The following is a 57,671-nucleotide window of genomic DNA, read 5'->3' as shown; positions in this document are numbered from 1 at the left end:
AAATTATGTCCTCGATTTTGTAATGCGATACCAGTACCTGGAACAACAAGTCCTGAACCAAAGCCCATATAATTACTTTGAATAAAAGAGACCATATTGCCTTCACCATCAGCTGTCGCTAAATAAACAGTTCCTCCACGAGAAGGTTCACCGACAGTAGGCATGATTGCTTCTTCTCCAATGCTCTCTCTTCGTTTAGCCGCATAATCTTCTGATAATAACTGTTCAACCGACACATTCATTGCACTTTGTTCTGTAATATAAGCAAAGCCATCAGAAAACGCTAATTTCATTGCTTCAATTTGAAGATGAAGTTCTTTTACCGTATCACGATTGGAAAACTCATATCCTTTTGCAATATTAAGTCCAAGTAATGCGATTAGACCTTGACCATTAGGAGGGATTTCCCATACATCATATCCACGATAATTGACTGAAATCGGGTCTACCCATTCCGGCTTGAAATTTTCGAGATCTTCTTTTCGAATAAACCCATCATATTTTTTTGAAAAGGCATCAATTTTTTCTGCAATTTCACCTTCATAAAACGCTTTGCCATCCGTTGTCGCAATCGCTCGCAAAGTATCGGCATGCCCTTGTGAGCGCCACACTTCTCCGACTTCTGGTGCTCTTCCGTCCGGTGCAAATGTTTCAAACCAATGCGCAAACTCGTCTCCTGATAAATGTTGTTTATATGCTTTATAAGCCCCTTTCCAAAAATGAGCTAATACCGGTGATAGCGGATAACCTTCTTCCGCATAACGAATCGCTGGTTCAAGCACTTCTTGTAGTGGAAGTTTTCCGTATGTTTTCGAAAGCTCAACCCAAGCTGCCGGTGCTCCTGGCACAGTTACAGGGGTAAATCCGAATTTAGGAATTTCTTCGATGCCACGTTGTTTTAACGCTTCAATAGAAATCCCTGCAGGTGACGGGCCACTTGCATTTAATCCGTGTAATTTTCCTTTTACCCAGACGAGGGCAAACGCATCTCCGCCAATCCCGTTTGATGTCGGCTCGACGACAGTTAAACATGCGGCTGTAGCAATCGCAGCATCAATTGCATTTCCGCCTTTTTTCATAATGTCTAAACCCGCTTGTGCCGCCAATGGTTGTGAGGTAGCCACCATCCCTTTTTGACCGTATGTAACCATGCGTTGTGATGCATATGGATATTCGTGAGCATTAAATTGTACCATCTTACTTCCCCCTTCTTTTGTTCCTCCGAATCTGTTTTTGTCCGTCTTTTTGTTTTCGTTTTTCCTAATATCCTTAACAAACGTAGGTTAATCCCATGAATATTTATCATTATATAGCAAACTACTGTTTTTTTCTATTATTTACGTTAGAAGTTTAAAATATGATTTTCTTTCTGTTCCGACATCTAATCCGCTAGAAAATAAAATTGGTCCGGTTCTAACTAATGACGAGTGCAATTCTTCTATTGGACAAAACTTTCTCGATAAGCGCTCAAAGTGTCCAATAGCGCTCTTCTATTGGACAAAACTCACTCTTTAATCACCCTAGGTGTCCAATAGAACTCTTCTATTGGACAAAACTCACTCTTTAATCACCCAAAGTGTCCAATAGCGCTCTTCTATTGGACACTTTCAACTGGGTAAAACTTCTCCTCCTCCTTATTTTAAATAGCTCAACCCTGTGTCATAAAAATCCAATTAACTAGTGTAAATAATATGATGACCACAAAAATTACTACTAAAGTTATCAATACGTTCTTCATGTAACATCACTCCTTTTAATAAATACTACAACGAAACAATATAAAAACGCATAGAATTTCGCGTATGAAAAATCTATGCGTTCCTGGTGGTATTTAATTGTAAGAAGTTCAGCTTAAAACACGTTTCTTCCTTATTGCTCCGTTAAAATCAACGGTCCATCTGCTGTAATGGCAATCGTATGTTCATATTGTGCTGACAATTCGCCATCTCTTGTTCTTGCTGTCCAGCTGTTATCATCCATTTTACATTGCCATGTCCCGACATTCACCATTGGTTCAATTGTAATTACCATACCTTCTTTTAGTCGCAGCCCCTTGCCTGGCAATCCAAAATGAAAGATCGCAGGGTCTTCATGAATCGTTTTTCCAATCCCATGACCAGTAAAATCACGAACGACCGAATGCCCTTCCCCTTCGACATACGTTTGAATCGCATGACCAATGTCACCTAAACGATTTCCAACCGTCGCTTGTTCGATTGATTTATACAACGCCGTTTTTGTAATCTCGAGTAGGCGAGACGCTTTGTCTGATAGCTGGCCAACTCCATATGTCCATGCTGAATCAGCTAATCCACCTTTTAAATTAACAACCATATCAATCGTAACTATATCGCCTTCTTCTAGTGGTTTTTTTCGTGGGAAGCCATGGCAAATTTCATCGTTTAGAGAAGCGCATGTTGCAAACTCATAGCCTTTATAACCTTTTTGTTCAGGTGTGGCGCCGTGCTTTTTTAAAAAAGCCTCGACAAATTCATCAATTTCTAACGTCGTAATCCCTGGGCGGATTTTTTCTTTTATTTCTCGGTGGCATTCAGCTAGGAGTTTTCCTGCATCATGCATTAATCCAATTTCTCGTTTGCTTTTTAACATTATCATTGCTGCAAAACTCCTTTACTATAACTTTAACCCTGTTCGGCTTTTAAATCTTCGTAATAGAATATGACTTTCCACCCTCGTAATGCCATCCAAATCGTACAGTTCGTGATTAATAAATTTTTCTAGACTTTTGAAATCTTCCACTAAGACGTGCATATGTAATGTACTCGGACCTGTCATTTGATAACAGCTCGCGACGTTCGGGTTATCAGCCAACGCTTGAGCAACTTCCACTAATGACGATGGTTTACAATCGACTTCGAAAAAAGCCGACACTTGTTTTCCAGCCATATCCGAGTTAATGACAACACTAAATTTCTCGATAATCCCACTTTTCTTCATTTGTTCAACTCTGTCTCGAACAGATACACGTGATAACCCTAATGCTTTTCCAATATCAACATACGACATTCTCCCATCCTCTGTCAGGAGTTCTAAAATCTTGCGGTCTGTCTCATCTAACTTCACTTTCGACACCACACTTTTCTCTAGTTAAAAATTTGCTTTTGATTGGCCACCATCGACATTTACTGTTGCTCCAACAACCCAAGATGCTTTTCCACTAGCTAAAAACAAGACAACATTTGCGATTTCTTCTACTGTTCCAAATCGCCCGGCAGGAATTTCATCTTGGACAAATTTTTCGATTTTTTCTGGGTTTTCTTCTAATCTCCGTTGCCAGTTACCTGTTGGATGTAAAATAGAACCAGGGGCTACCCCATTTACTCTGATTCCATCTTTTATAACTTCATCTGCCATTGATTTCGTGAAACTAATCATCGCAGCTTTCGCACTATTGTATGTAGGTTTTCCACCTGATTCACGTCCAAATACAGAGGAAATATTAATAATGACCCCAGACTTTTTTTCCTTCATTATCGGCAATACGAGCTTACTACATTCAACAGCGGAAAAGAAATTAAGCTGCATTGCTTCTTCAAATAAAGAAAGGTCGGTTTCCGCTATTGTACTCCCATTACTTCCGCCAGCATTATTAATCAGAATATCAATTTGTTTAAAATCTTTTATAATCGCATCAAACACTTCGTTTCGCTGTTCTTGATTCGTTACATCTGCTTGATACAAAGAAACTGAACCAAGCTCAGCTTTTGCTTCCTCTAAGCTTGCTTGATTCCTGGCAATAATCGCTACTTTTGCTCCTTCTTGTAAAAACGCAGCTGCAATGCCTTTACCGATTCCTTTTGAGCCTCCTGTTACAACAACAACTTTTCCTTTTAATCCTAACTCCACTCCATCACTTCCTTATACATTTGCTTCAATTATTTTTTGATGAGAAACAGGGAACGGATATGCTTCAATTGTTTTATTCGAAACAAATTTGACATCATCCTTCTCTCTCGCATCATTTTGTAATGTTGCTTCATATACGGTGATATTCCAAACTAAATGAGAAAACGTGTGTACAACTGTTTGTACGGGATTCTTATTTATTTTAACATCAATCTCATATTGTTCTTTTAAAAAACCTTGTAATTCTTCTGTTTGAGCTTCCACATTCAAAGTTTCATGATTTGGAAATTCCCATAGCTTCGCCAATAGTCCATCTTCACCGCGCCGATGAATTAGAACTTGTCCATCTTCATTGCGAATAACAGCTGCTGCGATGTCAACATGTCTAGGTTGCTTTTTCTTTTGTTTAATAGGAAGTTCTTTTTGAACTCCTTGGGCATAAGCGCGGCACGCATCCCGAACAGGACAAAGCAAACAGCCAGGTGATTTCGGTGTACAAATTAAAGCGCCTAATTCCATAATCCCTTGATTAAACTCAGACGGCTTTTCTTTTGAAATCAGTTCTCTAACAGCATCCTCAAACAATTTACGTGTTTTTACTTTTGCAATATCTTCTTCAATTAAAAGGACTCTAGATAAAACTCTCATTACATTTCCATCGACAGCAGGCTCAGGTACATTATAAGCAATACTTAAAATTGCCCCCGCAGTATATGGACCTACCCCTTTTAATTTCGAAATTTCTTCTTTAGTATTCGGTACTTTTCCTCCGTATGATTCTGCTACTTCTCGTACCGCGGCTTGTAAATTTCTAACTCGCGAATAATAACCAAGCCCTTCCCATGCTTTTAACACTTTTTCTTCCTCAGCTGAAGCCAGTGCTTCAATCGTCGGAAACTGATATATAAAATTATTAAAATAAGGAATGACCGTTTCTACTCTTGTTTGTTGAAGCATAATTTCTGAAACCCAAACGCGGTAAGGATCCCCATTTTCTCGCCATGGTAAATCTCGCTTTTCCCCTTCATACCATGTGATTAGTTGATCTGTAAAGCTCTTGCTGTCAAACTCCCTCATTATCTCCTCAATCAACTTCATGACCTCCGCTTTCTTTATTTCGACTTTTTATAAAAGGCCCAGCAATGAATTTTCTCGCTTCCCCCATCTATACATGGCGCGATTTGACCAAATACTGGATGCTCATCCGACTGCCGTAATTTTTTCAACACATGGTAATGTGATTTCGTTGGCAACGTAAACATCTCAACGTAAAGCGCTCCTTGGTCAGCGGCGACATACCACTCTATATCACTTGCTTCATACTCAGGTAAAAGCTCTAAAATATTCTTCATTGCTTGTTCATATTCCTTAATTTTTTGTGGTAAAACTTTGTATTCCATGAAAATTTGTAAAGATTCTGTCATGTTCTTCATTTCCCCCTTTTTAAAGTTTAAAAAATCGGGTATAACTAAAGTATGGTTTTGCCTACAACAAGGAAAAATAAAAAGCATACATATATTTTGACGTCTGAGAAGGAGGCTACTAAAAAGATGGATACAGGTACTCACGTCGTCATGGGCATCGCGATTGGTGGACTAGCAACACTTGACCCAGTTATTGCAAATGACCCTGTTATGAAACAGTCGGTTATGGTCGCTGCCATCATTGGCTCCCAAGCACCTGACTTTGACACCGTACTGAAATTAAGAAACAATGCAACTTATATAAGAAACCATCGTGGCATTACGCATTCCATCCCCGCTCTCCTTATATGGCCATTTATTATTGTCGGAGGACTTGCGATGATAACACCTGAAGTTAACTATCTCCATTTATGGCTTTGGACGTTTTTAGCGGTATTTTTGCATGTGTTTGTTGATATATTTAATGCGTATGGAACACAAGCGCTTCGTCCTTTTTCAAACAGATGGGTTGCTCTTGGTGTCATCAATATTTTTGACCCTTTTATTTTTTTAAGTCATGTCTTTGCCATTTTTATTTGGGGTTACGGAATGGCTGAGCCAGGGATTACATTTCTTGTGTTGTATATCATTCTTATTTTTTACTATTTGTGGCGTATCTCAGCAAAACAAAAAGTCGTCCGTCACGCTAAGTCGTTACTGCCTAATGCAACTCATGTATTTGTTTCACCAACGATGAAATATAACAAATGGCATTTAGTTATTCGCACACCTGAAAAAATGCAAGTAGCTGAATCTAGAAACCATGAAATTAACTTTTTTGAAACGTATCCGTTTGAACCAATTCCTGATGACCCAGTTATTACTGCAGCTCGCGTGGACAAAAACTTATCAGCATTTTTATCTTTTTCTCCAGCTTACCGATGGGAAAAGGAAACATTGGAAAATGGGAACCTTGAAGTTCGCTTTATCGATTTACGTTACCGAAGTAAAGGCCATTACCCTTTTGTTGCCATTGTCCAATTAAACGAAAATCTCCAAGTGATAAGCTCGTACACAGGTTGGGTGTTTAGTGAAGAAAAATTACAACAAAAATTAAGTTTAGCTACCCAATAAGAAAATAGGGTAGCTTGCTTTTTACCTGAAAACAAAAGGGAAAGTGCGCCCTTTTGCTGGTCGTTCCCTCCTCTGCTCGCTTCCGAAGAAGAACACTTCGGCTGCTTAAAAGATGCAGTGGCTTCCACTCCCGTTCCTGAAAACAAAAGGAAAGTGCGTCCTTTTGTTGGTCGTTCCCTCCTCTGCTCGCTTCCGAAGAAGAACACTTCGGCTGCTTAAAAGATGCAGTGGCTTCCACTCCCGTTCCTGAAAACAAAAGGGAAAGTGCGCCCTTTTGTTTTCAGTGTTTTAAGTGGTCGTCTTTTAGGAGGTGGGCGAATTTTTCGTTTTTGGATGCGAATTCATGTAAGGATGGGCCGTATTGTTGAATCCATTTTTGAACGATTTGTTCTGTTAGCTCTTGTCCTTTATACGTTCGTCCTGCTTTTGCATAGGTGGCTTCGAAATCTTCCCACATTCCTTCTACCCAGGCGCGCGCTTGTCCGTATGATAATTGATTATTTTTTTCTAATAATTGATTTGCCAATTTTTCAAAACGTTCATCCATTCTCTCCACTCCTAACAATAATTTCAATGATAAACAAAAGTAATCCTTCAAATACTAATCATGTACCGATTAAAAAAGGAGGGGTTTTCATGCGAAATAAAGCAAAAGGCTTTCCGAATCGAATGTCATTTAATGGTGAACCATTTGCTAAAGAAGAATATTCTTCAAAACGCCCTGATGGTTCTACTCGCGACCATCCGCAAGAACGTATGCGTCAATCCACAGAGGACAGAAGACACAGATAACATTAAGGGATAAAGAAAGGATGTTCTAACGGTTGCGAATGGTAACCGCTTGGAACATCCTTTGATTACTTATTTTTCAAAAGTGAAATAGGTACACCTTCAATTTCTTGACTGTTTGAACGATATCCCCAAGCAAACGTACCATTCATATATTCAATTGTGAATGTATCACTTTCATCAACAAAATCGTATGTTGTTCCAGGCTTATAATCATCGGGGTTTAATAAATACGCTTTCGCCATAACCATTCGTCTTTCATAAACAGCAAATTCAGAAACCATTCCCATTTGTTCTGCTTTTTTCGCTTTTTCGTTAAGTCGACTTATTTCCTCTTTAAGTTCATGTTCGGTCATTTCACTGTAACGCTTTTCCACTAGTGCTTCGCCTCCATGGGGCAATCAATTCTCTCTTTTTTCTATTATAGACAAAAAGGAACTACGATGACAATAAAATCATCACCATGCCAATGATTCCTGAAAATAAAGCATAATACAGCATTGGCAATAAGGTTAAGCGAATAATCGCCCCTTCTTTTCCGAGTAGTCCCACAACAGAAGCGGCAGCCACTACATTTAAAACACAAATCATATTGCCTGCATTTGATCCTAATACTTGTAAACTTACGACCATTGTAGGGTTTAAGCCTGTTTGGTCAGCGACACTAAATTGAAATAATGAAAACATCATATTACTAAATGTCGCACTTCCTGATATAAACGACCCTAATGCACCAATAAAAGGAGCAACAAGTGGCCAAGCTCCACCGAAAACATCTGCAGCTGTTTTTGCTAATTCCATCGGCATGCTTGCTAACCCTGCATCATTCACTCCTGAATTAATAAAAATTCGTACCATCGGAACTGCGGTAAACAATGTTATTGCCGTACCTACAATCGTTGACGTAGAGATTTTTACTGATTCGAAAAAGTCTTTCATAGCCATTTTATGAACAAATATCGTAATGATGGATACAACGATAAAAATCATCCCTGGTAAATATAAAGGTTGCAAGTTTGTGCTTATTGACGTTCCTAAAATTTGATTCCATGACAGTTGAACCGATTGTAACCATGCTTTAAGTGGCAACACTTCGATTCTTGTTAACACAAGGAATAGCCCAACAAGTAAATACGGAATCCAAGCAATCATTAAAGGTAGTTTTTTCTTTAGCTGCTTTCCTTTTCCTCCAGGACGGATTATACCGACCCAATCTTGTTCCCATTTCTCTCTCTCAGGAAAATCCCATGTTGTCTTCGGTAAAAGAAAACCTTTTTTTGCTGCATATGTAACAACAACTAACCCAAATAATCCTCCAAAAATAGAAGGGAACTCAGGACCTAAAAAGACAGCTACAACAAGCGCTGGTACTGTAAAAGAAAGACCTGCAAACAACGCAAATTTCCATATTTCTAACCCTTCTTTAAAAGAGCGGTTTTCGCCAAAACATTTTGTTAATAGTAACACTAAAACGAGTGGCATTAAGGTTCCAACAAAAATATCAATACTCATCACTTGCGCACCTATGGCTTGAATATAAGCTAACATATTTCCATCTTCCACATAAGAACTAACAACAGGAGCTAATGCACTCCCTTCTTGCAAGCCTTGTGCAACTCCAACATTAATCGGAGTCCCAACTGCTCCAAATGAAACCGGACTACTGTCTGCAACTAAGGCAAGCACAACAGCAGCTAACGGTGGAAAGCCTAAGGCAACAAGTAGTGGTGCGGCAATCGCGGCTGGCGTACCAAAACCAGCGGCCCCTTCAATAAACGCACCAAACAGCCAAGCGATTAACAATAATTGAACACGACGGTCAGGGCTAATCCCCATAAAGCTATTCCGTATCGTATCAATCGCTCCACTTAGCTGTAAAGTATTTAATAATAAGATTGCACCAAATACAATATATAAAATCGATACCCCTATAATGATCCCTTCTAATGAAGCCGCAATGATTTGAATGAACGGGACATTCCAATAAAGATACGCTAATACTGCCGTAGCTAATAAACTAATCGGCATCGCTTTTATTGCTGGCATCCGTAACACGACTAAAAATAATAACACAGCGATAATTGGAGTTAGTGCGACTAATGTGCTCATTTTAATCTCCCCACATTTCTTTACTCTTTGTTTTCTTCTAAAAACAAGTCAATGTCATAGACCGAAAATCCTTTTCGATATAACCATTGTTTCATTTTCATGTTTTTTTCTCTGCCTTGATATTGTTTATATTTGCGTAGTGCTTTTTCACCTTGAAACTGTAGCGCTTCTTTTTCTTTCTGTTTTTCCTCTTCGTCTGGTTCTAGTTGTTTCCAAGCAGTTTCTATACTGTCTCTTGAAAATCCTTTTGCGATAATATAAGTAAATATTTTTTGTTTTTGTTGCTGTTTTGATTCTTTACTCGTTTGCTTTTCTTTTTTTCGTATGATGGCCAGCACTTTTTCGACTTGGTCTAAAAACGAATACTGTTGTAAACTTTGTTCAATCCATTTTTCTGCTACGCCTTTTTGGAGAAGTTCTTGGCGAATGACGATAGGTCCTTTATCACTCGTTGACATTCTTGTCCGAACAAACATTTCAGCAAACTCTAAATCGTTAACATAACCATGTTGTTTTATTCGGTCGACAACATTAGTAATAATGTCTGCTTCATACTCTTTTTTATGTAAATAGTCGGTTAATTCTTTAACTGTCCGCAAGCGATATGATAAATATTGAATCGCCATGTTGTATGCTTTTCGGACTTGGTCTTCATACAATACTTGTTGTAATTTATTCTCATCAATTTCCAAGCCTTTTTGTAAGCCTTGAGAAATAAGAACATCTTCTTCTACACTAAATCCGTATTCTTCCCCTTGTCCTCGATTAATAAAAATAGAATAGCGCTGTTTATTGTTTTTTTGAACGACAATTCGCGTAATTACAGTCATGAAAACCACACCTAACTTTTCCTTGATATTACTATTATATCAATACTACGCATCAGCAAATATATCGTTTTTGCAAACAATGGAACAACATAACACTTCGGATTTGGTTATCAGTCGCTTTTCATGTTCATTCCATTTAAAATAAACAAGTAGATGGAAAGATTTCTTTCAGAAAGAAGGTAAAAAAATGAAGACGGAAAAAGAGAAAATGTTGGCTGGTGAAATGTACAATCCTGCTGACCCAGTTTTACTTAAGGATCGTGAAGAAGCAAGACGAAAAGTGAGGATTTATAATCAAACATTAGAAAGTGAAAGAGAAAAGCGGGTACAATTATTAAAAGACTTGCTTGGTTCCACTGGTGAACACGTTTATATGGAGCCAAATATCCGGTTTGATTATGGTTATAACACTCATGTAGGAGAAAATTTCTTTGCTAACTTTGACTGTATCATATTAGATGTTTGTGAAGTCCGATTTGGTGATAATTGTATGCTTGCACCAAACGTGCAAATCTATACAGCCACACATCCACTCCATCCAATAGAACGGAATTCAGGGAGAGAATATGCGAAACCGATATCGTTTGGGAACAATGTATGGATCGGTGGTAGTGCCGTTATAAATCCAGGTGTTACCGTCGGCGACAATGTCGTCATTGCTTCAGGAGCAGTCGTGACAAAAGATGTACCTGATAATGTCGTTGTCGGCGGCAACCCTGCAAAAATCATTAAACATATTGAAATAGAAGAGTAAACAAGCCCACTACAATAGTTCCATTATCCTTTTTGTCACCGAATGGACAGTCAATCGATGAAATGAAATAAGTTTACCTTTATAAATAAGAGAAAAGATACCATATGGAGTAGGGGATAGTTCCATTAACTCTTCTCTGCTCTTTATGTTTATTATCGTTACTTCAAGTCCTAGTTTTTTTGCTCCTTCTTTTATATTCTCAGTCGCAACGTCTACAAATGGGCATTGGAAGGAACGAAGTACTGTTAAGTTATTATATTTCTTTAGCCTCTCCTCCCAATTTGTCGGGAAATATGGGAGGATGGGCGATTTTTCAAACGGATAAACAAGTAATTCAAATTGGTATGGCGCTTCCTCAATTAATGTAAAGCCATTGTTAAGAAAAATCTCTTTACTTGGAGTCCATGAAGTACTAGGGTTTGTTACGACAACTACCCCATGTTTTCCTTGTTGTTTTGCATCTTGCAAACATTTGTTAATGAGTTCTGAACCATAGCCTTTCCCTGTTTCACTAACCCACAAACAATGAATGACACTATAATTGTCAGCATGAACGACTCTTGAAGAATGCTCAGAATCAGTATACTCAATAAATCCCACTTGTTTTTTATTATCAATCAATTGAATATACCGTAACCCTTCCTCAAATCGGTCATGAAGCCATTTATTTTTATTTATGTAGCCAGGAGATTTCTTTTTGCTACGAAGACAAAAACTCCCAATCCCTTCGAGCATTCGTTTGTCTGTTTGAATCAACTGAATATCCGTCAAAAAATCTCCTCCTTTAAATCTTTTAAGCTACTATTGTAATGCCCCCATTAAGATTGCAAAAAAACCAAAAAGAGCTACAAATATATAGAAGAATCCTAGCTTTCGTTTTTCTTTAGCATACTCGATTCCGACCATTAAAAATAAAAGTGGAACAAAGTATAAGAAAAAGTTTTGAAAAGGCTCAAACGTGTTATCAACAATAAATCTATAGGCAATAGTTAAAAGAAACGCTGATGCTAAAATAATATTTACAATTCGTAAAAACATGGTGCCACCTCTTATTTTCATTTTTTTTTACTTGATAAGTTTTACTCATCGTGAATAATTAACATATTCGACTCATCAAACTCCCACATCTCTCCATAGGCGACCTCCCAGTAATAGCCATCAAGGTCAGTAAAATATCCTCCGTAGCCACCCCAGTCTGTCTTTTGAGCTTCTTTTTGAATTGTCGCTCCAGCCAGTTTAGCTTTTTTTAACACCTCATTAACTTCGTCCTGTGATTTTGCATTATAAGCTAATGTTATGCCTTGAAATCCCTTTGCTATTGTCGGAGGGTGATGTTCATTAATATCTTTGGCGAGTTCTTCTATTGGATACAAGGCGATTTTAGTTCCTTCATTTTTAAAGAAAATAATATCAGGCTCCGTTTCTGGCCCACTGACTGAAGTATCAAAGCCAAGCTTTTTAAAGAAATTATGCGACTTTACAATATCCTTTGTCCCAAGTGTGATGATATTTAATCTGTTCATCGTTAACCTACATTCGTTAACCTTATTTTAACATGTTTTTCCATTGTGCATATAAAAAAAGCTACTACTTGCAACTCTCCTAGTTCTCTTCTATTCTAACTTTTATTTCCCTTACTAGTTTTGCAGTCGATAAGATCCCATCAACAATGATGTCTGAATTTGGTTTTATTGTGTGTAGCATCTCAACATACCCTCGCCGGCCACGAGAAACGTAATTTTCCATATCAGCTATTATCGATTCAGTGGAACTGTTTTTACAATCTCTCATAATGCGTCTTGCCATAGCAATATCTAATGGAGTGTCTATAAATACTGTGACGTCAATCAAATCCTTTATTTTTGTATGTTTATAAGCAAAAGGGTAATCTAATAAAATATAATTAAGTGGCTCAGAATGTAGCGCTTCAATATCTTGAATGAGAGGGTCTAAGTTCCATTCATCATAGTTAGCTCCCCTATCAACCCAATCTATGATGTCATGAGGACCTTCAAAATCATAGTCATCAAAAGAAAGCATCTTTGACTTATGTAACAAAGCATTTAACTCTTGTGTAACTGACGTTTTTCCTCCACCAGAAACACCCGCAATCGAAATGGTTAGTGGTCGTTTTTCTTTTGTCATTTATACCTCCTATTGCAATTTATAGTAAATATCACACCAATAGAAACTAACAGTAGTATTAGTAACACCTCTTTTTCATTACATTACTTTAACTTATTATTTTTTTCTAGTTTTACTTGTAATGTAAAAAGAGCTCCAGTTTTTCTATATATCAGTTGATTTCATTTTATACCAAGTGATAAATTGTCATTTTATGTTAATATAAATGTAGAACATGTGAAGTACAGTTCAATGACTTTACGAGATACTATGTTAAAACTAGGCAACCATTGATTTTAATAATATAAGGGGTAAACAAGTGAATGAATTTTATAGGGCGTTATCATATGTAAACAAAAACTTTTACGAGCCAAGTGGCTTCGTTATAAAAGCTATAAGAGAAGAAGTTCAAAATTCAGATTATGGAGCGGGTACATTTCAGCTAAACTCAATATCAGTTAGATTTAGAGTCGCAAAAAAAACACCTACTAAGATAGGACAGTTTGTTGCCTTTTGGGAAAAAGATAAGAATAATAAAAACCAAGCCTTTTCATTTGAAAAGGCTACTGATTTATTAGTTATCAATACTTTTACTAGTAAAAATAACTTCGGACAATTCATTTTTCCAAAAGAAGTTCTTGTAAAACAAAATATCCTAAAAACAAACAATACAAAAGGAAAAATGGCAATTCGAGTTTATCCTAGTTGGGAAAAACCAACTAGCAAACAAGCGATTGAAACACAAAAATGGCAGTTAGAATATTTTATTGAGATGACTAACCCAAATCATTTATCCGTTCAAGAACTAGTAAAACTATATTTCAACTAAAATTGATACTGAATATTACTTAAACCCAAAAACGCTTGGGCATTTTTATTGTCCAAGCGTTTTTCGGTTTAAATTCATTCATCTACAACACATACATATACACACATAAAAAATGAGCAAAGCTGCCTAACAAAATAAAAATGTGGAAAATTTCATGAAATCCCATGCTTTTAATTTGTAGAAATTTTGGCTTTAGGCCATAAATAACGCCACCAATTGTATACAGCAACCCTCCACCAATAAGCAATAACAATCCCTTACTACTTAAAGTTTCTGACAACGGTGTTACCGCAAAAATTATAATCCAACCCATACCAATATATAAAGCAGTTGAAATCCAACGAGGACATTGGAACCAAATCATTTTAAATAACACTCCACTTATTCCAATCAATGAAACGATTGAAAAAATAACCCAACCTGTCACTCCATTTAAACTGATTAAACAAAAAGGAGTGTACGTTCCAGCAATTAATACAAATATCATCGAGTGGTCAATACGGCGTAAAAAGGCGATAACTTTATCTTTGGCGATCACCATATGATAAGTTGCTGATGCTGAATAAAGTAAGATCATACTAATTCCAAAAACGATGACAGCCGCAATATCAAGAATCGTTCCATCTGAGCTCGCTGCTTTAATGACCATCGCTAACAATCCAAAAAAGGCAAAAACTGCTCCTGCTAAATGCGTAAATCCGTTAATCGGCTCTCGAATATAGTTATTCATATTTATTACCCCTTAACTTTATTATGTAGTTTTAATAACTACTTATCATATTACACCTATAGTATGGTGTAGTCAATATTTACAATTGCAATTTTTCACGCTACACTTATTTTATAAAAATAAAGTTGAGGGAAAGTGAAGATGACGAATCTAGAAGAGATTTTCAAACAATTTCAAATGGATGATAAGCTTCTGCTCGAAGATATGCCGAATATCGATTTGTATATGGACCAAGTGATTCAACTATTCGAGAACAAGTTTGGTCATTCAAAACGATATAAAGATGATAAAGTGTTAACAAAAACGATGATTAACAACTATGCAAAAGGGAAATTGTTTTTTCCGATAAAAAATAAAAAATATTCAAAAGAACACCTCATTTTAATTAGTTTAATTTATCAATTAAAAGGTGGCTTATCGATTAATGACATCCGCGATACATTTGAACAAACGAATGAAAACATTGAAAATGATGCTCTCGACATTGAATCGTTTTATCAAAGTTATGTGAGCGTGACATCAAATAATGCGGACAGATTTAAACAGGATCTTGAGGAACGGATAAAAGAAGTGGAAAAAGAAGTAGATTCATTTAGTGAGGAAGAAAAAGTTTATTTAGAAAAAGTACTACTCATTACTTCTCTTATTCATATGAGTAATTTGTTTCGACGTGCGGCCGAAAAAGTCGTTGATGATATAAAAAAAGAAAAGCAATGAAACCGGAACGGACATCTGTTCCGTTATATTATAGAAATAGCCTTATTTCCTGATCGTATCGGACATTTGTTCCGCTATTGGACGTTTTACTGCAGGAATGACTGTGGAAACGGTAAGATAGCGGAACAGATGTCCGTTCCGCTTTGGAAATCACTAGTTTTAGAGGGAATAACGGAACAAATGTCCGTTACGAAGTGCACTTCACCTTTCCCACTCACCTTTCGCCCCACACACTCTCCGTTTTATTTATCCGTCACAACAATATACGTCGCCTGAATCGGTCCATGAACACCGACAACAAGATTCATTTCAATATCGGCACTATTACTCGGACCAGAAATAAAATTAATACAAGATGGTACTTTTCCTTGTTCTTGTTGAAGTTTGTGAATATAACTTGTTGCTTGTGTCATCCGCGGGACAATCGTACTTTTTGGAATGATAGCAACATAAAACGTTGGCAATAAGCTGACTGAGCGTCCTTTGCCACTATTGCTTAACAATACAACTGTTCCTGATTCTGCTAATGTTATATCTGAAAACGTAATCCCGACATTTGCTTTTTCAGCGATTGTAATGTTTTCTTCTCCCATCGCAGTGTCCCACGTATGAATAGACTTTCCTTTTGCTTTTGCTTCTTCAAAATACTTGGTTACCCCATATTCTTCAAACCGCGGGTCATCCCAACTTATCACTGAATTCGCTTCATAGCCGTTAATGACATCATCAAGAGCTGTTTGCAGTTGGTCAGCTGTTGTTTTCACCATATCGGTATGAATGTTTTCACATTGTTTAGCAAGGATGTCGACTAATTCATCTTCAGTTTTCCCTTTAAACACATCCCATTGTGGGCGATGTGTCCATTGTGGACGAGATACATTTTCCGTTCGTCGTTCTCGACCAAGGCTTTTGGCAACTGTTTGTAAAAACTTGTCTTTGTTTTGAACTGTTCCTTTTGTCACGACGTTTCCCCTCCTTTTTCTCGCTTTTTAAACCATTCGCGGAATGATTGTTTGCTCGGTTCAGGGAAATCACGAATATCTGTCCACGGTTTAATTGGACCTGGGCCTTTTTTTACTTTCCCTTCTGATACGAGTGGACTCATCATCATTGGGGCTGCTTTTGAGCCAAAGGAGAAGATTTTCGGATTGCTTGCTGCTAACGAGAATCCTTTCATCGCAAGCTTCTCACCAAATGCTGCTTTGCCATAGTCTTCCACAATGTTTCTGCGATGTTTAATTAAAAGTTCGTGCAATGGAATTTTTACAGGACATGCTTCAGTACAAGCAGCACATAAGCTTGAGGCATATGGCAGTTCTTTATAATCGTCATATCCCCCTAATAGCGGAGATAATACCGCTCCGATTGGGCCAGGGTAAATTGAGCCATATGAATGTCCACCGATATGACGGTAAATTGGACAAACGTTAATACAGGCGGCACAGCGAATACATTGAAGCACAGATTGAAACTCGGTTCCTAAAATATTGGACCGACCATTATCAACGATGACAAGATGAAATTCTTCCGGTCCATCGACATCTCCTTCTTCTTTCGGTCCTGTTAAACCTGTAATATAACTCGTTAACTTCTGCCCGACAGCACTCCGGCATAACATGCTCACTAAAATATCAAGTTCTTCCCATGTCGGAACAATGCGCTCCATCCCCATGACTGTAATTTGTGTTTTCGGTAATGTTGTCGATAATCGAGCATTCCCTTCATTTGTTACGAGAGAAATCGCTCCTGATTCGGCGACGGCAAAATTACAACCTGTAATTCCAAGGTCAGCTTCTAGAAATTCTTTGCGGAGCTGTTCTCTTGCAAAAAGCGCTAATTCTTCGGGTTTTTCTGTTTTTGTGTATCCTTTTTTCACTGAAAATGTATCACGGATTTGCTCTTTGTTTTTGTGTAAGGCCGGGGCGACGATATGTGATGGTGGGTCATGGTCATCAATTTGTAAGATGTATTCACCTAAGTCTGATTCAATCACTTCACAACCGATTTGCTCTAGCGCGTCATTCATACTAATTTCTTCAGTAACCATTGATTTTGATTTAATGACTTTTTTGGCGTTTTTTTGCTTGGCGATGTTTGTTATATATTCATTCGCTTCTTCAGCGGTTTGCGCAAAAAACACATGCCCGCCCTGTTTCACTACGTTTTCTGTTAACTCATCTAAATAATAATCTAAATTTTCCAGAGTATGTTGGCGGATCTCCTCCGCTAGATTACGCCATTCTTCCCAGTTTCCAAGTTCTTCTTGCGCATCTAACTTTTTATTTTTCAGCCGTTCTTGCGCAGACACCATCGCATTTCGCATAAACGAATTTTCTAATCCTTTATCGACTCGTCCAAAAAACTTTTCTTCACTAATTTTCATCGGCATGTTACGTTCCCCCTTTCTCTTATTCTTTGCTGTTTAAAATTTGGGCGATATGCATCACTTCAATTGGTTTCCCTTGGCGTTCAATACGGCCACCAATATTCATCAAACACCCACAATCAGCTCCAATGAGTGCTTCTGCTTTTGTTTCTTCTATATGATCTATTTTTTCATTGACCATTTGTTCTGAGATTTGCATCATTTTCACAGAAAAGGTTCCACCAAAGCCACAGCATATTTCTTTATTCGGTAAGTCGGTAAACTCTAACCCTTTGACGTTTTTTAATAGTTTCATTGGCGCATCTTTCACACCTAATAAACGAGTCATGTGACAGGATGTATGGTATGTCACTTTTTTATGACATGTCGCTCCTACATCTTCTATTTGTAAAACGTTAACGATAAATGCGGTTAACTCATATGTTTTTGCGGCAAGTTCTTTTGCTTTCTCTTGCCACTCTGGCTCATCTTCGAATAAATGAACATATTCATGAAACATTGTTGCACAAGAACCAGACGGAGACACTACATACTCTGATTCAGCAAAGGTGTTTATCATATGTTTTGCGACTTCTTTCGTTTCTTTATGGTAGCCGCTATTGTAAGCCGGTTGACCACAACACGTTTGATTCGGAGGAAAAACGACTTCACAGTTAAGCCGTTCTAAAATTTCAACCGTATCTTTTCCTACCCCAGGATAGAAAACATCCCCAAGACATGTTATAAACAAGGATACTTTCATACCTATCCCCTCATTTCTACCAATTTATAAATGAACTGTGCCTTCGTTAGCTCGAATAAATGTAATCTCTCTATCTTTAAACGGTTCAAGTTGTGTCGTATTTGTTTTAGAATCAGTTATCACATAATCAACAGCTTCAGTCGAATCAATACGCGAAAAAGCTTTCACTCCATACTTCGAATAATCAACTAGTAAATAAACTGTTTCTGACATTTCGATCATTTTCTTTTTCACTAGTGCCTGCATTTCATTCGAATCACTTAATCCACGTTCAGGATGAATCCCTTGGCAAGAGACAAACGCTTTATTCACATAATAACTTTCTAACGCTTGCTCAGCCTGTGGTCCAACAAACGACAACGATTTAGACAGTAGCGTTCCACCTACTGAAATGACTTTTATTTTCTCTCGTGATGCAAGCTCCATTGCGACTTTCATTGAGTTTGTCACAACCGTTAATGGCATATCTGGAAGACGTTTGGCCATATACCAAGCGGTTGTACTTGCATCTAATATAATACGGTCATTGACCTTCACATGAGCAATAGCTTCTGTTGCCACTTCCATTTTCTCTTTCACATTTGTAATTTCTCGTTCGGTATATGGCGCTTCTGCTTCTGTCGTTTTTACACTGACTGCACCACCGTGACTTCTTCTAAGCTTTCCGTCTGTTTCTAATCGTTCTAAATCACGACGAATCGTCTCTTCGGTCACACCAAAAAGCTGGCTTAATTCCGATACACGTATACTTCCTTTATCATTAACAACCTCTACAATTTTCTCATGTCTTTCTGCAACAAGCATCGTTACACCCCTACTCATCATGACGTTAACAGCCTTTTCTTTTAGTGTACCATGTTCATATACAAAAGGCAGTCAGATGTTACAACGCCTCTGACTGCACGAATGTAGTTACCGCTTTGAAAGAACTTCTTGTTCGTACGATTTTACATCTTGAAGCCATGTTTCTTTCACCGGAACATCCATCATCTCACAATAATAGTTCCAAATGGCTCCAAATGGATAAGATTTAAATTCTTCTAATAAAGCGAGTCTCTCTGTAAAATCACCTTTTTCTTGTAACTGTTTTAAATACTCATTTGGCAATAACATCGCATATAATAATGCTTTAATCATATTTCTCGTTCCGATTGTCCACGCTGCAATCCGGTTTATACTTGCATCGAAAAAATCTAGACCAATCATTACATCGTCAATTGCATCATTGCGGACAATTTCTAAGGCAATTTCTTTTAGTTCATCATCAAAAGTTACGACATGGTCACTATCCCAACGAACTGGACGTGAAACATGTAACGCTAATTTTTCACTATATAAAAGCATCGCAGAAATTTTGTTTGAAACTGCTTCTGTTGGATGATAATGCCCTGTGTCTAATAAACATAATTTATTATTTTTTAACGCGTATCCTAAGTAAAACTCATGTGAACCGACTACAAAGGACTCTGACCCAATACCAAACAATTTACTTTCAACAGCATCAATATTACATTTCTCATCAATATCGACAGCAAAAATTTTATCTAACGAGTCTTTTAAACGTTTTCTCGGCGTAAGACGGTCACTTGGCGTATCTTTATAGCCATCAGGAATCCAAATATTAGTTAAACAAGGTGTTCCAAGCTCTTTCCCAAAATACTCCCCGATTTTTCGACTTGCAATACAATGTTCAATCCAATAATTACGGATTTCCTCATCTGGATGGGACAACGTTAAGCCATCTGCCGCTTTTTCATGTGAAAATAGTGTAGGGTTAAAATCAAGACCTAAACCACGCTCTTTTGCCCATTCTACCCATTTTTGAAAATGCTTCGGTTCCAGTTGATTGCGTTCGACGACTTCCCCATCTGTTTCTGCGTAAATTGCATGTAAGTTAATACGATGCTTTCCTGGGATTAATGATAATGCTTTATCAATATCTTGGCGCAACTGCTCAGGTGTTTTTGCTTTACCCGGATAATTTCCCGTAACATCAATTCCCCCAGATAATTCACTTTTTGCGACTTCAAATCCAGACACATCATCACCTTGCCAGCAATGAATCGAAATCGGGATCGTTTTTAGAAGCTCTAACCTTTGTTCAACATCAATCCCCCATTGCTCATATTCTTTTTTGGCAAGCTCAAACTGTTGTTTCACATCCACGACTACCACTCCTTTTCTTAACCTTGTGCACTGTATTGTTTCACTTCAAATGATTGCTTAATAAGTGCTCTTGCTTCTTCAATCGACTTTATTTCGTTTAAAGCCATCAATTGTGCCACTAAATTTCCAATTGCTGTTGCCTCTATCGGACCTGCATATACTTCTTTATTGGTTGCATTAGCGATTAACTGGTTTAACAGTTCGTTTTGTGAGCCACCACCAATAATATTTATCTTACTAAATGTTTTTTCAAAAATATCCTCAATTTCAGCAATGGCCTGAACATAACTATTCACTAAGCTAGCATACACACATTTGGCGATTTCACCAGGTGTCTCTGGTACAGCTTGGTTTGTTTCTTTGCAATATGCTTGGATTTCTTCAATCATATTAGCCGGCATTAAAAACCGCTCATCATCGACATTAACAGTAGAATGAAAATCGTTAGCTTGTAATGATAACTCTACTAATTCAGCAAACGAATACGAATTATTATAATTGCGTCGGACTTCTTGAATCATCCATAATCCCATAATATTTTTTAAAAAACGGAAGCGATAATCGACACCGCCCTCATTTGTGAAATTATAATCTAGTGCTTTTACCACACATATCGGGAAATGATTTTCAACTCCAATTAAAGACCATGTTCCCGAACTAATATAAATCGTATCATCCATTTCTGGCACAGCAACCACAGCTGATCCTGTATCATGTGTTGCTGGTAAAATAACATCCATTGTAAAGCCAAATTCTTCTTCAAGCTCTTTCCGTAATGGACCAACAACTGTTTTTGGCATGTCAATCGAGCCAAACATGTTAGGGTTTAAATCTAATTTTTCTAAAATGTCTCTATCCCATTTTTTCGTAAATGCATTTACGAGCTGTGTTGATGTCGCATTCGTATATTCGTTCGTTGCTTTTCCTGTTAATAAAAAGTGTAGATAATCTGGAATCATCAAAAAGCGTTTAGCCTTTTGCAAAAGGTCTGGTTGTTGTTTTTTTAAGGCATATAATTGATAGATTGTATTAAATTTCTGGAATTGAATGCCTGTTTCTAAATACAGTCGTTCTTTCATAATGATGTCAAAGACTTCTTCCATTATTCCGTCTGTCCGCGGGTCGCGATAGGCTACAGCATCAGTAATTCTATCATTATTTTCATCTAATAGAACAAAATCAACTGCCCATGTATCAATGCCAATGCTCGTTGGTGTTACACCAACATCATGACATTTTTTTATTCCCGCTTTAATTTCTTCAAATAACTTGTCGATATCCCAACAAAAATGCCCGTTTAATTCGATTAATTTGTTTTCAAAACGATGGATCTCTTGTAATTGTAATGTTCCATCTTCAATATACCCTAACATTAAACGGCCACTTGAAGCTCCAATATCAACAGCTAAGCTATATGTCATACGGCACCCCCTAAACGTAAGCGCTTCCTATTTATATTTACTTTTCCTATTTTAGATTTAAAACAGGAGAGGAGTCGGTGTCTCCTCTCCATATAATCTACTCTTCTATTATACTTATTATCTTGTAAATGCGGCTGGTACTCCACCATCAACGGTTAGCATACAACCTGTTGTTTTTTCTGCTTTTGATGAGGCTAAAAAGGCAATGGATTCTGCAATATCACGTGGATAAATATTGACTAGTAATGTTGTACGTTTTCTGTAATGTTCTTCTAGTTGATCTGGCTCAATTCCATAAGCTGCTGCACGCTCTTCACGCCATCTTGAACCCCAAATTGCTGACCCTTGTAACACCGCATCTGGTAACACGGAGTTGACACGAATACCGTACTCTCCACCTTCTGCTGCAATACAACGCGCCAAATGTGTTTCTAACGCTTTCACTGAGCTATAGGCAGAAGCATTTTTTCCTGCATACACAGAGTTTTTCGAACCAATAAAGACCATACTGCCACCGATTCCTTGTTTTTTCATTAAAGAGAAAGCTTCTCTAGCTACTAGAAAATATCCTGTTCCTAGAACATTCATATTTAAGTTCCATTCTTGTAAAGTCGTTTCATCAAATGGACTTGATGTCGCTAATCCGGCATTGTTCACAAGCGTATCAACACCACCGTATGTTAAAATCACTTGTTTAAAGGCGTTTAAAATTTCTTCCTCTTTTGTTACATCCATTTTAACTGCAATCGCACGACCTTCGCCATATTGCTCATTAATTTCAGTCGCTAGCTTTTCAGCTCCTTCAAGGTTTAAATCAGCGATGACGACATGAGCGCCTTGTTCAACAAAAAGCCGGCATGTTTCACTTCCGATTCCACCAGCACCACCTGTTACAAATGCTACTTTTCTAGAAAACTCTGCTTCTGCTGGAGCTAATGATAGTTTGTAAAGCTCTAATGGCCAATATTCAATATGGTATGATTCATTTTCATTTAAAGAAACAAATTGCCCTAATGCAGTCGTTCCTTTCATTACTGCAATCGCTCGGTTATAAAGGGCACCACTTACATTTGCCATTGTTAGGTTTTTCCCTGTGTTCACCATCCCAAGCCCAGGAATTAAAATAACACGTGGTGATGGCTCAAACATAACGTCGCCTTCGACTTTATTGCGATTAAAATAAGCTTCATATTCTTCTTTAAACGCAGCAACTCCTGCTTTAATGCTAGCGACTAAAGCATCTACATCTTTTGTTGCTGGGTCCCAGTCAATGTATAATGGTACACGTTTTGTATGAACAAGATGGTCAGGACATGCTGCACCGACTTGTGAAAGTTCTTTTGCCTCTTTGCTATTTACAAATTCTAATACGCTAGCATTATCATCATAAGTAAGTAGCATCGATTTTTCAGCAAACACTTCACCTCGGATAATAGGCATCACTTGCGCTAAAATCTCTTTTCTTTCTTCTTCTTGTAGTGACTCATATTTTTGGCCACCAAAAACATTATTTTCTTGTTGTTTAGCTTGTATATATTGCTCTGCTTCATTAATAACATCAATTGTTTTATTATAGCTTTCTTGTGCGCTATCTCCCCAAACAACTAGACCATGTTTTTCCATTAAGACTAGTTCTGCATTTGGATTGTTTTGCACACCTTCTGCAATCATTTTTGAGAGAGTAAATCCTGGTCTTACATAAGGAACCCATACAAAGCGGTCTCCGAAAATTTCTTCTGCAATGTCTTTTCCGTTATCTGCGCAACAAATACTAATAATCGAATCTGGATGTGTATGGTCTACATGTTTAAATGGTAAAAACGCATGAAGTAATGTTTCAATGGACGCACGTGGATGTTTACTATCAATCATACAGTGAGATAAATAAGCAACCATGTCTTCGTCTGACATTTCGTCACGCTCAATTAACGGTTTAATATCTTCAAGGTTTAGTCCTGTGAAGTTTTTTGCTCCCATTGTCGCTAAGTCAGAGCCACTCCCTTTTACCCACATGACTTCAATATCACGTCCACGGAAGTCTTGTTCCACCGTTTTCATCGATGTATTTCCGCCACCCCAGTTACAAACAGCACGGTCTGCCCCGATTAAATTTGAGCGATAAACAAGCTCGTCTAATCCTGCCGTTAATCCTTTTGCTTTTTCTTCATTCCATAAGTTCTGTACCATAATACCCCTCCGAAAACTTTGATTTATTTTTGTATATCAACTATAACATATGTTTGTTTTCTTTTGAAATACTTTTTTTGTTTTTGTTTCGGAGGGAACGAAATTTTTTTATAAATCAAAAGCTTCTTCTAAATCTTTAATCTCCTTATCACTTATATGAACAATATCTCCGATGCCAACAGAAGAGATAAGGGCTTTCGCGCTGTACTCCGCTACTTCTAATCGATCAAAAGCATGTAATAAATTTTTCCCTGTTACGATGACACAATCGTTTTTTACGATTGCAAGAGGCGTCTGTTTATTAAATACTTTAGCGGCTTTATTCGGTTCAACATAAGGAGCTTCATAGTCTAATTTCGGTACGTTTTTCAAAAGCAAATAACTTTCTGGTATCGTTCTTGAATCAAATTGAACATCGGTTACTGCAAAGGCCATAAAGTGTGGTGGGTGGGCAATGATAATTGACTCAATATGCGGGTGTAATTCATATATCGATTGATGAAACATTGCCGCACGGCTTGGGGTTTTCCCGATTTCTTTTTTACCATTTTCAATGCGGACAATATCACCAGGTTCGATATATTTCCTATCGATATCATATGGAGTTATTAAAAAGGAATTATCAGATAATCGATGTGAAAACGTCCCTTGGGTACTAGTAAACAACTGTTGTTTATAAGCACGGTGAATCAATTGGCACATTTCTGTTCGTAACTCCCGCTCTCGTATTCCATACGTTTCTGGAATAAATTCTTTTAATTCTTTCGTATCAATTTCATGTTTTTCTAATAGCTCTTTACTTATTTCTGTCGGTTTCCCAATTCGACTTGCTTCTAGCTCAATTCTTGCACTAAAATCAAGTGTTTCAAATGCTTTATATGCCCTAAATAGGTTAGGAAACCCAACGACTACCCCATGATTTTCTAAAATAACCGTATTAATTCCTTTTTTAAAAACATCCGCGATATTTTCCCCTAACTCCGTACTTCCCGGAAGAGCATACGTTGCTAGTCCAACCTCTCCACATACATGTTGCACACTTGGGACCATCCATGTATTCGGTACATTTCTCACAATACTAAATGCAACCAATGCTGGTGGGTGCGCATGGATGACCGCTTTAATACCGCTGCGTGCTTTATAAATGAGTTGATGAAACGGAAATTCACTTGAAGGCTTATGAATTCCTTCCACTGTTCCATCCACGTTTACTTTCACAATGTCGCGCCTCGTTAACGATCCTTTATCGACACTCGCTGGAGTAATCCATATATCTCCGTTTTCATCTAATATTGAAATATTTCCTCCAGAAGTTGTTGTTAATCCAGATTCGTACACTCTTTCCATTATCATAATAATTTGATCAGCAGGATGAAGCACATGAATATCCATTCTTATCAACCCCTAATTTTTATTTTCTTTTGATTACCTTTATTATAGTTTATTTACTTTTGTTTTTGTTTGTTTATTTTGTGTCTGTATTTGATACTATATTTCAATAGAATAAATAAGAATTGTTCCTATTTACATTGATGTTTGAATTCGTTATACTTATTATTCGTAATGATTACTATTTAAAGGAGTGAACCGAATGGGAGTCCCTGTTACGGTATTAAGTGGATATTTAGGTGCCGGGAAAACGACACTGTTGCAACATATATTAACGAACAAAGAAGGCTTGAAAATCGCCGTCATTGTTAATGATATGAGCGAAATTAATATTGATGGAGCATTACTTAAAAACGGAGATATTTCAAGAACGGAAGAAAAAGTCGTTGAACTGCAAAACGGCTGTATTTGCTGTACATTGCGTGAAGATTTACTAGTTGAAGTAGAACGAATTGTCGATGAAGGCAATGTTGATTATATCGTCATTGAGTCTTCAGGAATAAGTGAACCGATCCCTGTCGCCCAAACATTTACATACATTGATGAAGAGATCGGCATTGATTTAACGAAAAAATGTCAGCTTGATACGATGGTCACTGTTGTTGACGCTGCTCGTTTTTGGGATGATTATGAATCAGGTGAATCACTCCTCGACCGTAAACAAGGAACAGATGAGTCGGACATTCGAGAAGTGTCTGACCTTTTACTTGACCAAATTGAGTTCGCCAATGTCATCCTTTTAAACAAAACGGACTTATTAGATAAAGAAGACATCGTAGAGCTACGCTTACTATTGAAGAAATTAAATCCAGATGCAACGATTATTTCGACATCATTTGGGAAAGTTAAGCTTTCGTCAATTTTACATACTCACTCATTTGATTTTGAAAAAGCGAGTCAATCAGCTGGTTGGATAAAAGAGCTTAATGAGGAGCATATTCCTGAAACAGAAGAATACGGAATTGCATCTTTTGTATACCGTCGTCAGCTTCCATTCCACCCTGAACGACTTATGAACTGGTTTGAAAAATGGCCAAGTGAAGTTGTTCGTGCGAAAGGCTTTTTCTGGGTCGCATCAAGAAACAATATGGCGGGATTACTCTCACAAGCAGGACCAACCATTTCCATCCAAGGAGCTGGAGAATGGGTTGCTGCTTACCCTGAAGCAGAACAAGAGCAAGTTTTAGCAGAAGAGCCTGAGTTAAAAGAAAAATGGCATCCGCAATATGGGGACCGCATCACTGAGCTTGTTTTTATTGGCATTGATATGGACCAAGCTCAAATTGAAGCGTCATTAGATACTTGCTTATTAACAGAAGAAGAGCTGTCATTAGACTGGGCACAGTTTTTTGACCCACTACCTGCGTTTGTGTAAGTTCTTATGGACATACGTTCCGCTATTTTAGGAATTATGTACGTTTTTCATATGCTATCGGACACCTGTTCCGCTAAATCACAAATATAGAAGGATGTTGACGCTCGTTTGGGCAAATAACGGAACAGATGTCCGATACGCTTTGAAAATAGCTTGATTTACACGAAATAGCGGAATAAATGTCCGAAACCGAATATGCTAAAACAAAAGCCCCCGAAGCCTATATTCAAAGGCTTCGGGGGCTTCTTCTTATTTTACTTGCTCAATAAAGCGCAGAAATGCGGCTTTCCCTTCACTTGTTCGTTTAAATACACCAGCATGCTCAAGAACAATTGAGAATACTTTGCCGATTTCATCTTTTAAAATCGATGGTACATTTTCTTTCGTTAAATTAGGGTAATTCGCTTTAACTTTCAGTGCCCATTCTACGTGCTTTTCTGTTCGTTCATCTTGCTTAGCTTTTTGTTCAAAATTCTCATCAACTAAATACGTTGCGAGTACTTCCATTTCTTCTTTTAATCGACCTGGCAAGACAGCGAGCCCCATCACTTCAATTAAACCGATATTTTCTTTTTTAATATGATGCACTTCGTCATGCGGGTGGAAAATGCCAAGTGGGTGCTTTTCATTTGTTCGATTATTGCGGAGCACAACGTCAAACTCATATTTTCCATTCGCAAAACGTGCTATCGGTGTCACCGTATTATGACGTTCTTCTCTCGTTTTTGCGAGAACCTCAACCGTTTCGTCTGAATAATGACACCAAGATTGATAGATTTTATCCGCTAACTCAGTTAATTGATGACGGTCTTCCCCGCGTAGACGGATAACCGACATCGGCCAGTTCACAATGCCAGCTTCAATATTTTCATAACCCGCAAAGGTTACAGCTTCTTCAATTTCCGCTTGTGCCATCGGGAACTCATGATGTCCACCTTGGAAGTGATCATGTGATAATATCGATCCACCGACAATCGGTAAGTCTGCATTTGTTCCTACAAAATAATGTGGGAACTGCTCGACAAAATGCAATAGTCGATCAAAACCTACTTTCGAGATTTTCATTGGTGTATGGTCGTGTGAAAACATAATCGCGTGCTCATTATAGTACACATAAGGAGAATATTGAAAATACCATTGTTCTCCTTGTAATGTCACGGGAATGATTCGGTGTGTTTGTCTTGCTGGGTGGTTCACGCGACCTTCATACCCTACATTTTCTTTACATAATAAGCAATTTGGATAAGATGATTGCTTTGCCCCTTTTGCTGCTGCAATGGCTTTCGGGTCTTTTTCCGGCTTTGATAAATTAATCGTAATTTCTAAATTTCCGTATTCAGTTTCACTATACCAATGTTCATTTTTTGCAATCCGATCTGTGCGAATATAATGAGATGCTTTGGAGAGCTCGTAGAAATAATCGGTAGCTTCCTTTTTACTTTTTGTCTCATAAAGCTTTGTAAACGTCCCAACAACTTCTGATGGTCTTGGCATGATGCAATTCATTATTTTTGTATCTAATAAATCACGGAAAGTTACTGAATCAATTTCAAGTACGCCTTCCTCTTGTGCCCAATGTAAGATTTGTTCTAATATTGATTCAGGTGATGCTAGTGTTTCTCGTTCAATTTTGACTTCTTCATAATCGGTAAGTTGTAGGACAGACAAGATTTGATTTCTAGCATAATCAACGTCAACAGCCTGAAGTAAGTTTTTTTGAGCCCCATATTGAATGAGACGTTCAATTTGTTCATAAATATTGATTTTACTCATTAGACTAACCTCCTACTTTAATTCACGAGCTCCATCACCAATTTCAACGACATAGCAATCTGGTTTAATGTTTAGTTTTGCTTCATATTGATGTTCCACGGCTTTAACGAAAGAAGACACATCAGCTTTTTTTACAAGGTTTACAGTACAACCACCAAAACCTGCGCCAGTCATTCTCGCTCCAATTGCCCCTTCATTCCAAGCAATTTCAACGAGTGTATCTAGTTCAACTCCAGTAACTTCATAATCATCCCGTAATGAGATGTGAGACTCATTCATTAGGTTACCAAAGCCCGCAATGTCACCTTCATTTAATTTTTTCACCGCTTCAATTGTTCGTGCATTTTCATATACAGCATGTTTGGCACGCTGTTGCACAACTTCATCTTGAATCTCGCCTTTATATTGTTCAAATTGTTCAATCGTTAAATCACCTAGTGACTCAACATCGACTTTTGTTTGTAAAATCGCTAATGCTTCTTCACATTGGGCACGGCGCTCATTATATTTTGAATCTGCTAACCCTCTACGCTTATTCGTATTGACGATAACTAACGCAAGGTCATCAAGTTTAATTGGTGAGTACGTATAGTCTAGTGTTTGGCAATTCAAAAAGACGGCATGGTCTTTTTTCCCCATTCCAATCGCAAATTGGTCCATAATCCCACAATTCACACCGATATATTCATTTTCTGCTTGCTGTGATTTTTTTACAAGCTCAACTTGGTCAAAACCAAGGTCATATAATGTGTTCGCCATTACAGCTGTTGCTAGTTCAATTGAAGCCGATGAAGATAACCCTGCTCCATTTGGAATTGTTCCGTAATAAACAACATCAAACCCGCTCTCGATTTTAGCTCCTGCTTGTTGTAAAACAGTTAACACACCTTTTGGGTAGTTCGCCCAATCATGAGCTTCCTCATACTGAAGTGTCTCAACTGTCGTTTCGATAATTCCTAATTGTTCAAAGTTCATTGAATAAAAACGAACCGTTTTATCTTCACGTTTTTTCACAGCTGCATATGTTCCAATGCTTAATGAACAAGGAAACACGTGGCCGCCGTTATAATCTGTATGTTCGCCAATTAAATTAACACGTCCAGGTGCAAAGAAGAGACGAACATCTTCATCACTTCCAAAGATTTTTTTAAATGTTTCCATGACCTTTTCCATTGTTACTCCCCCGTTTTGCTTTTTATTTTTTATAACCTGTTGGATTGTTTTGATGCCATGTCCATGCATGTTCAATAATTTGATTTAAGTCTGCATAATTCGGTTTCCAGCCAAGCTCTTGTTTTGCTTTTTCTGAAGACGCAATTAACACCGCTGGATCGCCTGCTCGTCGTTCAGCAATTTCCGCTTTAATTTCTTTTCTCGTTACTTCACGGCATACTTCAATAACTTCTTTGACCGAAAAGCCTGTGCCGTTTCCTAAATTATAAATGCCACTCTCATTTGTCGTTTCAAGTTTTTTCAACGCTAAATAATGAGCTTGCGCTAAATCCATGACATGAATATAATCACGAACACAACTTCCATCTTCTGTCGGATAATTATCACCAAAAATTTTGATGGTTTCACGCTGTCCTAATGCAACTTGAAGCACAAGCGGAATCAAATGGCTTTCTGGTGTATGATCTTCTCCAATTCTTCCTTCTGGGTCTGCCCCTGCAGCGTTAAAATAACGGAGACAAACCGATTTTAAACCGTAAGCACCGTCCGCCCATTTTAAAAGTTTTTCAATGGCTAATTTCGTTTCTCCGTATGGATTCGTTGGAATCGTTGGGTCACTTTCTTGAATTGGAACTGATTCAGGTTCACCGTAAGTTGCTGCTGTAGAAGAAAACACAATTTGTTTCACATTATGCTCTACCATTTTCTTCACTAGTGTATATGAGCCAATCACATTATTTTCGTAATATTCAAGCGGTGCAGTGACACTTTCTCCAACAAGCGAATTTGCCGCAAAGTGAATCACACTCGTAATGTTATGTTTTGTAAAAATCTCATCAAGTACAGCTTCGTCTCGTAAATCTCCTTCATAAAAAGGTGTGTTTAAGACTGCCTCTTGATGACCTTTTTGTAAGTTATCTAAAATGATGACGTCTTCATTTTGTTGTTGTAAATAAAGGGCTGTATGGCTTCCAATATACCCTGCTCCACCTGTCACTAAAATTGTCATAATTTAATCCTCTCCTTAATCGAGAATACTTTATTAATTAATTTAATTAAGTTAGTTTCAGTATATCATATTCACTTTTTTTTGTCTTGCTCTTTTCGATATTTTTTAGGTGAGAAACTCTCCCACCTCATTTGGTGTTATGCGTTTACATCTGGAACAAACATTTCTGCTAACACTAGTGTTACGGCGCCGATGACGGTGCCCTGCTGGCCAAGCTTTGATAAACAAATTGTCGTGTCTTTTGCCGATGGTGTTAACACTCGCTCTTCTACAATCGCCCGAATGGGTTGTAAAAGAAATTCACCCGCTCGTGACACCCCACCACTTAATACGACTAACTCTGGATTTAATACATTTATTAAATTCGCAATGCTCATTCCTAAATATTTACCTGACTCTGTCAGCACCTCTTTCGCAAAAGCATCCCCCGCTTTGGCTGCTTCAAACACAGCTTCACCATCTACATTATCTAAATTTCCTTTCACAATCTCAACGATTGCTGTTGGCTTTCCTTTGTTTATACCTTCCAGTGCTCTCGTTCGGATGGCTTCTCCTGCACTAAACGTTTGCAAACATCCTTTGTTCCCACAAGTACACATTGGTCCATTTTCATCAATAACAGTATGCCCGATTTCACCAGCTATACCGTCTTTTCCATGGAATAATTTATTTTGTAATATAATCCCAGAACCAATCCCAATCCCGACATTAATACAAACCATATTTTCAATATCGGCACCATAGCCAAACCATTTCTCCCCTAAAGCCAATGCTTTCGCATCGTTTTCAACAGTGACAGGTAGTGAAAATTCCGCTTCTAATGTTTGTTTTATCGGGATATTTTTCAATTGTAAATTCGGAGCATACAAGGCAACACCATGAATATGGTCGACCATCCCGTGCATTCCAACGCCAATTCCAACAATCTTTTCCTTTGTCACATTCGCTTGCTCTACAATCGTATAGACGTTTTCAATTAACAACTGCAATAATTCAGCTTCTGTTATACCTTTTTTAATTTTTGTAATACTTTCGTTTGTAATCGACGCATTTAAATCAGCCAATACAACTTTTACTTTATGAACCCCTACATCAATCCCAATGACATAATGACTTGTCGGCTCTATCGTTAGCAAAATCGGCTTTCTTCCCCCGCTTGACTGACCCATCTGACTTTCTTTTATTATTCCGGTTTCAAATAATTCGTTTACAATATTCGTAACCGTTGGTGGGGTTAAATTTGTTCTTTTGGCAATTTCAGCTCTTGAAATTGGTCCATCTTTACGAATAATATTTAACACAAGTGTGCGATTTAATGATTTCATCAATTTAAAACTTCCGGTTACATGAGCATTATTCACATGACCCCTCCATTCACTTTATCCTAGTCATAACCTTGCCACAGCCTTTCTAAAAAAACAAGAGTGTATTTTTGATGGCATTTAAGGCTGCTGTTTGAGCAAGACAATATAGAATAGTTCCTCATTGGTTTTTTATGGTAAAATAAACATATATTTTCGTTATGAGGAGAGAGTCGCAATGACTGAGATTACTATCAATGACATTACAAAGGCAAACTGGGAAGAAGCATTTAAACTATCGGTATACGAAAGCCAACAGCCTTTTGTACCAACTATTGCCGAATCCCTTGCATATGCATACCTAAAACCATGGGATGAAGCATTAGACCCCTATCTTTTATATGTAAACGATGAAATGATTGGTGCCTTTTATCTTTCCTATTCACCAAATAGTGAAGATAATTATTGGATTGGCGGCTTTCAGATTGATAAAAAACATCAAGGCAAAGGATATGGAGAGCGATCGCTTAACAAAATTATCGATTTTATTAAAGAGACGCACCGTACATGCAAAATAATCTCTTTAACAGTAGAAAAAGAAAATGAGCAAGCGATTCGCTTATATGAAAAGACAGGTTTTATAAGAATAAATAAAGAAAATAGTTATCAAGAACAAATTTACAAACTTTCGATTCGTTAACTTACTTGTAAGTTTTTGAAACAGGAGGAGAATATGAATAAATTCGGATGGTTATCTTTACTCATGTTTTTTGCTAGTATTCTTTCATTTTTACTATTAAGAGGACCTGACTCAAACTTGGTCATTGGTATTATCGTTCTCGGAACACTTTCTTTATTTGGGATTGTTTTTTCCATACTTTCAAAGAAATTACTTCCTGCCATAGTAGGAGGAGTTTTAAATGCTGCTGTTTTACTTTTTGTCTTTTTTCTTTTGTTAGCGAAGGGGATTGGGGGATGAGTTAAGTCACACTTATTAGTGAGAACATATGAAAATGTTTGTTATCGTTCTAAATAGCGCTTTCAGCAATCTTTTTTAGTTCTTTTGCCCGCGTAGCGATAAAGTCAGTCATATACTTTTCTAAAAACAATTTATTAGCCACTATGCCAATTAAACCAAAAGGTGCCTTATACTCAAATGTATCTATCATTATAGTACTGCCTTTTTCTTCTACAAATTGATGTTTATGTGTAAAAGAATGAAAAGCTCCTTTTTGCATAACATCAATAAACATATATGGCTTTTCCATATATGTTACTTTTGCTGTTAACCTTTGTTTAATACCAAAGTGAGTAGCCTCCCAAGTAACAGTATCACCTTGTTCTAATAATCCCTTTGTAACCCCATCCACAGCTTTTTCTTTAGTTTTAGCAGTAGTTTTAGTATGTACATCTACGTTTCTTGCAAGGTCAAAACAAAGTTCTACAGGTGCTCGTATCATTTGCTTGTGATATATAATAGGCATTTTGTATTCTCCTATATTAGAACTTATTTTCTATTTTTTCTTTGTACAACGAGCCTGACTATTGTAGAGTGTATGTCTTTTTACTAAACACTGGTAATAAACTACACTTTGTTTCACTAATGAGTAGAAAGAATATCATTTCATTACAGCCTTAATTATAAGAAATTGTGGGGCGTTCATCAGCATTTCGTATTTTTCTGGTGCTTGTGCTTTGAAGTTTATTGTAGGTTTCGGTTCTGTAACTTCTTCAATAGAAAAGAATGTAAGTGTATCGTTTAATAGTACATGAAGAGGCCTCCGATAAAACGGAACTTCATATGATTTACCTTCTTTATTCCATTTATCGATAATTAATTCAGTAGAGAAATAGTTAGCATTTTTGAGTAGTTTCATGTCTGAAAATGGATGGTGAACTGAAAAAAATAGAATTCCATTTGGCTTTAATATCCTTTTAAATTCATTAAAAGTATGGCTCCAATCCTTTATATAATGGAGGGTTAATGAGCTTACAATGTAATCAAATGTATTCTCTTCGAAAGGTAGTTTTTCCTCTAGGTCTAAACAAATAACTTTAGCTTTCTCTCCAACACGCCGCTTTGTAGATCGAACCATTTCAGGACTAATATCCGATGCAACAACATTGGCTCCTCGTTCCATTAATTGGCTCGTATACCATCCAGCTGCACAGCCTGCATCAAATACATTCATATCCTTTAAATTGTGAGGTAGCTTTCCTAACATTGCTGGCCTTTCATATTCACTATTATACAAACTCGTTGTATCGACTGTTTGTTCATAAACACAAGCAAGTTCATTAAAAACTTCTTTTATTTTATCTTTCATAATTCACCTCTTCTATATTTCATAATAGATGAAAAAATCAACCTAAAAAAGTATCATCTCTAAGCCATTTCTAATAAAAACCCTATAATATTTAAAACTACCCTGTCGTACATTTCTTTTGCCCTCCATCTGTTCTATGAAGGACACTTTTCTCGCTTTTCTCCGCTCTTTTGTCCTTCATCAAGCTTATGAAGGACACTTCTCACTCTCTCCTCTCCTCTTTTGTCCTTCATCAGGCTTATGAAGGACACTTCTCACTCTTTCCTCTCCTCTTTTGTCCTTCATCAAGCTTATGAAGGACACTTCTCACTCTTTCCTCTCCTCTTTTGTCCTTCATCAAGCTTATGAAGGACACTTCTCACTCTTTCCTCTCCTCTTTTGTCCTTCATCAACCCTATGAAGGACACTTCTCACTCTTTTCTCTCCTCTTTTGTCCTTCATCCACCCTATGAAGGACACTTCTCACTCTTTTCTCTCCTCTTTTGTCCTTCATCAGGCTTATGAAGGACACTTCTCTCGTTTTCCTCGCCTCTTTTGTCCTTCATCATCTATATGTGCATGACTTGATGGAAAAAGAATGTGCCAAAAGGTTGGTTCTCTCCCCTTTTGGCACATCCTTTGAAGCAGAATGATTCATATTATATTTCCTTTAAGTAAAGTACTCACAGCTTACCACTTAAAAAAAGCTATTATCCTGCATTAAGCTAACGGATGCCCCATTGTAGACATCAGTGCTAATTCTTGTTGGGTTGAATCTAACCGACTATATTGTACGATAATCGGAACATCACTTTCGACTTCAATCGCATAAGGAACTTCTTTTGGGATGCGTTGTCCGTCTTTTTCTAGTGTGCTCGTTCGGATATGACTCGTTCGTTTTCCTTTTACGACAAAGGGTATTTGTTCAATCGGGTCACGGTCTTCAAAATAAATCGTAATCTTTAAGTTAGCATTTTGTTGATAGCAATTTAATACACAAATCGATTCATGGCTCTCTAGCGTTCCTGAGCTTAATGGTGGAATATAGCCATCTGGAATATACCAAACACAGCTTCCTTTTTGTATGTCTGTCATCTTGTTCATCCTTCCTTATTGATTCACTGTTTTTTTATGAATGAGGTCTGTCGGTGTATAACCAGTATATTTTTTAAATGTCGTTGTGAAATAGGCTGGATTCACGTACCCAACTTTTTCAGAAACTTCGTAAATTAAATAGTTCCCTTCTTGGATCATCTTTTTTGCCATTTCCATACGGGCACGAGTCATATAATTTTTAAATGATTCTCCGACGATATTTTTAAAAATTTGTCCTAAATAATTTCTAGATATATAAAGCTCATTGGCGATATCTTGTAATGTAATGTTCTCACTTATATGCTCTTGTACATAGGCAATCATTTGATCTACTAATTTTCGATGTTTACTATTTTCTTCCCATTGTTGATGACTGCACATTCTTTTTACATTTTCATTTAAATAACGTCTTACTTCATGCCATGATGATTTATCAGAAAGCTCTTGGTATAAATCAAAATCGTTCGAATACATTTCTTCATTTTTAATTCCGATATCATAAAGCGAATAGGTCATTACTGTCCACATTTCAATTCCAATTCGGACCGCGACTTTTTTATGAAACGGATATTGTTCCACACTCGCAAAATAGTCATTAATCAGTTGGCATGCTTTATCATAATCAGCATAACGAATCGCTTCTGATAGCTTTTGACTCACTTGCATGGATTGCGACCAGAGGAGGTGTTGTGGCACTTCTTTCGACACAGGTTCTACCTTGCTCTCGGCGTCTTCCCTTGTCCCTGGGAAAAGAGCATCTTTCATTGAACTTGGAATCTCTCGCCAATCTTCTTTCATCGTTCCTACGTTGACTGTTGCCTGCACTTGTAAACAATCCTGGAATTTCGACTCTATGATTCTTTTATACTTCTCAATGGTCTTTACGATATTTGTTTCCTCTTTGTCGAGATGTAGACAAATTGAGCTTTGGAAAACATGGTGTTCAATATATTCGAAATCATCAAAAAATTGTTCTGTTACTTCTTCTATAATATTATTTGCTGCAAATCGAAATAAGTCCCAATCGGACTGCAAACATGATGTTTCAACAGATTCATCATATGTCATTGCAAGAATGAGATGATTTTTTGTTTCCCATTTCCGAACTAATGAGTCGACTTCAACTGGCGTATTCCAAACATCTGCTGTTCCTGATATGACAGATTTCACCCACTGTTTTTCTAATAAAGGTTCATATATACTGACCTTTTGTCGTAATTCTACGACCTTCTCTTTCTCTTTTCGTTCTTGTTCTAAATTTTCTATGACTTTACATAATACATCTGTAATCGTATCAATTGAAGCTGGCTTTGATAAATAATCATCAATTCTCAACCTCATCGCCTGGCGGGCATATTCAAAATCATTGTACCCACTTAAAATAATTACTTTACTATCAAACTCTTTTTGCTTCAGTTCTTGGATCATCTCTAATCCATTCATCACTGGCATATAAATATCTGTAATGATAATGTCTGGTTGTGTTTTTTCAATGATTTCGATTCCCGCTTTTCCGTTTTGGGCTTCTCCAACCCACTGACAATTAAGCTTCTCCCAAGGTATTACTTTTTTCATTCCACGTAACACCTTATTATCATCGTCTATAATAACTACACTCCACACATTGATCACTCCTTGTGAATTCTATAATGAAGTATGTTGAATACTATCTTTATCGCGAACTTTCGGAATGCGAATTAATACTGCAGCTCCACCTTCTGCTCGATTCACGACATTCACACTTGCCTCTTTCCCAAAATAAACATCAAGACGTTCATTGACATTGCGGATCCCGTATCCTCCCGTGTTTAATTTGCTTTTATGCGGGGTGATCGTTTGAAACCCAATTCCGTTATCTAACACTTGGAGTAGTAAATGCTCTCCTTCCTCAACGATATGAATGTCAACCTTCCCAACACGACCATCTTGGAATCCATGAATGATAGCGTTTTCAACAAATGGTTGTAATGTCAATTTTGGAATAAAAAAGCGGTCTGTTAATTTAGGAACATGAATGTCGTAAGAAAAGCGATCTTCAAGTTGAATCTTTTGGATTTGTAAATAATACTGTAAATATTTGATTTCATCTTCAACTGTAATAATACTCTCACCTTTTGAGAGCCCGACTCGAAGCATTTTCCCTAATAATTCTAGCATTTTGCTCATATCATTATCGCCACGTTCAATCGCAATCCAATTTAATTGATCTAACGTATTATATAAAAAATGTGGGTTAATATTCGCTTGTAATGCTTTAATTTCAGCCTCACGTTGTCTGCGGTTTTGTTCATTTAATGACTTGTATAACATTTGTGCTCGATTGATTAAATCATCAAATCCACGATATAATTGCCCAAATTCATTTTTATAATCATCTGGCAGTTGCGGCTTTGGTTGGTTAATTTGGTAGTTTTCCATTACATTTGCTAGATGAACAACAGGTTTTGTAACACTTCTCGTTAAAAATAAAGTTCCGACTAACGCAAGCATAATAGAAAAGATTCCAATTGCGATTAATGTCCATGTCATTCTTCGACTTCCCGCTATTAGGTCATCATAAGGTGTAATTTCCATTAATGTCCAGTCTACAGAATCAATCGCTGTTGCTACGATAAAATCTTCATGATGTCTCACATGGTATGTCGACTTTGCATCTCCTTGCTTCTCTTTTGCTTCGACGACTTTTTGATATAATGTATCGCCGATGTCAAAAAAAGAATTTGTACTTGAAATGACATTGCCGTTATTATCAAGCAAAACTAGATTGGATTCATCACTAAACCCCATTAGCCAGCCTTGTAGTGTATATGGGTCAAGATTAATAATAAGCACAGATTGTAGGAGCCCTCTTGATGTATTCACATGTCTACCGAAGCTAATGACAGGCTTTTCTCCTGCGATCGTATCAACCATCCTCGATCCTAACCAGCTTGAAGTTTCGTCATTTAATGTAGAAAACCAGTCTTCTTCATAACTGTCTGTTAGCGGATAATAGCGGACAGGATATTGAATATTATCAATCGGAGGAGCATTTAAAAAGATTTCGATTGAATGAATGGCCGGCACACTATACACGATATTTGAAAAGTCTAACGTAAGCGATTGTGTTGAACTTGTTCGTCCAAATTGTGTATTGCTTCCACCAATAACATCTCGATAAATTTGCTGCCTCGATAACACGATCGAATATCCTTCAAATGTACTTAATTTACTTTCTAAATCTTCACTTAATAAATTTAAGTTTTTCTCTTGGTATTCCGTTGTCGTTTCAATAATTTCATGGACAGAATATTGATAACTAACATAGATGACTATTCCAAAGATAAGGACCATAAAGAGAAAAAAACTACCAAATAAAAGATGACGTATCCGGTATTGCTTGTAAAACTTCATTCTTATTCCCCCAGAATTACATCCCTCTTTTTGTAATCAAGAATGAATTGTATTTTCTTCTCTCTTTTATTTTAGCATTATTTCATCAATTGTACGTATAACTATTTCGTTCGACATTTTGTTCAAAACTCTCCATATTCGTAAATACTCTTAAAGAAATCGCAATGACACACCATACTGGTAAACTAATCGAATAAAATAAAAGCATACCAGGGAAGGCATGAAATAAAACGCCTATAATGCCAAGACTTATCCCTATTATTAAACAATAATGCAAGTTCGCTAAACCAATCATAAGTGCATAACGGAAACACGTTCGCAAATTCGTATCATAGTGTGTAAACACAGGGAAAATAAACAACGAAACAACAAGAAATAAAATGAGGGCTATAAAAAATACCGTCCCTATTGCAATCATCGCAGCCTGTGGTAAATAAAGGAGAGTACTTAAGCTAAAATAAAAAGACCAGCTACCAAACACGAGAAACAACCCGATGAGATTTGCTTTGAAAAATTCTTTTTTATACACACTCCAAAAAAACGGTACCATCTTAAATTCATCATTAGACGTAAGCCGCTTTCGTAATACAGCAAACACAGCCGCTGTAGCTGGAGCCCAGCCAAAGATCCCTAAACCAAGAACCGAAAAAACAACCCACAGTGTATTTAAGAAGGCAAGTTTCATTAACCACTCACAGCACTCATTTACTACTGTTGTAAACCCTGAAAAATTCATCAAGCAACCCTTCCTTCTAATTGTAAGTGCTTACATCAATTATAAAACGAGCTCCATAACGATAACAGATAAAAAATGTTAAATAACTATCAAAAAACAACAAGAGGATATCAAAAAGGCGCTTTTCCTTTATGATATCCTCTATTGAAGGAAGCTTGAAGGCTACTGGCTCTTTAGACAAGACAGGCGCTCTTCCTTCTAATACTTTAAAATCGCAACATCTACTGCATTTACCTTTAGTTGTTTTGAAACTCTTTCACCTGTTATCAACTCTTCATACTCCACATTTTCTTGTAAAGAGATTGTCACGTCAGCATCATTATGATTAATAATAAAAATATGATTATGCTCGGCTGTATTTCTTTGCAAAACTTCAACACGTGGCGGTGCTTTAAGTGGAGCTTGAATGTGTAACTCCGTAGTAATCTGTTCAATAAATGGCGTTAAAAACGCTCGGTCTGGCTCTGTTCCAATATAATAAGCATGGCCTTTCCCATAAGCATGTTTCGTTACAGCTGGCTTTTCTTTGTACCAATTTTCACCAAACGAAGCAATTTGTTCTGCTCCTTCAAGATGAATAATGTCACTCCAAATATAACAAGGAGCAGATTGACCGTTATAACGTAAAGTATTTGACTTTCCTTCTGGATACGGGTCGAACTCTTCCACATATATCCCTAATAACTTTCTGAGTGGCCCTGGGTATCCGCCAAGATAAATTCGGTCATTTTCATCCGCAATGCCACTAAAATACGTCACAAGCAATGTACCACCATTAGTTACAAACTTCTCTAAATTTTCTTTATCGCCTTCTTTGACCATATAAAGCATCGGTGCGACGACAAATTGGTATCCACTTAAATCATCGCTTGCTTGCCTAAAATCAACGGCAATGTTTTGCTCAAAAAATTCTTGATAATATAATTTCACTCGGTCAATATACTTTAATTTATTATGGGGTTTACATCCAAGTTCAACGGCCCACCAATTTTCCCAATCAAACAAAATCGCCACTTTTGCATCTGTTCTTGCCCCAACAACAGTCTCAAGTTGTTTCAATTCTTGACCAAGCTGGACAACTTCCTTATACACACGGCTATTTTCATCATTTGAATGAGGAACCATAGCACCATGAAATTTTTCTGCACCCGCTCGCCCTTGTCGCCATTGAAAAAATAAGATTCCATCTCCACCACGACCAACGGTGGAATAACTTAATGTTCTCATGACTCCAGGAGGTTTAATGACATTAATATCCATCCAGTTCACTTGGCTTGTCACTTGCTCCATTAATAAAAACGGTTGACCTTGCTTTAAGCTTCGCATAATATCATGGTTCATCGCATGAGAAACAGGTATCCCTTCTCTTGGGTCAGGATAAGAATCCCATGTTACCACATCTAGTTCTTTTGCCCATTTAAAATAATTTAACGGTTTAAAATTGAACATAAAGTTTGTAAATACAGGGACTTCAGGTGTCACTTCACGTAAAATTTCTTTCTCCGTTATATATAGTTGTAAATAAGCTTCATCCATAAAGCGTTTATAATCTAACTCTTGCCCTGGATTTGCAAATGTTGGCGGGTTATTTAATAACATAATTTCATCGAAATCATTATAGCGCTGACTCCAGAAATTTGTCCCCCATTTTTCATTTAACACTTCGATCGTTTCATATCGGTCTTTGAGCCATTGTCTGAATGCTTTTTCCGTATTGGCACTATAACATTCTGATAGATGGCACGCATATTCATTGTTAATATGCCACATTTTTAAAGCAGGGTGATTTTTATAACGTTCGGCAAGCTTTCGAACGAGAATTTTTACAAGTCTAATATAATCAGGGCTCGTTGGTGAATAGTGTTGCCTTGATCCAAAGGAATATGGAACACCATGTTTATCAATTGCAATCGAATCTGGGTATTTCTTTGATAGCCACGCTGGGGTTGAAGCCGTTGCTGTAGCAAGGCTCACACCAACACCATGGTCATGCAGAATATCCAACACTTTATCAAGCCATTGAAAATCAAATTCTCCTTCGTTTCGTTCGAGAACACCCCAACTGAAAATACCAACAGAAACGAGATTTACGCCTGCTTTTTTCATTAATCTTGCATCTTCTAACCATACGTCCTCTGACCATTGTTCGGGATTATAATCTCCCCCGTATGTCATATAAGGAAGAACTTCTGATACAGACTTCAAGTCAAACACTCCTATCTTAATTTGCTTTCTGTCTTTTATTGAATATTTCTCCCTTTCAGTAACGATGCAAAGAATACGAGAGCCAATCCTTGCCCCCATCCTTGTACACGTTTATACGGGACATCTTTATATCCTTGTTCATCATTCATAACTGCTGTACCTGCGGATACGCTTAAGACAGAACCATCTTCTTTCACATGATCAAGCATGCCTTGAATCGATTTTTGGATATAAGAGTTATATAGTTTTCCTCGCACTAAGAGTGAAGCTGCAATCCCAGCTGACCCTGATACTTCAGGATATGATGTTTGGTCCGTTAAAACAGTTGGCCAAAGTCCGTTATCTAATTGCAACCGAACTAACGCACTTTGTAAATCTCGGAGTGACCCATCAATAATCATATAAGAAGGGTGTTGTACTTCTACGTACTCTAATGCTCTAGCCATTGTAATCGCGGCCCAACTATTGCCACGTGCCCAAAAGATACTAGACATATTGTTTTGCGCAAGATTATCCCAACCATGATAGTACAAATCAGTATCATCATCTTGTAAAAACTTTTCATGGCCATGATATTGTTTTAAGCCAAATTCAAAGAAATCTTCTCGGTCTAGTAATTTACCAATTCGAAGTAAGAAATATCCTGCCATAAACATCGTGTCCACCCACGCTTGTTCTGGGAAATCATATTTATCTCCATTTACGGTATGTTGAAGAACATCATCATCAAAACGTTCCGCTTCATTTACTAAGTATTCCGCCATTTCTGTGGCAATCTCGATATACCTTTGCTCTTCTGTTACTTTATATAACGTTAGTAAAATATGTCCTAATGATGAAGCATTCACCGTTAGTTTAGGAAGTCCATCTTCTAATTCGCGGTCAATCCACTCTTTTAAATAATCAATATATTTTTGTTCTCCTGTCACTTCATATGCTTCAGCAACACCATAAAATGCAACTCCACCTGGCCAATCCCAGCTAAAATCCATTTTAAATGTTCTTTCCACAATACGATCAATCACTTCTTTAATTTGTTGTTCATCAAAAACTAATTTTGGCATGATAACGCCCTCCTATTTTTTTCTATAATAATGTAGTAGCATAATAGAGACTACCTGATGTGTATTCAGGTAGTCTGCAATTGTATGCTTACTTTAAGCCAGTTGTTGCAATCCCTTGGACAAGGTATTTTTGGAAAAAGGCAAATAATATAAACTGTGGCATTAACGATAACGATGACATCGCTAGTAACGGTCCCCAGTTTGTATTTCCATCTGCATCCATAAAGTTTCGTAAACCAAGGGTAACTGTATGCAAACTTGCATTGTTCAAGTAAATAAGTGGGGCTAAAAAGTCATCCCATGTCCACATGAACGCGAATAAAGCAACGGTAACAAGAGCTGGTGTTAATAACGGTAAAATGATTCTCCAAAAGATTCCTATTGTAGAACAACCATCGACAATCGCCGCTTCATCTAATTCCCGTGGGATTCCTCGAATAAACTGAATGAGTAAAAAGACGAAAAACGGTGTTCCTCCTAGAAAGGCAGGAATGATTAATGGATAAAATGTATTGACCCAGCCAATATTATGAAACAACACATATTGTGGAATTAATGTAATCTGTACTGGCAACATAATCGTCCCCATTAAACAAGCAAACAATAATCCTTTAAACTTAAAGTTTAATCTCGCAAATCCAAAGGCAACAATACTACAAGAACAAATCGAACCTATCACAACGAGGGATGTAATAATCGCTGAGTTTGTAAAAAAGATATCAAACCCCGTCCGACCAAAGCCTTGCCACCCTTGTGGGTAGTTTTGCCACATAATTTCACTCGGAATTAACGATAACGCATTATTAAATATTTCTTGAGCAGGCTTTAAAGAACTAGCAAACATCCAAAGAATCGGATAAATCATGACGAACCCTAAAGCGAGGACGAACACATAATAAATGATATCTCTGAGCTTTTTATGTTTATTCATTTAGAACGTCCCCCTTCTGATTCATAGTAAACCCAATACTTCGAAGACCAGAATAAAAGCGCGGTAATGGCTGCAATAATTGCAAGTAATATCCAAGCCATTGCTGATGCATAACCCATTCTTAAATATGTGAAGGCAACCTCATACAAGTAGACCGCATAAAAGAGCGTTGCATCCATCGGTCCCCCACCTGTAATGAGATATGACTGTGTAAACGTCATAAATGCGCCTATTGTTTGCATAATCAAATTAAAGAAAATAACTGGAGTTAACATTGGCAGTGTAATTTTGAAAAACTTTGTTACTGCGTTTGCTCCATCTACACTTGCTGCCTCATACAACTCATTTGGAATTTGTCTGAGTCCAGCTAAAAAGATAATCATCGGAGATCCAAACTGCCAAACGACAAGCAAGATTAAGACAGACAATGCTGTGTCTGGATTCCCAATCCAGTTGACTCCGGTAAACCCTAAAGAAGTAACGAACTCATTAACTGCTCCAGAGCGTCCAAACATTTGCTTCCATACGACCGCAATCGCAACACTTCCCCCGATAATCGATGGGATATAATAAATCGTTGTGAACAATCCCGTCCCTTTTCTTCCCGTGTTAAATAACATCGCTAAGAAAAGAGCAAAGATTAATTTTAAAGGTGTTGAGACAAACACAAAAATCATTGTAACTTTTAATGACTGAACAAAACGAGGGTCATTTGTTAACACATTAATATAATTTTGAATTCCAATCCAATTCGGACTCGATAGTAAATCATAATTTGTAAATGATAAGTACAAAGACACAAGCATCGGACCTGCAATTAATAAAATAAATCCGATTAACCACGGTGAAATAATCGCATAACCAGTTAGAGTTTCTTTTAGAGCTTTCTTTTTTTGTTGTTGTTTTGCTTCCACTGATAGAGAAGGAGTACGAACCACTTCTTCTGGTTTGGCCATGATAGTGTACCTCCTATTTTATAACAGGCCATTTTATGCAAATGGCCTGTTATGAAAACAATTAATTTAATACTGCTTCTGCTTCTTGCATAAATTGAGCTGCTGCATCTTCTGGTGAAATTCTGTCATATTTAATCGTTTCAACAAGTCGTAAGAATGAACCGCGAACTTCGGATTCCCCTGGTGGTGATAGCGGATCAGCTGGGCTCGTGTAATCTGCCACTAACTCTAAGAAATCAAATGTTTCTTTAATCGCTCCGTCTACCATTGGAGCTAAATGCTCACGAACAGCTGAAGAAATTGGTACACCACGGTCAGCTTTTAATACTTCATGTGCTTCTAAATTGTTTGTAAAGAAATCGATAAATAACGCTGCTGCTTCTTGTTGTTGTGAATGAGTGGAAATCGAGAATGACATACTCGGACGAATCCAGTTTCCATGTTGTCCGCCTTCTAATGAAGGTAATAGTCCTAATCCTAATTCATAATCCGTTGACTGAGAAAGACCGATAATTTGGTTACTCGCTGCCATTTGCACCGCTGCAGTTCCATCACCAATCATCGCATTTCCACCATCAATATAACTCATTGTAATATCGTGAGAAGGACCTGAACCTTCTTTAACCATTTCTTGAACCATCGCAAAGAAATCTACTAAAATCTCTTCTTCAAATCCTAAGCCTGTTCCATCTGGATTAAACACAGATTGTCCATTTTGTCTTGCATAAGAGAAGAATAATTCATATTCCGCATTAGCAAAGTCAAAACCGAAGAAATCTCCGTCTGTTGCTCCACCAATCGTTAGCATGGCTTCGCGTAAATCTTCATACGTGTAACCAGGTTCTAATTCAATTCCATTTTCAGAAAGAATATCTTTGTTAAAAACAACTGATAATGCGTTTGCACCTAATGCAACAGCAAGTGTACGGTCACCGTCTTGGTTGATTTCTTGATATACATCATCAACATCAGATAAGTCAATTGTGCCTGCTTCAATAAATGGTGTTAAATCTACTAATAAATCACGGCTGTTATATTCATTTAATTTTGAGTTATCCATATTAATAACATCAGGTAGGTTGTTACCAGCCGCTTGCGTATTTAAACGCTCCCAATATCCATCCCAGCCTGTATATTCAGGTTCAACAGTAATATGTGGATATTCTGCTTCAAACAATTCAATTGCTTCAAGTGTCATATCATGGCGTTCTTGCCCACCCCACCATGCGACACGAATTGTAACATCGCCATCGTTTCCTGTAGCCTCGCCATCATTTGATGGTGCTTCTTCAGTAGCATCGTCTGTTGTGTCATTGTTTGTTTCTGAACTACACCCAACTAAAGCAAGAACAAAAACGAGCATGACTAACATAAACCATTTTGCCATTTTACTATTCATTTCATTTCCCCCTTGTTTCTTTTTTTGTAAGTGCTTACAACCCCAATTATAGGTTGTTTTTTCCTTCGTTAGTAGATAACAAAAGTTAAATATATATTGAAAAGTAACAATTTTAATCCTTGTTTTTTTAACCTCCTTTGGCCAACTTTTGAAAAACAACAAAATATTTCGAAAACTCTTATACTCTTTTTTACATGATCATTTACCAATTGTAAACTTTTATGTTCCAATAATGACACTGTTGTCTCATTTTTCCGGTCAGAGCAGCCGTTATTTGTGAACTTTATACGGGTTTCCGTTTTTTACTGGCCACAGGAGCGCTTATTAACGCAAAAGCAACTCTATTCCTAGCGATATATTATGATTAACTGCTCCTGTGTCCGCCAACGTTGCAAAACGCTAGCAATGTTCACAGATAACGGTTTTCATGGCCGCTTACGTACCATAAATAATAAAAACGCGGGAGCGTCTTTTCGTTTCAAGAATAAGCTTTCAAAGCTTCACTGCTAGACCAAATCTTTAAAATAGGGAGAGTCATGGACTCCCCCTATTCGTTATGCACTTTTACATTGACGTCGACATCTAATTCCAATAACTTAAGAATGGAAATCGGTTTATTCTCTTTACTAGAGCGCCACACAGCCTCACCAGTCGCGATGGAATACGCTCCTGCTTTTGCTCCTGCTAATATTTCATACGGGCGATATGGATCTACTCCTAAAAAGAGGTCTTCTTGTAAAATTGGGTCACCGCCACCATGACTTCCTCCATTTTGTACCACATGAATTACTTCTTTTGCACCAAATAAAGGAAAATAGTCTATCGTTTGCACAGGGATAGGGAATGGGACACGGCTTGGTTCATGAAACTCTGTCGTTTCAATTCTTCCTTTAGTTCCATTTATCGCAAGTCGGTACCCTTCATAAGGAAGGGAAAAATTAATAGAATAACTTAAAAAAGCCCCCTCATTATATTTCACTGTAGCAACATACGTATCTTCTATTTCAATGTCATGGTCAAAAATACAGGCATCTGGGCGGTAGTCTGTGTAACTAGAGCTTAATTTTTCTATGCTTTCATTTTTTAAATGGTCATCTTTTACATCTATTTCATTTGAGCGGTTTGACCATCTCATATAATATTGGCATTTTAATTTTTCACGACATGTTTCACAATAACGCCCATCAGTTGGGCTCGGGTTTAATTCTCCGTCTTTTCCATAATAGTTTAACGCACCATAAGCAAAAACTTGTTCCGGTAACTGGTCAATCCACCAATTGACTAAATCAAAGTGATGTGTTGATTTATGAATCGATAACCCACCTGAATATTCTCGATTTCGATTCCAGCGTTTAAAATAACTCGCTCCATGGTACGTATCAATATACCAATTTAAATCAACGGACGTTACTCTTCCTATCTTTCCCTCTAGTATTAATTCTTTAATTTTACGGTGATACGGATTATAGCGATAGTTAAAAGCGACGATGACCTTCCCTTTACTTTTTGCTTCTGCTTCCATTACTCGCTTGGCATCTTTTGCTGTTGTTACCATTGGCTTTTCTGTAATGACCGTTACATCATGAGCCAATCCTTGCAAAATATAGTCAATATGCGTATCATCCCGACTAGTGACTATGATTGTATTTGCACCTGTCTCTTTAATCATTTTTGAAAATGAATCAGGCCTATATTTTGGAACAGCATGAAGCTCTGGAAATTTAGAAATACAAAGCTCAAACCTTCTATCATCAGAATCCAACAACCCTACAATTGTATTATCTTTTGAAAACTTTGTCACAATCGGTTCAATAAACATCCCCATTGCTCGATTGCTTACCCCACATATCGCAATTTTCTTCACTTTGCTTCCTCCTCATTTTTATTAACAACGTTGTTATTTTTTTCAAAAAAGATGGAAAGCTCCGAACAAATGATCACAACTCTCCTTCTTTACACATTATCTTGTTGTTGTTTGTTTTCCGGCTTCAAGATGTTCAACTTCTAATTTTGTCGGACATCCTTCCCAATCTCCTTTAAACTGTGTTGCTAATGCTCCCATAATATTCGCGCGCTTTAAAGCCGATTCAACATTTCGTTCCAATGCAGATTGTGCCAATGGCATATCGTCTCGCAATAAAATCGATAACAGTCCTGCCGCGAAGGCATCTCCCGCTCCGACTGTATCCACAACATAATCTACTTTATAGGGCTCTGCTTTAATCATCGTTGTTCCTAATTTAGTCAAGGAACCTCTCGTCCCAAGCTTTAACACAACAAGAGTGGCGCCTAATTCTTCAAACACCGAACAATAGTCTTCTTCATTTCTTTCCCCTACTAAAAATTGAGCTTCTTCTAAACCAGGCATAAAAATATCACAATACGGAATTAATGAAAGAAGTGTTGTTCTTGCTTTTTCTTCGTCCCATAATTTTTTTCGTAAATTAGGATCAAACGAAACCGTTAATCCTTCTTTTCGTGCTTGAATCATCGCTTCTTTTAACATTTCTGTTGTATTATCTCCTAGTGCTGGTGTTATTCCTGTCACATGTAAATGCCTCGCATCCGCAAACCAGTTTGGCTGAATTTCCTCTTTCGTAAATCGACTTGCTGCCGACCCCTTTCGGTAATAATACACATTTGGGTCACCATACCCTTTCGACTCCTTAAAAAACACTGCTGTTGGCGCGTCAGAGTCACGAATCACTTTTGACACATCAACCCCTTCACCAGCTAAAGTCGAAATAATCATATCACCAAAAGGGTCTGTTCCCAATCTGCTAATCCATCGACTTTTTTTCCCAAGACGTTGTAGCGATAACGCGACATTGGATTCTGCTCCTCCAACAGATTTACTTAACATTGGTGCATAGGCTAATGTCCCTTCTATTAATGGTTGAAATAAAACCATGCTTTCGCCAATCGTAACAACATCGATCGTTTTCTTACTCATCTATCATTAACCCCCTTTCACTTTTGAAAGAAATTGTTTTGCTAGATTCGTAATTTCATCATATTTCTTTTCTTTAATGAGTTGCTTGTTTACAAGATTTCCACCTAGTCCAACAGCTACAGCACCTGCTTGAATAAAGTCATTTATATTGTCAACATTGACACCACCTGTCACCATCATCGGAATATGTCCTAATGGTCCACGAATATCCTTTACATAATTGACACCAAGCGCTCCGACCGGAAACACTTTTACTGCCGATGCCCCTGCTTCGTAAGCCCTTACAATTTCAGTTGGTGTCAGCGTTCCTGGCCAAACATCAACTCCTGCCGACAATCCATAATCAATGACGTTTTCATCTAAATTAGGGGAAACTATATATTCCGCTCCTGCCGCAACGGCTTCCTTCGCCATGTCCAAATTTAAAACCGTTCCAGCACCAATACAAAGCTTACCTGCAAATTTTTCTCTGCATTCGGAAATAAGCTTTAACGCGCCGTCATTATTTAACGTAATTTCCAATAACGTTACGCCACCTTCTAGTAAAGCCTCTGCTGTTGGTATCCCATCCTCATAGGCAATGCCTCTTATAATCGCCACTATTTTTTCATTTTTTAATCGTTCTAAATTTGCTGACATCTCGTTTCCACCTTTCCATAAATTAGGTAAAAAAATTACCTGACTACAATGACATCAGGTAATTTTTTCTAAACATTTTATTTTAAGTCCTCCATTTTAATGAAATCCATATCTTTAAATGTATAGTTTTCACCCGCCATTGCCCAAATGAACGTATAGTTTTTCGTCCCAACTCCTGAGTGGATCGACCATGGTGGTGATAACACAACTTGTTCATTTTTGACGAGCATATGACGAGTTTCTTGTGGTTCCCCCATAAAATGGAACACTCTTGATTCTTCATCCATATCAAAATATAAATAGACTTCCATACGACGGTCATGAACATGTGCAGGCATTGTATTCCACATATTGTTTGGCTCGAGCAACGTCATGCCCATCATTAGTTGGCAGCTTTGAAGTCCTTCAGAATGAATATATTTATAAATCGTACGACGATTTGATTCTGCATCGGTTCCTAAGTGAACTGGTACGGCATCTTCAATAGATAACACTTTTGTTGGGTATTGTTTATGCGCTGGTGCAGAAACGATATAGAATCGAGCAGGACTCCCATTGTCTTCACTATGGAATGTTACTTCTTTATGACCTAAACCAACATAAAGGCAATCGCGTTTATTTAACTCGTATGTTTCTCCATCAACAACAACTTTTCCTTTTGGTCCGATATTGATAATGCCTACTTCTCGTCTTTCAAGGAAATATTCTGTTCTGAACGTATCCCCCGCATCAAGTTTTAATTCGGCGCCTGTAGGGATGGCTCCACCTACAACAACTCGATCATAGTGAGAATACACCATATTAATTTCGCCTTCTACAAACAAAGACTCTACTAAAAACTCGTCTCTTAATTTTTCAGTTGTATATTGTTTAAAGTCCGTTGGGTTTGTTGCATATCGGATATCCATATTTATCGACTCCTCATTTTTTTAAAATTTATGTTTTCTTTTTTTACACCATTCGTTACGAGCTCATCCATCCACCGTCAACATATAAAATATGCCCATTCACATAGCGAGAAGCATCAGAAGATAAAAACACAATCGGTCCTTTTAAATCTTCAGGTGTTCCCCATTCTCCTTGTGGAATTCGGGAAGTAATATATGCATTTCGTTCTTCATTCGCCCGTAATTGCGCTGTATTGTCAGTGACCATATATCCCGGGGCGATAGCGTTTACATTTATTCCACGACCAGACCATTCATTAGCAAATGATTTCGTTAATCCTGCTACAGCGTGTTTGCTTGCTGTATAGGAAGGAACTCGAAGTCCACCTTGGAACGATAACATCGAAGCTATATTAATAATTTTTCCTGAACCATTTTCAAGCATATGCTTACCAACTTCGCGACACATTTTAAATACTGCATGAAGATTTACATCAATTACGTCGTTCCAATCTTCATCTGAGAAGTTTTCCGCTTCATTTCTTCGAATTATACCAGCATTATTCACTAAAATATCAATTTTATCTACATATGTAAGAGCTTTACTCACAACGGTTGCCACAGCGTCTTCTTTTGATAAATCAGCTTCAATTGCAAAAAAACGGCGACCAAGCGCTTCTACTTTTTCTTGTGTTTCAGGCATTGGTGCATAGCCTACACCAATAATATCTGCCCCAGCTTCAGCTAATCCTAGTGTCATGCCTTGCCCTAATCCTCGTCCAGCTCCTGTTACTAAAGCAACTTTTCCTTGTAATGAAAAGGACTGTTCCATTCCTTTCCCTCCCTTTTACGTATTATTCCTTTTATGTTCGTTTATGTTCGTTTCAGTTCGATTATATCATGAGAATCTCTGGCAATCAATCTATCGTTCTATTTAATTTGTTAAAAAATTATAAAGAAGTAACACTAACTTTTACGTTTTTAGCTTGTAACTCCTTATATATAAATGGATTGATGTTTTCATCTGTAATGATTTCATCAATTTCATTAATAGATGCAAATTGAATAAAACCTACTTTATCGAACTTTGATGAGTCTGTTAATAACGTAATATAATCGGCACATAATAATATTTGCCGCTTCCATTCTGCATGTAAACTATGTAACACCGTTAAACCATGTTCAATTGATACACCTGTCGTTCCAAAAAACAACCGATTCACACGAATTCGCTTTAATTTATCAATCGCCTCTACTCCATAAAGGGAAGAAGTCGGATGAATGCTCGTCCCGCCAAGAACGAGCAATTGAACTTTTTCTTTTGCTAAAAGCGTATTGGCTATTTTTATATCATTTGTAATGATGGTTACAGGAAACTCCCCTAAAAGGTTAGCTAACGCTTGCGTTGTACTGCCTCCATCCATCAAAATCGTCTCATTAGGTTTCACGGTTTTAATTGCTTCTTTTGCAATGGCAAGCTTCACATCACTTCGCATCGATTGGCGTTCATCGATTGGAAAAATTCGTGTTTCCTTTTCCGGTAAAACCGCGCCTCCGTGAATTCGTTTTAACAATCCTTGTTTTTCTAACGTTTCTAAATCCACTCGAATTGTTTTTTCAGTTACTGCTAGCCTTGCACTTAATTCTGATACTTTTATTATTTTATTTTCTTGAAGCTCAGCCATTATTTTTTCATAGCGCTCTACTGCTAACATTTGAAAGCCTCCACTCATCATCTCTTCTCCTTATTATCGAACAAAAACGAACAATTGTAAACATTTGTTTAAAGAAGAATAGAACCGATTTTCTTATTTTTCATCCGAATTACATTCCATGATAGATGGCTAACAAGTGTTTCGAGTGTACCGTCTTTAATTTCTGCATTTCCGTTTGGATGTGGTTTTACCTTTTGATGCTGTTTTGTATTCACTGCTTTTAAGTCATCATGTTCTAACACAAGATGTTCGATAATTTCATAGTTTTCAAAACTACGAACGTCACAAGTCAAATGAACACTTTCTTCTAAATGGCGATTGATAATAAATAAGGTGACTTCTTCATGTTCTTCATTATAAACGACAGCACTATCAATATAAGGCACATCTGTAAAATCTTTCGTATCAAACAAAGGCGAAGTAATGACCGGCTGCAGTGATACCCCTCGTCCAAAAAGCGAGGTATGCATATAAGGATAATATATCGTTTGTTTCCATGCTGCCCCATTATTTTCCGTCATAATAGGCGCTATCACATTAACTAACTGAGCTAAACAAGCAACTTTCACTCGATCGGCATGTTTTAAAAATGTGATGAGCAAGCTTCCAACTAATAAAGCGTCTTCAAAATTATAATGGTCTTCTAGCTGTGGCGGGGCGATCGTCCATGGTTCAATTTTTTTTGAATCTCTATGAGAATGGTACCAAACATTCCACTCATCAAAGCTTAAATTCATTTGCTTTTTACTTCGCTTCTTTGCTTTTATATAATCACATGTAGAAATTACCGTTTTAATAAAACTGTCCATTTGTAGGGCGCCTGCTAAATAATTCGCTGAATCATTATCGGGATTTGCAAAGTATTGATGTAACGAAATATAATCCACCTGTTCATATGTATGCTCAAGTGTTGTCGCTTCCCACTCTGGAAATGTAGGCATTTTTGAATGAGAACTTCCACAAGCGACTAGCTCAATCGATGGATCTACAAGTCTCATCGCTTTAGCTGTTTCTACCGCAAGCCGTCCATACTCATCGGCGGTTTTATGACCGATTTGCCAAGGTCCATCCATTTCATTTCCTAAGCACCATGTTTTAATCGCATGTGGTTGTTCATACCCATGTTTTTTACGTAAATCACTCCAATACGTCCCACCAGGATGATTGCAATATTCAATGAAATTTCTTGCTGCATCAATTCCACGGGTGCCAAGGTTCACGGCCATCATTACTTCCGTTCCTACTTTCTGGGCCCAGTCCATAAATTCATTTGTACCAACTTCATTCGTTTCAATTGTTCGCCATGCTAACTCCAGTCTTCTCGGTCTTTCTTCTTTCGGTCCAACTCCATCTTCCCAATGATAAGCAGAAACCATATTTCCACCGGGATAGCGAACGATCGGAACTTGTAATCCTTGAACGAGCTCAACGACATCCTGCCTAAAGCCATGCTCATCTGCTTTTGGATGTGTCGGTTCATATATCCCCCCATAAACCGCTCTTCCTAAATGCTCAATAAACGAACCATAAATTCGTTTATCGACTTCGGCTATCGTAAATTGTTTATCAATAACCATTGATGCTTTTTTAATTGTTGTCATATTTGTTTCTTCCTCTCCAGTTTTCTTTTTACCCACGGAGTAGCGATTCTCCTCCATCTATATAAATTTCAGTTCCTGTTATATGTGATGACCGGTTTGATGCTAGAAATTCCACTAAGTCAGCCACTTGCTCGGGTTGACCTGGACCATGCTCTAACGGTTGATCACCTTCAGGAAAAGTGATAGGAATTTCGACTTTTTTTACGTTTGGTGATGTTTCAATACTTTCTCCAATATTCGTTTCGATTGCACCTGGACAAATTGCATTCACTCTAATTTTATACTTCGCTAATTCTAAAGCAGCCATTTTCATAAATGCGACTTGACTCGCTTTTGAAGTACTATAAGCTGCAAATCCTGCTTGGGAAAACATTCGGTTCCCACTAACAGAACTTGTAATGATGATCGATCCGCCCTGCTTTTTCACATAAGGAATTGCATGTTTGACGGTTAAAAATGTCCCTTTCACATTAACCGACATCGTTGTATCCCATTCTTCCTCACTCATGGAGTCAATTGGAGACAATCTTCCCGCAATGCCTGCATTGGCACAAACGACATCTACTTTTCCCCATTTTGACACAATCTTTTCATTGGCTTGTTGAATATCGTGGCTCTTTGCGATATCACATTGAATCGTACGCGCTTTTCCTCCATTCAGTTCAATTGTGGACTGAACCTTCATAGCTTCTGATTCATTCAAATCAAGCAGACCAACATACATCCCCTTTGATGCTAAACGTAATGCACAAGCACGACCTATTCCAGAAGCTGCCCCTGTAATGACAACTACTTGTATCCCTTTCTTCATTTTGAATCTTCTCCTCTTCATCTAGTATAAGAAAGCGGTATCATTTCTTTATTATGAAACGGATGAAGTTCAATTATTTTAACTTTAAGAAAAACTAGAGATCGAATCAATTGCACTTGTTATGATTTATTACTATTGAAAAGATTTTATTATTTTTTTAATGTTGAGATCGTAACGGACATCTGTTCCGCTATAATAATAAAAACAGCTACTATTCAAATCACTTCGGACATTTGTTCCGCTATTTAAGCATTTTCAGTGGTTTCAGTCGCCTTCATTAGGGAATAACGGAATAGATGTCCGAAGCTCTTCATTCTTATACCAATATGTAAGAAATAACGGAACTGATGTCCGAACAATCATGTTATTAAAAGGTGGGAAGAAAATGAACATTGCAATCGCTGGAGGTACAGGGTTAATTGGACGTGCTTTAACAAAATACTTTATCGAAAAAGGACATACCGTGTTTGTTTTAACGAGAAATCTAAGGCCAAACGAAAATAACATTCAGTATGTAAAATGGTTAACCGATGATAGCCATCCTGAACGCGATCTGAAACCTCTAGATGCTTTTATCAATCTTGCTGGTGAATCATTAAACTCTGGTAGGTGGACCAAAAAGAAAAAAGAAGAAATTATCAATAGTCGTGTTGAATCAACACAAAATGCGATTTCACTCATAAGTAAACTAGTACAACTTCCGTCTGTTTTTATTAATTCATCAGGAGTTAGTTATTACGGTGCTTCTTTAGAACACACATTTACAGAGGCTTCGGAAACGATTTCTTCACAAGGATTTTTAACTGATGTTGCTTACCGTTGGGAAAAGGAAGCAAAAGCCGCTGAAGCTTTAGGCGTTCGCACGGTCATTGCTAGAACAGGAGTTGTTTTGGATAAACAACAAGGAGCACTGCCTAAAATGGTTCTCCCCTATCGTTTACTTGCTGGAGGTACGATTGGAAGTGGCAAACAGTGGATTTCATGGATTCATCTCCACGATGTTGTTCGTCTTTTTGAATTTGTCATTCAACATAAAGAAATCTCTGGACCTGTCAACTTCACATCACCCTACCCTGTTACAATGAAGGACTTCGGAAAAACGATATCCAAGGTGCTTCATCGCCCCCATTGGCTACCAGTGCCAGGGGTCGCATTTAAGCTATTATTAGGTGAGATGAGCACATTATTATTAGATGGGCAAAAAGTAGTACCTGAAAAGGCGAAAAGTCACGGTTTTTCATTTGAACATCCGGAATTATCAACGGCATTAAAAGGTATTTATTCCTAATTTTCTACTTCAAAAAATTTCTTGATATTTTTCAAAAATAATTCTTCCCTTTTTCATAAAAACCTTATAATATATAGTAGTAATCTTAAGCAATATAGCGTATATATAAGTAATACCGTTCATAGTAATCAATTTAGCAGAGTTTCCTACAATTATGTGATTATTCACTAAAATATGGAGTTTTTTCATGGGAAGGCAATTGGTGCGCCACCAGCTTGGCTGGTCCTAGTGGGTTCGATTCCCACCCCGAATTTGATATTACCAATTATTAAATTCGAGGGTGGCACTAGAACTAGAGCTCTGCCCTCAGAGGGGAGTTTTTACCATGTTGAAAAAAAGGGACATTGCCGATTGCCATGTGTTATATGACTTATTAGTTGACCCTGCTGTTTTTCCATTTGTTCGTCAAAAGGCAGCTTCTTATGATGAGTTTGTCTTTTTAACAAAACAAACGATTGAAGCTGAAGAACGTGGAGAGTTAATTTCGCGAACAATCTTAGATGAGTGGGGTAACCCAATTGGAACGATTAATTTGTTTGATATTCAACATTCATCTGGGTTTTTAGGGACGTGGATTGGAAAACCATACTTTGGCAAAGGATATAACTCGGTTGCAAAAGATGCGTTTTTTGAAGAATTGTTTTTTGAGCAAGACATTCAAACTGTCTTTATGCGTATACGCAAAGAAAATGTTCGTTCCCAAAAGGCAGCTTTAAAATTACCATACTGTACGTTGGCGAACGATTTACGTCATGATTTATATGAGCAATTAAACAAAAATGAAGTGGTTTATGATTTATTTCAAATTGAAAAAGACCAATACCATCTTCATATGATGAGAAATCAAACGCAGTTTGATGAAACCGAAGCAAAAGAAGCATAGCGAAGTGAAAGTGAGAACATATTCTCCTTTCACTTTTTTTCATGTTTATCGAATACATTTCTCCAAAAGGTTGATACTAACAGTAATCTTTTTTACATAGGAGGCCTTTGACATGGAAAGAAAAAGACGTGACCGAGATAATAATAAAACGACCTTAAAAAAAGCCCAAGAAGTAACATACCAATCGGACTTTAAAGCCGCTGACCGCGCTGCAAAAAAATAGTATAGAATCTAATCGTTCATACAACAATATAAGCGCAAACTAATAAACAGTAAGGAGGCATTCACATGGATAATAAGAAAAACAAAAAAGAAGCTCCTGCCATTCAAGGTGCTTATGACGAAGTTGAATATTCAGCTGAATTAGCCGATGAGGATGATATTGAAGCAAATGAACGTGCAGCCGCAGCTGACAGAAGAGCACAAAACCGTAAAGACATTTAATACGTATCAGGATAGGAGTTTAATTCACTGATGAATTGAACTCCTTTTGTTATGAACAGTGGGTTATTTTCTTGCAAGGTGTCATCATTAGTCTCATGAAGGACAAAACTACGCTTATTTCCACCAAAACTGTCCTTCATCACCCTTATGAAGGACA

58 protein-coding genes (1 of these 58 running past the window's edge) are annotated in these 57,671 nt (G+C 37.4%); 12 read left to right on the top strand and 46 right to left on the bottom strand.

Annotation, left to right across the window (positions count from 1 at the left end; all coding sequences use genetic code 11):
- The 6 genes from T323_RS0124855 to T323_RS0124825 form a co-directional block, all read right to left on the bottom strand.
- Positions 1–1,196 carry the 5' portion of a gamma-glutamyltransferase family protein gene (locus T323_RS0124855; protein WP_026675675.1) on the bottom strand. Its footprint begins 418 nt before the window's first position, so only the first 1,196 of its 1,614 coding nucleotides appear in the window; it begins with the start codon at positions 1,194–1,196; its stop codon lies beyond the left edge, outside the window.
- A gap of 673 nt (positions 1,197–1,869) precedes the next feature.
- The gene (gene map / locus T323_RS0124845) at positions 1,870–2,616 is read right to left on the bottom strand and encodes a type I methionyl aminopeptidase (protein WP_026675674.1); all 747 of its coding nucleotides are present in this window, start codon (positions 2,614–2,616) and stop codon (positions 1,870–1,872) included.
- An 18-nt stretch (positions 2,617–2,634) separates the two neighbouring features.
- Positions 2,635–3,084 carry an Lrp/AsnC family transcriptional regulator gene (locus T323_RS0124840; RefSeq protein ID WP_026675673.1) on the bottom strand — a complete coding sequence of 150 codons (450 nt, stop codon included), beginning with the start codon at positions 3,082–3,084 and terminating at the stop codon, positions 2,635–2,637.
- Positions 3,085–3,108: 24 nt separating this feature from the next.
- On the bottom strand, positions 3,109–3,867 hold the full coding sequence (locus T323_RS0124835; RefSeq protein ID WP_026675672.1) for an SDR family NAD(P)-dependent oxidoreductase: 759 nt from the start codon (positions 3,865–3,867) through the stop codon (positions 3,109–3,111).
- A 12-nt stretch (positions 3,868–3,879) separates the two neighbouring features.
- Positions 3,880–4,965: an A/G-specific adenine glycosylase gene (gene mutY / locus T323_RS0124830; RefSeq protein ID WP_026675671.1), complete on the bottom strand. Its 1,086-nt coding sequence runs from the start codon at positions 4,963–4,965 to the stop codon at positions 3,880–3,882.
- Positions 4,966–4,979: 14 nt separating this feature from the next.
- The gene (locus tag T323_RS0124825; protein ID WP_026675670.1) at positions 4,980–5,291 is read right to left on the bottom strand and encodes a hypothetical protein; all 312 of its coding nucleotides are present in this window, start codon (positions 5,289–5,291) and stop codon (positions 4,980–4,982) included.
- Between the two features lie 126 nt (positions 5,292–5,417).
- On the opposite strand from T323_RS0124825, the gene T323_RS0124820 reads away from it, so the two are divergent.
- Positions 5,418–6,404: a metal-dependent hydrolase gene (locus T323_RS0124820; protein ID WP_026675669.1), complete on the top strand. Its 987-nt coding sequence runs from the start codon at positions 5,418–5,420 to the stop codon at positions 6,402–6,404.
- A 280-nt stretch (positions 6,405–6,684) separates the two neighbouring features.
- Here the strand turns inward: T323_RS0124820 and T323_RS0124810 are convergent, their stop codons facing one another.
- Positions 6,685–6,951: a YfhJ family protein gene (locus T323_RS0124810; RefSeq protein WP_026675667.1), complete on the bottom strand. Its 267-nt coding sequence runs from the start codon at positions 6,949–6,951 to the stop codon at positions 6,685–6,687.
- 89 nt (positions 6,952–7,040) lie between these two features.
- Between T323_RS0124810 and sspK the strand changes: the two genes are divergently transcribed.
- Positions 7,041–7,196 (top strand): small, acid-soluble spore protein K, encoded by a 156-nt coding sequence (gene sspK / locus T323_RS28625; protein WP_084309405.1) that lies wholly within the window; start codon positions 7,041–7,043, stop codon positions 7,194–7,196.
- Positions 7,197–7,261: 65 nt separating this feature from the next.
- Here the strand turns inward: sspK and T323_RS0124800 are convergent, their stop codons facing one another.
- From T323_RS0124800 to recX, 3 genes are all read right to left on the bottom strand, one after another.
- The gene (locus T323_RS0124800) at positions 7,262–7,570 is read right to left on the bottom strand and encodes a YfhH family protein (protein ID WP_026675666.1); all 309 of its coding nucleotides are present in this window, start codon (positions 7,568–7,570) and stop codon (positions 7,262–7,264) included.
- Between the two features lie 61 nt (positions 7,571–7,631).
- A complete protein-coding gene (locus T323_RS27655) occupies positions 7,632–9,302 on the bottom strand; it encodes an L-lactate permease (RefSeq protein ID WP_051556720.1) in 1,671 nt (556 codons plus the stop codon).
- A gap of 20 nt (positions 9,303–9,322) precedes the next feature.
- The gene (recX, locus tag T323_RS0124790; RefSeq protein WP_026675665.1) at positions 9,323–10,132 is read right to left on the bottom strand and encodes a recombination regulator RecX; all 810 of its coding nucleotides are present in this window, start codon (positions 10,130–10,132) and stop codon (positions 9,323–9,325) included.
- A gap of 187 nt (positions 10,133–10,319) precedes the next feature.
- On the opposite strand from recX, the gene T323_RS0124785 reads away from it, so the two are divergent.
- The gene (locus T323_RS0124785) at positions 10,320–10,886 is read left to right on the top strand and encodes a sugar O-acetyltransferase (RefSeq protein ID WP_026675664.1); all 567 of its coding nucleotides are present in this window, start codon (positions 10,320–10,322) and stop codon (positions 10,884–10,886) included.
- 9 nt (positions 10,887–10,895) lie between these two features.
- Here T323_RS0124785 and T323_RS0124780 read toward each other — a convergent pair whose 3' ends face one another.
- From T323_RS0124780 to T323_RS0124765, 4 genes are all read right to left on the bottom strand, one after another.
- Positions 10,896–11,657 (bottom strand): GNAT family N-acetyltransferase, encoded by a 762-nt coding sequence (locus T323_RS0124780; RefSeq protein ID WP_026675663.1) that lies wholly within the window; start codon positions 11,655–11,657, stop codon positions 10,896–10,898.
- Positions 11,658–11,687: 30 nt separating this feature from the next.
- Entirely contained in the window at positions 11,688–11,924 is a 237-nt protein-coding gene (locus T323_RS0124775) for a hypothetical protein (RefSeq protein ID WP_026675662.1), read from the bottom strand.
- Positions 11,925–11,965: 41 nt separating this feature from the next.
- On the bottom strand, positions 11,966–12,409 hold the full coding sequence (locus tag T323_RS0124770) for a VOC family protein (protein ID WP_026675661.1): 444 nt from the start codon (positions 12,407–12,409) through the stop codon (positions 11,966–11,968).
- A gap of 79 nt (positions 12,410–12,488) precedes the next feature.
- A complete protein-coding gene (locus T323_RS0124765) occupies positions 12,489–13,031 on the bottom strand; it encodes a nucleoside/nucleotide kinase family protein (protein ID WP_026675660.1) in 543 nt (180 codons plus the stop codon).
- 298 nt (positions 13,032–13,329) lie between these two features.
- On the opposite strand from T323_RS0124765, the gene T323_RS0124760 reads away from it, so the two are divergent.
- Positions 13,330–13,839, top strand: coding sequence for a MepB family protein (locus tag T323_RS0124760; RefSeq protein WP_026675659.1), 510 nt, complete (start codon positions 13,330–13,332; stop codon positions 13,837–13,839).
- Positions 13,840–13,921: 82 nt separating this feature from the next.
- Here the strand turns inward: T323_RS0124760 and trhA are convergent, their stop codons facing one another.
- Complete coding sequence (gene trhA, locus T323_RS0124755) at positions 13,922–14,569, bottom strand: PAQR family membrane homeostasis protein TrhA (protein WP_026675658.1); 648 nt, start codon at positions 14,567–14,569, stop codon at positions 13,922–13,924.
- Positions 14,570–14,710: 141 nt separating this feature from the next.
- On the opposite strand from trhA, the gene T323_RS0124750 reads away from it, so the two are divergent.
- Entirely contained in the window at positions 14,711–15,286 is a 576-nt protein-coding gene (locus T323_RS0124750; protein WP_026675657.1) for a DUF1836 domain-containing protein, read from the top strand.
- 242 nt (positions 15,287–15,528) lie between these two features.
- Here the strand turns inward: T323_RS0124750 and T323_RS0124745 are convergent, their stop codons facing one another.
- The 8 genes from T323_RS0124745 to T323_RS0124705 form a co-directional block, all read right to left on the bottom strand.
- The gene (locus T323_RS0124745) at positions 15,529–16,248 is read right to left on the bottom strand and encodes a LutC/YkgG family protein (protein WP_026675656.1); all 720 of its coding nucleotides are present in this window, start codon (positions 16,246–16,248) and stop codon (positions 15,529–15,531) included.
- Complete coding sequence (locus T323_RS0124740) at positions 16,245–17,675, bottom strand: LutB/LldF family L-lactate oxidation iron-sulfur protein (RefSeq protein WP_026675655.1); 1,431 nt, start codon at positions 17,673–17,675, stop codon at positions 16,245–16,247. The genes T323_RS0124745 and T323_RS0124740 overlap by 4 nt, the downstream gene beginning before the upstream one ends.
- Before the next feature lie 19 nt (positions 17,676–17,694).
- Positions 17,695–18,414 (bottom strand): lactate utilization iron-sulfur protein LutA, encoded by a 720-nt coding sequence (lutA, locus tag T323_RS0124735; protein WP_026675654.1) that lies wholly within the window; start codon positions 18,412–18,414, stop codon positions 17,695–17,697.
- Between the two features lie 24 nt (positions 18,415–18,438).
- Complete coding sequence (locus tag T323_RS0124730) at positions 18,439–19,218, bottom strand: DeoR/GlpR family DNA-binding transcription regulator (RefSeq protein WP_026675653.1); 780 nt, start codon at positions 19,216–19,218, stop codon at positions 18,439–18,441.
- 108 nt (positions 19,219–19,326) lie between these two features.
- Complete coding sequence (gene rhaA / locus T323_RS0124725; protein WP_026675652.1) at positions 19,327–20,580, bottom strand: L-rhamnose isomerase; 1,254 nt, start codon at positions 20,578–20,580, stop codon at positions 19,327–19,329.
- A 17-nt stretch (positions 20,581–20,597) separates the two neighbouring features.
- A complete protein-coding gene (gene rhaB, locus T323_RS0124720; protein ID WP_026675651.1) occupies positions 20,598–22,001 on the bottom strand; it encodes a rhamnulokinase in 1,404 nt (467 codons plus the stop codon).
- Positions 22,002–22,118: 117 nt separating this feature from the next.
- Complete coding sequence (locus T323_RS0124715; protein WP_026675650.1) at positions 22,119–24,188, bottom strand: bifunctional rhamnulose-1-phosphate aldolase/short-chain dehydrogenase; 2,070 nt, start codon at positions 24,186–24,188, stop codon at positions 22,119–22,121.
- A gap of 108 nt (positions 24,189–24,296) precedes the next feature.
- Positions 24,297–25,580, bottom strand: coding sequence for a class II aldolase/adducin family protein (locus T323_RS0124705; RefSeq protein ID WP_026675649.1), 1,284 nt, complete (start codon positions 25,578–25,580; stop codon positions 24,297–24,299).
- 199 nt (positions 25,581–25,779) lie between these two features.
- Here T323_RS0124705 and T323_RS0124700 point away from each other — a divergent pair, with 199 nt between their 5' ends.
- Positions 25,780–26,952: a GTP-binding protein gene (locus tag T323_RS0124700; RefSeq protein WP_026675648.1), complete on the top strand. Its 1,173-nt coding sequence runs from the start codon at positions 25,780–25,782 to the stop codon at positions 26,950–26,952.
- 249 nt (positions 26,953–27,201) lie between these two features.
- Here T323_RS0124700 and galT read toward each other — a convergent pair whose 3' ends face one another.
- The 4 genes from galT to T323_RS0124680 form a co-directional block, all read right to left on the bottom strand.
- A complete protein-coding gene (gene galT, locus T323_RS0124695; RefSeq protein ID WP_035179915.1) occupies positions 27,202–28,725 on the bottom strand; it encodes a UDP-glucose--hexose-1-phosphate uridylyltransferase in 1,524 nt (507 codons plus the stop codon).
- Between the two features lie 12 nt (positions 28,726–28,737).
- Positions 28,738–29,898 carry a galactokinase gene (locus T323_RS0124690; RefSeq protein WP_026675646.1) on the bottom strand — a complete coding sequence of 387 codons (1,161 nt, stop codon included), beginning with the start codon at positions 29,896–29,898 and terminating at the stop codon, positions 28,738–28,740.
- A gap of 22 nt (positions 29,899–29,920) precedes the next feature.
- Positions 29,921–30,907 (bottom strand): UDP-glucose 4-epimerase GalE, encoded by a 987-nt coding sequence (gene galE, locus T323_RS0124685; RefSeq protein WP_026675645.1) that lies wholly within the window; start codon positions 30,905–30,907, stop codon positions 29,921–29,923.
- A 137-nt stretch (positions 30,908–31,044) separates the two neighbouring features.
- On the bottom strand, positions 31,045–32,268 hold the full coding sequence (locus tag T323_RS0124680) for an ROK family transcriptional regulator (RefSeq protein ID WP_026675644.1): 1,224 nt from the start codon (positions 32,266–32,268) through the stop codon (positions 31,045–31,047).
- A gap of 178 nt (positions 32,269–32,446) precedes the next feature.
- On the opposite strand from T323_RS0124680, the gene T323_RS0124675 reads away from it, so the two are divergent.
- Together T323_RS0124675 and T323_RS0124670 are read left to right on the top strand one after the other, a co-directional pair.
- The gene (locus T323_RS0124675) at positions 32,447–32,908 is read left to right on the top strand and encodes a GNAT family N-acetyltransferase (RefSeq protein ID WP_026675643.1); all 462 of its coding nucleotides are present in this window, start codon (positions 32,447–32,449) and stop codon (positions 32,906–32,908) included.
- Positions 32,909–32,941: 33 nt separating this feature from the next.
- Complete coding sequence (locus T323_RS0124670; RefSeq protein WP_026675642.1) at positions 32,942–33,187, top strand: hypothetical protein; 246 nt, start codon at positions 32,942–32,944, stop codon at positions 33,185–33,187.
- Between the two features lie 49 nt (positions 33,188–33,236).
- Here T323_RS0124670 and T323_RS0124665 read toward each other — a convergent pair whose 3' ends face one another.
- The 19 genes from T323_RS0124665 to T323_RS0124565 form a co-directional block, all read right to left on the bottom strand.
- A complete protein-coding gene (locus T323_RS0124665) occupies positions 33,237–33,692 on the bottom strand; it encodes an SRPBCC family protein (RefSeq protein WP_026675641.1) in 456 nt (151 codons plus the stop codon).
- 135 nt (positions 33,693–33,827) lie between these two features.
- Complete coding sequence (locus tag T323_RS0124660; protein ID WP_026675640.1) at positions 33,828–34,535, bottom strand: class I SAM-dependent methyltransferase; 708 nt, start codon at positions 34,533–34,535, stop codon at positions 33,828–33,830.
- 699 nt (positions 34,536–35,234) lie between these two features.
- Positions 35,235–35,609, bottom strand: coding sequence for a sensory rhodopsin transducer (locus tag T323_RS0124645; protein ID WP_026675639.1), 375 nt, complete (start codon positions 35,607–35,609; stop codon positions 35,235–35,237).
- A gap of 15 nt (positions 35,610–35,624) precedes the next feature.
- Positions 35,625–37,232, bottom strand: coding sequence for a response regulator transcription factor (locus T323_RS0124640; RefSeq protein WP_051556719.1), 1,608 nt, complete (start codon positions 37,230–37,232; stop codon positions 35,625–35,627).
- Positions 37,233–37,253: 21 nt separating this feature from the next.
- Positions 37,254–39,002: a sensor histidine kinase gene (locus T323_RS0124635; RefSeq protein ID WP_026675637.1), complete on the bottom strand. Its 1,749-nt coding sequence runs from the start codon at positions 39,000–39,002 to the stop codon at positions 37,254–37,256.
- An 85-nt stretch (positions 39,003–39,087) separates the two neighbouring features.
- Positions 39,088–39,738: a YesL family protein gene (locus T323_RS0124630; protein WP_026675636.1), complete on the bottom strand. Its 651-nt coding sequence runs from the start codon at positions 39,736–39,738 to the stop codon at positions 39,088–39,090.
- A 198-nt stretch (positions 39,739–39,936) separates the two neighbouring features.
- Complete coding sequence (locus tag T323_RS0124625; protein WP_035179913.1) at positions 39,937–41,943, bottom strand: beta-galactosidase; 2,007 nt, start codon at positions 41,941–41,943, stop codon at positions 39,937–39,939.
- Positions 41,944–41,978: 35 nt separating this feature from the next.
- On the bottom strand, positions 41,979–43,007 hold the full coding sequence (locus tag T323_RS0124620; protein WP_026675634.1) for a glycoside hydrolase family 88/105 protein: 1,029 nt from the start codon (positions 43,005–43,007) through the stop codon (positions 41,979–41,981).
- An 88-nt stretch (positions 43,008–43,095) separates the two neighbouring features.
- The gene (locus T323_RS0124615; protein ID WP_026675633.1) at positions 43,096–43,938 is read right to left on the bottom strand and encodes a carbohydrate ABC transporter permease; all 843 of its coding nucleotides are present in this window, start codon (positions 43,936–43,938) and stop codon (positions 43,096–43,098) included.
- Positions 43,935–44,894 (bottom strand): carbohydrate ABC transporter permease, encoded by a 960-nt coding sequence (locus tag T323_RS0124610; RefSeq protein WP_051556718.1) that lies wholly within the window; start codon positions 44,892–44,894, stop codon positions 43,935–43,937. The genes T323_RS0124615 and T323_RS0124610 overlap by 4 nt, the downstream gene beginning before the upstream one ends.
- A gap of 61 nt (positions 44,895–44,955) precedes the next feature.
- A complete protein-coding gene (locus T323_RS0124605) occupies positions 44,956–46,293 on the bottom strand; it encodes an ABC transporter substrate-binding protein (RefSeq protein WP_245613772.1) in 1,338 nt (445 codons plus the stop codon).
- Between the two features lie 547 nt (positions 46,294–46,840).
- Entirely contained in the window at positions 46,841–48,157 is a 1,317-nt protein-coding gene (locus T323_RS0124600; RefSeq protein ID WP_026675630.1) for a Gfo/Idh/MocA family protein, read from the bottom strand.
- A gap of 96 nt (positions 48,158–48,253) precedes the next feature.
- Positions 48,254–49,246 (bottom strand): sugar kinase, encoded by a 993-nt coding sequence (locus T323_RS0124595; protein ID WP_026675629.1) that lies wholly within the window; start codon positions 49,244–49,246, stop codon positions 48,254–48,256.
- Positions 49,247–49,252: 6 nt separating this feature from the next.
- A complete protein-coding gene (locus tag T323_RS0124590) occupies positions 49,253–49,885 on the bottom strand; it encodes a bifunctional 4-hydroxy-2-oxoglutarate aldolase/2-dehydro-3-deoxy-phosphogluconate aldolase (RefSeq protein WP_026675628.1) in 633 nt (210 codons plus the stop codon).
- Between the two features lie 77 nt (positions 49,886–49,962).
- The gene (gene kduI / locus T323_RS0124585) at positions 49,963–50,793 is read right to left on the bottom strand and encodes a 5-dehydro-4-deoxy-D-glucuronate isomerase (RefSeq protein ID WP_026675627.1); all 831 of its coding nucleotides are present in this window, start codon (positions 50,791–50,793) and stop codon (positions 49,963–49,965) included.
- A 55-nt stretch (positions 50,794–50,848) separates the two neighbouring features.
- Positions 50,849–51,604, bottom strand: a complete 756-nt coding sequence (gene kduD, locus T323_RS0124580; RefSeq protein ID WP_026675626.1) for a 2-dehydro-3-deoxy-D-gluconate 5-dehydrogenase KduD — start codon at positions 51,602–51,604, stop codon at positions 50,849–50,851.
- Between the two features lie 118 nt (positions 51,605–51,722).
- Positions 51,723–52,505: a DeoR/GlpR family DNA-binding transcription regulator gene (locus T323_RS0124575; protein WP_245613771.1), complete on the bottom strand. Its 783-nt coding sequence runs from the start codon at positions 52,503–52,505 to the stop codon at positions 51,723–51,725.
- A gap of 50 nt (positions 52,506–52,555) precedes the next feature.
- The gene (arfA, locus tag T323_RS0124570; RefSeq protein WP_026675624.1) at positions 52,556–54,088 is read right to left on the bottom strand and encodes an arabinosylfuranosidase ArfA; all 1,533 of its coding nucleotides are present in this window, start codon (positions 54,086–54,088) and stop codon (positions 52,556–52,558) included.
- Positions 54,089–54,116: 28 nt separating this feature from the next.
- Complete coding sequence (locus tag T323_RS0124565) at positions 54,117–54,899, bottom strand: SDR family oxidoreductase (protein ID WP_026675623.1); 783 nt, start codon at positions 54,897–54,899, stop codon at positions 54,117–54,119.
- A 385-nt stretch (positions 54,900–55,284) separates the two neighbouring features.
- Here T323_RS0124565 and T323_RS0124560 point away from each other — a divergent pair, with 385 nt between their 5' ends.
- From T323_RS0124560 to T323_RS28615, 4 genes are all read left to right on the top strand, one after another.
- Positions 55,285–56,187 carry a TIGR01777 family oxidoreductase gene (locus T323_RS0124560; RefSeq protein ID WP_026675622.1) on the top strand — a complete coding sequence of 301 codons (903 nt, stop codon included), beginning with the start codon at positions 55,285–55,287 and terminating at the stop codon, positions 56,185–56,187.
- 325 nt (positions 56,188–56,512) lie between these two features.
- Positions 56,513–57,070, top strand: coding sequence for a GNAT family N-acetyltransferase (locus T323_RS0124550; RefSeq protein ID WP_026675620.1), 558 nt, complete (start codon positions 56,513–56,515; stop codon positions 57,068–57,070).
- A gap of 112 nt (positions 57,071–57,182) precedes the next feature.
- The gene (locus T323_RS28620) at positions 57,183–57,293 is read left to right on the top strand and encodes a YfhE family protein (RefSeq protein ID WP_084309404.1); all 111 of its coding nucleotides are present in this window, start codon (positions 57,183–57,185) and stop codon (positions 57,291–57,293) included.
- 65 nt (positions 57,294–57,358) lie between these two features.
- Positions 57,359–57,514, top strand: coding sequence for a YfhD family protein (locus T323_RS28615; RefSeq protein ID WP_084309403.1), 156 nt, complete (start codon positions 57,359–57,361; stop codon positions 57,512–57,514).
- Positions 57,515–57,671 lie beyond the last annotated feature (157 nt).

The sequence above is a fragment of the Alkalihalobacillus bogoriensis ATCC BAA-922 genome (assembly GCF_000621445.1).
Classification (GTDB): domain Bacteria; phylum Bacillota; class Bacilli; order Bacillales; family Bacillaceae_F; genus Bacillus_AO; species Bacillus_AO bogoriense.
The sequence above is the reverse complement of the archived record's forward strand: the minus strand, read 5'-3'. Positions and strand labels throughout refer to the sequence as shown.

Excerpts from the sequence above, each read along its gene's own strand:
- map (WP_026675674.1), bottom strand. The coding sequence starts at position 2,616 with ATGATAATGTTAAAAAGCAAACGAGAAATTGGATTAATGCATGATGCA.
- mutY (WP_026675671.1), bottom strand. The coding sequence starts at position 4,965 with ATGAAGTTGATTGAGGAGATAATGAGGGAGTTTGACAGCAAGAGCTTT.
- T323_RS0124825 (WP_026675670.1), bottom strand. The coding sequence starts at position 5,291 with ATGACAGAATCTTTACAAATTTTCATGGAATACAAAGTTTTACCACAA.
- T323_RS0124820 (WP_026675669.1), top strand. The coding sequence starts at position 5,418 with ATGGATACAGGTACTCACGTCGTCATGGGCATCGCGATTGGTGGACTA.
- T323_RS0124810 (WP_026675667.1), bottom strand. The coding sequence starts at position 6,951 with ATGGATGAACGTTTTGAAAAATTGGCAAATCAATTATTAGAAAAAAAT.
- sspK (WP_084309405.1), top strand. The coding sequence starts at position 7,041 with ATGCGAAATAAAGCAAAAGGCTTTCCGAATCGAATGTCATTTAATGGT.
- T323_RS27655 (WP_051556720.1), bottom strand. The coding sequence starts at position 9,302 with ATGAGCACATTAGTCGCACTAACTCCAATTATCGCTGTGTTATTATTT.
- recX (WP_026675665.1), bottom strand. The coding sequence starts at position 10,132 with ATGACTGTAATTACGCGAATTGTCGTTCAAAAAAACAATAAACAGCGC.
- T323_RS0124785 (WP_026675664.1), top strand. The coding sequence starts at position 10,320 with ATGAAGACGGAAAAAGAGAAAATGTTGGCTGGTGAAATGTACAATCCT.
- T323_RS0124775 (WP_026675662.1), bottom strand. The coding sequence starts at position 11,924 with ATGTTTTTACGAATTGTAAATATTATTTTAGCATCAGCGTTTCTTTTA.
- T323_RS0124770 (WP_026675661.1), bottom strand. The coding sequence starts at position 12,409 with ATGAACAGATTAAATATCATCACACTTGGGACAAAGGATATTGTAAAG.
- T323_RS0124765 (WP_026675660.1), bottom strand. The coding sequence starts at position 13,031 with ATGACAAAAGAAAAACGACCACTAACCATTTCGATTGCGGGTGTTTCT.
- trhA (WP_026675658.1), bottom strand. The coding sequence starts at position 14,569 with ATGAATAACTATATTCGAGAGCCGATTAACGGATTTACGCATTTAGCA.
- T323_RS0124750 (WP_026675657.1), top strand. The coding sequence starts at position 14,711 with ATGACGAATCTAGAAGAGATTTTCAAACAATTTCAAATGGATGATAAG.
- T323_RS0124740 (WP_026675655.1), bottom strand. The coding sequence starts at position 17,675 with ATGCCGATGAAAATTAGTGAAGAAAAGTTTTTTGGACGAGTCGATAAA.
- lutA (WP_026675654.1), bottom strand. The coding sequence starts at position 18,414 with ATGAAAGTATCCTTGTTTATAACATGTCTTGGGGATGTTTTCTATCCT.
- T323_RS0124730 (WP_026675653.1), bottom strand. The coding sequence starts at position 19,218 with ATGCTTGTTGCAGAAAGACATGAGAAAATTGTAGAGGTTGTTAATGAT.
- rhaB (WP_026675651.1), bottom strand. The coding sequence starts at position 22,001 with ATGACATATAGCTTAGCTGTTGATATTGGAGCTTCAAGTGGCCGTTTA.
- T323_RS0124715 (WP_026675650.1), bottom strand. The coding sequence starts at position 24,188 with ATGGTACAGAACTTATGGAATGAAGAAAAAGCAAAAGGATTAACGGCA.
- T323_RS0124705 (WP_026675649.1), bottom strand. The coding sequence starts at position 25,580 with ATGGATATTCATGTGCTTCATCCTGCTGATCAAATTATTATGATAATG.
- T323_RS0124700 (WP_026675648.1), top strand. The coding sequence starts at position 25,780 with ATGGGAGTCCCTGTTACGGTATTAAGTGGATATTTAGGTGCCGGGAAA.
- galT (WP_035179915.1), bottom strand. The coding sequence starts at position 28,725 with ATGAGTAAAATCAATATTTATGAACAAATTGAACGTCTCATTCAATAT.
- T323_RS0124690 (WP_026675646.1), bottom strand. The coding sequence starts at position 29,898 with ATGGAAAAGGTCATGGAAACATTTAAAAAAATCTTTGGAAGTGATGAA.
- galE (WP_026675645.1), bottom strand. The coding sequence starts at position 30,907 with ATGACAATTTTAGTGACAGGTGGAGCAGGGTATATTGGAAGCCATACA.
- T323_RS0124675 (WP_026675643.1), top strand. The coding sequence starts at position 32,447 with ATGACTGAGATTACTATCAATGACATTACAAAGGCAAACTGGGAAGAA.
- T323_RS0124670 (WP_026675642.1), top strand. The coding sequence starts at position 32,942 with ATGAATAAATTCGGATGGTTATCTTTACTCATGTTTTTTGCTAGTATT.
- T323_RS0124665 (WP_026675641.1), bottom strand. The coding sequence starts at position 33,692 with ATGCCTATTATATATCACAAGCAAATGATACGAGCACCTGTAGAACTT.
- T323_RS0124660 (WP_026675640.1), bottom strand. The coding sequence starts at position 34,535 with ATGAAAGATAAAATAAAAGAAGTTTTTAATGAACTTGCTTGTGTTTAT.
- T323_RS0124645 (WP_026675639.1), bottom strand. The coding sequence starts at position 35,609 with ATGACAGACATACAAAAAGGAAGCTGTGTTTGGTATATTCCAGATGGC.
- T323_RS0124635 (WP_026675637.1), bottom strand. The coding sequence starts at position 39,002 with ATGAAGTTTTACAAGCAATACCGGATACGTCATCTTTTATTTGGTAGT.
- T323_RS0124630 (WP_026675636.1), bottom strand. The coding sequence starts at position 39,738 with ATGAATTTTTCAGGGTTTACAACAGTAGTAAATGAGTGCTGTGAGTGG.
- T323_RS0124620 (WP_026675634.1), bottom strand. The coding sequence starts at position 43,007 with ATGCCAAAATTAGTTTTTGATGAACAACAAATTAAAGAAGTGATTGAT.
- T323_RS0124615 (WP_026675633.1), bottom strand. The coding sequence starts at position 43,938 with ATGAATAAACATAAAAAGCTCAGAGATATCATTTATTATGTGTTCGTC.
- T323_RS0124610 (WP_051556718.1), bottom strand. The coding sequence starts at position 44,894 with ATGGCCAAACCAGAAGAAGTGGTTCGTACTCCTTCTCTATCAGTGGAA.
- T323_RS0124605 (WP_245613772.1), bottom strand. The coding sequence starts at position 46,293 with ATGAATAGTAAAATGGCAAAATGGTTTATGTTAGTCATGCTCGTTTTT.
- T323_RS0124595 (WP_026675629.1), bottom strand. The coding sequence starts at position 49,246 with ATGAGTAAGAAAACGATCGATGTTGTTACGATTGGCGAAAGCATGGTT.
- T323_RS0124590 (WP_026675628.1), bottom strand. The coding sequence starts at position 49,885 with ATGTCAGCAAATTTAGAACGATTAAAAAATGAAAAAATAGTGGCGATT.
- kduI (WP_026675627.1), bottom strand. The coding sequence starts at position 50,793 with ATGGATATCCGATATGCAACAAACCCAACGGACTTTAAACAATATACA.
- kduD (WP_026675626.1), bottom strand. The coding sequence starts at position 51,604 with ATGGAACAGTCCTTTTCATTACAAGGAAAAGTTGCTTTAGTAACAGGA.
- T323_RS0124575 (WP_245613771.1), bottom strand. The coding sequence starts at position 52,505 with ATGAGTGGAGGCTTTCAAATGTTAGCAGTAGAGCGCTATGAAAAAATA.
- arfA (WP_026675624.1), bottom strand. The coding sequence starts at position 54,088 with ATGACAACAATTAAAAAAGCATCAATGGTTATTGATAAACAATTTACG.
- T323_RS0124565 (WP_026675623.1), bottom strand. The coding sequence starts at position 54,899 with ATGAAGAAAGGGATACAAGTAGTTGTCATTACAGGGGCAGCTTCTGGA.
- T323_RS0124560 (WP_026675622.1), top strand. The coding sequence starts at position 55,285 with ATGAACATTGCAATCGCTGGAGGTACAGGGTTAATTGGACGTGCTTTA.
- T323_RS0124550 (WP_026675620.1), top strand. The coding sequence starts at position 56,513 with ATGTTGAAAAAAAGGGACATTGCCGATTGCCATGTGTTATATGACTTA.
- T323_RS28620 (WP_084309404.1), top strand. The coding sequence starts at position 57,183 with ATGGAAAGAAAAAGACGTGACCGAGATAATAATAAAACGACCTTAAAA.
- T323_RS28615 (WP_084309403.1), top strand. The coding sequence starts at position 57,359 with ATGGATAATAAGAAAAACAAAAAAGAAGCTCCTGCCATTCAAGGTGCT.